Below are 52,268 nucleotides of genomic sequence, written 5' to 3'. Positions count from 1 at the left end.
TGTTCGGCCGGTGCGGCGAGTGGGGGTCCCCCCTGCTCGAAGAGCTTGGGGGAGCGTGCCGGGCGTCGCCAGGCAGGCGAGACTTTGCGGACACGTCCTAGGGGGAGCGACCCGGCGTCGCCGGTCAGGAACCGGCCCGGCAGGCCGGCGGCGGCCAGTTTGGCGCGGGCCGCGCCGACCATGCGCGGGGCGAGGTCGACCCCCGTCACCCGGTGCCCGGCCCGGGCGGCCAGCTCGGCGAGCGACCCCGTGCCGCAGCCGACGTCGAGCACGTCGGACGGGGTGTCCGGCAGCCAGGAGGCGAGCCGTTCGGCCCAGGCGGCGCGGGTGTCCGGCGGGCGCAGGCCGTGGTCGGGCTCGGTGTCGAAGCGGTCGGCGGCGGCATTCCAGTAGGCGGTGATCGCGGCGGTGGGATGCGTCATCCGGCGATCCTGTCAGCCACCACCGACAACGGGCCGCCCCCCGTGGTGGGCCGGCGGCGCGTGCGGGTCGGGGTGGGCGGCGGCGTGGTCGGTGTGCACGGTGGCGGCCGTCAGCCTCGGGACCGCGTGGATGAGGGCGTGTTCGGCGGTCACCGACAGCTCGTGCGCCTCGACCACCGTCAGGCGCGCGTCGACCACGATGTCGGCCTCCGCGCGCAGGGCGTGGCCGATCCACCGCATGCGCAGCTGCCCGACGTCCAGCACCCCCGGCACGCCGCGCAGCGCCCACTCCGCCGCGTCGACGAGACCGGGATCGACGGAGTCCATCAGCCGCCGGACGACCTCGCGAGCGGCGTCCTTGAGCACCAGCAGCAGCGCCCCGGTGATCAGCAGCCCGACCACCGGGTCGGCGGCCGGCAGTCCCACCGCGGTGCCGGCGGCGCCCAACAGCACCGCGAGCGAGGCGAATCCGTCGGTACGGGCGTGCAGGCCGTCCGCGACCAGCGCGGCGGAGCCGATCCTGCGGCCCGTGCGGACGCGGTACCGGGCCACCCACTCGTTGCCGGCGAAGCCGGTCAGCGCCGCCGCCGAGACGGCCCACAGGTGGGTGATCTCCCGGGGGTCCAGGAGCCGGTCGACCGCCTGCCAGGCGGCCAGGGCCGCGGACGCGGCGATGACGGCCACGATGAGCACGCCGGCCAGGTCCTCCGCCCGGCCGTACCCGTACGTGTAGCGCCGGTTGGCCGCCCTGCGCCCCAGCAGGAAGGCGATCCCGAGCGGTACGGCGGTCAGCGCGTCGGCGGCGTTGTGCACGGTGTCGCCGAGCAGCGCGACCGACCCGGACAGGGCGACGACGGCCGCCTGGACGGCGGTGGTGGCCCCCAGGACGACGAGGGACACCCACAGCGTGCGCATCCCCTCCCGGGACGCCTCCATCGCGGTGTCGACCTTGTCGGCCGCCTCGTGCCGGTGCGGCCGGACGAGATGCCCGAGCCGCTCCCACCGACGCCGGCCGTGCGGGTGGCCGCCGTGCGCGTGCCCATCTTCCACGTGCCCGTGCCCGTGCCCGTGCTCGTGCCCGGGCCCGTGCCGATGCGTGTGCCGATTCCCCTCCATGCCCCCACCGTGGCACAAGGACCCGATTGCGGCTATGGCCGTCGTACGCACCCTGACCAGGTGCGACGCCCTCGCAGCAGCACCCGCGGATCAGGTGCGCCCCGCCCGCCGGTCGAGGAAGCCGCGGACCAGGGCGGCCAGTTCGTCCGGGCGCTCGACCCGCGCGACGTGCCCGCACACCAGCTCGGCGTACTCGCTGCCCGGGAGGGCCGCGTGGACCTGCCGTACGTTCTCGGCCGGGACCAGATGGTCCTCCGTGCAGCCGATCACCAGTGTCGGCGCCTCGATCCGCGCGAGCAGGCCGTGGACGTCGGCCCGCCGTACCGCCTCGAACTGGCGGATCCTGCCGCGCGTCGGCAGGAAGTCGCGGGCCAGCTCGTCGACCGCCCTCTTCCCGAGGCCGCGCAGGTACGTCCGGCCGAACGCGGTCAGCATGGCGAAGCGGGCGAACTCCGCCGGGCGGTCGGCGAGCGCCAGGTACTGCTCCCAGGTGGCGCGGAGATACGCGTCGTCACCGCGGCCGAACCCGGCGATCGGCACGAGCCGGCGCACCAGGCCGGGACGTGTCGCCGCGAGGGACAGGGCGACGATGGCGCCGAGCGAGTGGCCCACGACGTCCACGGGGCCGAGCCCGGTGTGCGCGATCACCGCGGCCAGCTGCTCCGTGAGGACCTCCACGGTCAGCGGGGCGCCGTCGTCCCGCACCGGGTCGCTGCCGGAGAGGTCGGGCAGGACGACGGTGTACCGGTCGGCGAACCGGTCGACCAGGCCCTCCCACGTCACCGACCCGGAGCCGGTGCCGTGCACCAGGACGAGGCCGGGGCCGGAGCCGTACGTGCGGTAGCGGACGGTCGCCTGACCGACCCTCAGGGAAACGGTGTTCTCGGGGAGGATGGCGTGCTGTGTGGTCATGGCAGCCACCCTGTCCCCGCCCGGCGCGCCGCGAAATCGGACCGCGTTGCCTAGGACCGGCAGGGCTAGCAGGGCCAGTAGGGGGCGTCTCCCGGAGCCGGGCGGGTGCGGCGCCGCATGCCTGAGAATGGCCGGCATGACCCTGGACCGCCGCGAACTCGCCGACTTCCTGCGCCGCGCCCGCGAACGGCTCACCCCGCAGGAGGCCGGCCTGCCGGCGGGCCCGCGCCGCCGCACGCCGGGGCTGCGCCGCCAGGAGGTGGCGCAGCTCGCCGCCATGTCGGCCGACTACCTGATGCGCCTCGAACAGGCCCGCAGCCCCCAGCCGTCCCCGCAGTTGCTCACCGCCCTCGCCCGCGCCCTGCGCCTGACCTCTGACGAGCGCGACCACCTCTACCTGCTGGCTGGACACCGCCCGCCGGCCGGCGAACCGGCGGGGCACCACGTGGGCCCCACCCTGCTGCACCTGCTCGACCGGCTCGTCGACGTCCCCGCCCAGGTGCTCACCGACCTCGGCGACCTGCTGGCCCAGAACGCCCTGGCGGAGGCGCTGTTCGGCTGCACCTGCACCATCGCTCGGGGTCCTGACCGCAACGTCGCCTGGCGCTGGTTCACCGACCCCTTCGTGCGCGAGGCGTACCCGGTGCGGGAGCACGCGGCGCACGGCCGCGAGGTGGTGGCCGACCTGCGCGCGGCGGTCGCCCGGCGCGGCGCCGACCCGGCGGCGACCGCCCTGGTGGACCGGCTGCACGCGGCGAGCGAGGAGTTCACCGCGCTCTGGGAGCGCCACGAGGTGGCGGTCCGCCGCCGCAGCCGCAAACGCCTCGTGCACCCGGAGGCCGGCCCGGTCGAGTTCGACTTCGAGGCCCTGCTCACGCCCGCCGAGGACCAGCGGGTCCTCCTCTACACCCCGCCCCCGGGCTCGCGGGCCCCCGAGTTCCTCGACCTCCTGAAGGTGATCGGCCCGGAGACCGCCCACCGCCGCCACCGGGGCTGACGGTCCGCCGAGCGTCAGTCCAAGTGTCGGAGGAAGAAGGCGGCGGCATCCCTGCCGACCCGGTCACGGGCGGTCGGGTCCGCGGGTTCCGGGGCGAAGAAGTCGTCGTGCCGGCCGCTCGTAGCCGTCGACGTGGTTGTTGCCGTGGTGGTCGAGGGCGACGACCCGGAAGCCCGCCTCGTGCAGAGGCCGCACCAGCCACTCCATGGTGCTGCCCTAACCCCCGGTGCCGTGCGAGACGACGACCAGCGGAGCGGGTGGTGCGGTGCGGGGCGGGTCCGGCGCCCACAGGTAGACACGGACCGGACGCGGGCGGGTCGGATTCCGCAGGTCGGGCCGGGACTCGTCGTGCAGGACGCGTATCAGCGGCTGCTCCCGTCCGGAGATCTTCATGGCGGAATGGTACGGAGGCCGCCTGCGCAGCACGTCCTGGCTGGTCACCGCCGACCGCGCCGGATGATCGGACCGCCGCCTAGACTTCGGACACGGCGCCCCCGCCCACCAGGCGGTTTCCGGCGTCCACGGCACGGAGGAGGGCCGCGATCATGCGTGAGCTGGCGGAGACGGCACGGGGGTGGGTGGCGCGGGGCCGGACCGGAGTCCTGGCCCGGCCCATCACCGAGCAGGGCTTCGGACCCCGGCACCCCGCCGACGCGGTGCTCATCGACGACGCCGGCCGCTGCCACGGCACCCTGTACCGCGGGGTCTTCGACGACCACCTCGCCGCGGAGGCCGCCGCGCTGACCGGCGACCGCACGGCCCGCGTGTGCGAGGTCGCCGTCCACGACGACGAGGTGCGGCAGGCCGGCCTGACCTGCGGTGGGCAGGCCGAGATCCTGCTCCAGCCGCTGGCCGCGGTGCCCGCCCGCTGGTGGGACCTGCTGAGCGAGGGCGCCGACGCGGCCCTGATCACCCGGCTGAACGAGGCGCGGACGCGGGCGGTCAGCACCGTGGAGACGACGGAGCCGTACGACGCCGACGCGCCGGAGGGCCCCGACCAGGCCGCCGAACGCGCCCGCGACCTGCTCGCCCGCCGCCGGGCCGGCCGCGACACCCGCTTCGCGGACGGCCTCGTGCTCATCGAGACCTTCCCGGCCGTGCCCCACCTGGTCATCGCCGGCGGCGGCGAACTCGCCGAGCTGCTCGCCGCCCAGGCCCACCTGCTGGGCTGGCGGGCCACGGTGACGCTCACCGCCCCGGACGCCGTCCGGCTGCTCGCCGAACAGCCCGCAGCCGCCTGCCTGGTCGTCCTCAGCCACGAACCCGACCTCGACGTCCCCGTCCTGCGCACCGCCCTGACCACCGGCACCCCCTACGTCGGCGCCCTCGGCTCCCGCCGCACCCAGGCCCGCCGCGCCCAGGCTCTCGCCGCGGCCGGCCTCGACGCCGAGCGCATCGGCCGGATCCACGGCCCGATCGGGCTCGACCTGGGCGCCCGCACCCCGGCCGAGACCGCCCTGGCCGTCTGCGCCGAGATCCTCGCCGCCCTCGACGGCCGCCAGCCCCGGGTCCTGCGCGAGGGCGCGGGTCCGATCAACGCCTGACTGATCAACGCCTGAAACGGACGGAGCGACACGTGCTGCGAGAGGTGACCGCCACCCGCTACCTGGAGCCCCTGCGCTCCGGCGGCTCCGTCCCCGGCATCGTCGAGGCCGACGACCTGGGCACCTACGTCGTCAAGTTCACCGGCTCCGCGCAGGGCCGCAAGGCGCTGGTCGCCGAGGTGATCGTCGGCGAGCTGGCGCGGGCGCTGGGGCTGCGGGTGCCCGAGCTGGTCCTGGTCCACTTCGACCCGGCGCTCGGCGCGGACGAGCCGCACCAGGAGGTGCGGGAGCTGCTGGACGCCAGCGCGGGCCTCAACCTCGGCATGGACTACCTGTCGCACGGCGCCGACTACACCCCCGACCTCGCCCGTGCCTTCGCCGTCGACCCGGTCGAGGCCGGCCACGTCGTCTGGCTGGACGCCCTGACCGCGAACGTCGACCGCACGGTGCACAGCTCCAACCTGATGGTCTGGCCCACCTCCGGCACCGTGCCCCCGAGGCTGTGGCTCATCGACCACGGGGCGGCGCTCGTCTTCCACCATCGCTGGGAGGGCGCCGACCCGGAGCGGGTGTACGACCTGCGCCACCACGCCCTCGGCCACAGCGCCCCCGACGTCCGGGCCGCCGACGCCGACCTCGCGCCGAAGGTCACCGAGGAGCTGCTGCGCGCGGTGGTCGCCGAGGTGCCGGACGCCTGGCTGGCCGGGGAGCCGGGCTTCACCGGGCCCGCCGAGGTCAGGGCGGCGTACGCCGGCTACCTCGCGGCGCGGGTGCGGGCCTCGGCGCGCTGGCTGCCCACCGACTTCCCCAGCCGCGAGCAGCTCGCCGCCGAGGACGACCGGCGGGCCGCCCGCACCCGGCAGGGCCGCCCCGACTGGCTCAAGCGGGTCCCGGACCTGCACGGCAGGCCCGCCGCCGAGCAGGACTGGTCCGTCCACCTGGAATGACGTGCGCCCGCGCCCCCGGTGCCGTGCGGTACCGGGGGCGCGGGCGTGCTCGACAGAGCCGGGGGGCGTCAGCCCTTGAGCTGCTCGTACGCCGGCAGCGTCAGGAAGTCGGCGTAGTCCTGGTCGAGGGAGACCGTGAGCAGCAGGTCGTGGGCGCGCTGCCAGTCGCCGGCCGCGTAGGCCTCCTCGCCGATCTCGGCGCGGATGTTGGCCAGTTCCTCGTCGGCGACCCTGCGGGCCAGCTCGGCGGTGACCGGCTCGCCGGTGTCGAGGACGACCCCGGCGTTGATCCACTGCCAGATCTGCGAGCGGGAGATCTCGGCGGTGGCCGCGTCCTCCATGAGGTTGAAGATGGCCACCGCGCCGAGGCCGCGCAGCCACGCCTCGATGTAGCGGATGCCCACCTGCACCGCGTTGACCAGGCCCGCGTGGGTCGGCTTGGCGTCCAGGGAGTCGATGGCGATCAGGTCCGCCGCCTCGACGTGGACGTCCTCGCGCAGCCGGTCCTTCTGGTTCGGCTTGTCGCCGAGCACCTTGTCGAAGGACTCCATGGCGATCGGCACCAGGTCGGGGTGGGCCACCCAGGAGCCGTCGAACCCGTCGCCGGCCTCGCGGTCCTTGTCGGCGCGGACCTTCTCGAAGGCCACCTTGTTGACCTCGGCGTCGCGGCGCGAGGGGATGAAGGCCGCCATGCCGCCGATGGCGTGCGCGCCGCGCTTGTGGCAGGTGCGGACGAGGAGTTCGGTGTACGCCCGCATGAACGGGGCGGTCATCGTCACCGCGTTGCGGTCCGGCAGGACGAACTTCTCGCCGCCGTCCCGGAAGTTCTTCACGATGGAGAACAGGTAGTCCCAGCGGCCCGCGTTCAAACCCGAGGCGTGGTCGCGCAGTTCGTAGAGGATCTCCTCCATCTCGTACGCCGCCGTGATCGTCTCGATGAGGACGGTGGCGCGCACGGAGCCCTGCGGGACGCCGACGTAGTCCTGCGCGAAGACGAACACGTCGTTCCAGAGGCGGGCCTCCAGGTGCGACTCCGTCTTCGGCAGGTAGAAGTACGGGCCCTTGCCGGCGTCGAGGAGGCGCTGGGCGTTGTGGAAGAAGTACAGGCCGAAGTCGACCAGCGCGCCGGGCACCGGGCGGCCGTCGACGGTGAGGTGGCGCTCCTGGAGGTGCCAGCCGCGCGGGCGCATGACGACCGTGGCCAGCTCCGCGTCCGGGCGCAGGGCGTAGGACTTGCCGGTGCGCTCGTCGGTGAAGTCGATGGCGCGGGTGTAGGCGCCGATGAGGTTCAACTGGCCGCCGATGACGTTCGCCCAGGTCGGCGCGGAGGCGTCCTCGAAGTCGGCGAGCCACACCTTGGCGCCGGAGTTGAGGGCGTTGATGGCCATCTTGCGGTCGGTCGGGCCGGTGATCTCCACCCGGCGGTCCTGCAGCGCGGCCGGGGCCGGGGCCACCCGCCAGGAGTCGTCGGCCCGGATCGCCGCGGTCTCGGGGAGGAAGTCGAGCGTGGAGGTGCGGGCGATCTCGGCGCGGCGCTCCGCTCGGCGGGCGAGGAGCTCGTCACGCCGGGGCGTGAACCGCCGGTGCAGCTCCGCCACGAAGGCGAGCGCAGCGTCGGTGAGGACCTCGTCCTGCCGGGGCAGGGACTCGGCGTCGACGATGGCCGGCGAGGACGGCGCTGGTGCGGACATGAGCTGTCACTTCCTTCAGCGGTGGCACCGGGTGCCAGATGTCGCGAACAGGACGGACAGCACCCGTTGTGCGGTCGGGTGCTTCTGAACAGTGGATAGTAGTTTCCTCATCGTGGAAACTCAAGGTGTGTTGATGTCGAGATTCTCCGGGTCGAGGCACCATGGCGCTCGGTGCCACGCCTCTCACTCGAGATGCACGAGGTCGGCCGCGGTGTCGATGTCGTACGGCCGCGCCACGTCGCCGCACTCCACGAGCGCGATCTCCGCCTCGTGCTCCCTCAGATAGGCGCGTGCCCCGCGGTCGCCGGTCGCAGTCGCCGCCACGCCCGCCCAGTGGGCCGCGCCGAGCAGTACGGGATGGCCGCGCACGCCGGCGTACGCCGCCGAGGCGAGGGAGGTCCGGTCACGGAACGCCGCGCGCACCCGGGTCGTCGCGGTGGCGCCGATGCCCGGCTGGTCCACCAGGGACACCAGGGCCGCCCGCGCGCCGGTGCCGGCCAGCGACTCCAGGCCCGCGCGCAGGGAGGTGCCCATGCCGCGCTCCCACTCGGGGTTGTCCACCAGGACGCAGCCGGCCAGGTCGGCCCGGTCCCGCGCGTCCGGGGCGCGCGCGCCGAGCACCACGTGCACACGGGCGCAGCCGGCCGCGCGCAGCACGCCGACCGCGTGCTCCACCAGCGGGCGCCCGCGGTGTTCGAGGAGGGCCTTCGGGCGTCCGCCGAGCCGCCGTCCGCCGCCCGCGGCGAGGAGCAGGCCGGCCACGGAGGGTTCGTCGCTGTCGTCGGTCATGCCCCCTGCATACCGGAAGCGGGGGGCGGGATCCCGCTTCCCGCCCCCCGCTTGCCGCCCCCCGCTTCTCGACGTCGGCCGTCCGGCCCCCGGCTCAGGCCGCCGGGTTGCCGTTCGTCGAGGTGAGCAGCGCCTCCGACAGCTCCGCCGCCACCTGCTGGAGCAGCGGCACGATGCGGTCGGTCGCGGTCTCCGTCACCCGGCCGGCCGGGCCGGAGATCGAGATCGCCGCCGCGGTGGGGGAGTGCGGCACGGAGACGGCCAGGCAGCGCACACCGATCTCCTGCTCGTTGTCGTCGACCGCGTAACCCTGGCGCCGCACGTCCGCGAGGGCCGCGATGAAGCCGTCCGGGGTGGTGATGGTCTTCTCGGTGGCGGCCGGCATGCCGGTGCGGTGCAGCAGGGCCCGCACCTCCTCCGCCGGGAAGTCGGCGAGCAGCGCCTTGCCGACGCCGGTCGAGTGCGGCAGGACGCGCCGGCCGACCTCGGTGAACATCCGCATGGAGTGCTTGGAGGGCACCTGTGCGACGTACACGATCTCGTCGCCGTCCAGGAGCGCCATGTTCGCCGTCTCGCCGGTCTCCTCCACCAGACGGGCCAGGTGCGGGCGGGCCCAGGTGCCGAGCAGCCGCCCCGCGGACTCGCCCAGGCGGATCAGGCGGGGGCCGAGCGCATAGCGGCGGTTGGGCTGCTGGCGGACGTAGCCGCAGGCGACCAGGGTGCGCATCAGGCGGTGAATGGTGGGCAGCGGCAGGCCGCTGCTCGCGGACAGCTCGCTCAGGCCGACCTCGCCCCCCGCGTCCGCCATCCGTTCGAGCAGGTCGAAGGCGCGCTCCAGGGACTGGACGCCGCCGGTGGCGGACCTGGCGGAGTCGGTGGTGCTGGCGCTGGACGTCGGCACGGCACGTTCCTTTCGGGGCTGGCGCGGGAGAAAGAAGCGTACCCGGGAGCCGGTTGACTCCCGGCTTGTACATAGCTACGTTCTGCTTGCTGGAATAGTAATTCCGCTTTGTGGAAACGTCCAGGGTGGGTCGTCCGAAGCCCCCAGGGCCAGGATGACCCTTGACGACGCGGAAAGCGGAGTGAAGACTTCTTCAACAGAACGTTGAATTCCGCTAGGAAAGGGGTTCGGGTGTCCGAGGCTGAACTGGTGCTGCGCTCCACGCGCGTCATCACTCCCGAGGGGATACGCGCCGCGTCCGTCGCGGTCACCGGCGGGACGATCACCGACGTCCTGCCGTACGACGCCCCGGTCCCGGCCGGCGCCCGCCTGGAGGACGTCGGCGACCACGTCGTCCTGCCCGGCCTGGTCGACACCCACGTGCACGTGAACGACCCCGGACGCACCGAGTGGGAGGGCTTCTGGACCGCCACCCGCGCCGCGGCGGCCGGCGGCATCACCACCCTGATCGACATGCCGCTCAACTCGCTGCCGCCGACCACGACGGTGGAGAACCTGCGGATCAAGCGCGAGGTCGCCGCCGACAAGGCGCACATCGACGTCGGCTTCTGGGGCGGCGCGCTCCCCGACAACGTCAAGGACCTGCACCCGCTGCACGAGGCCGGCGTCTTCGGCTTCAAGGCGTTCCTCTCCCCGTCCGGCGTGGACGAGTTCCCGCACCTGGAGCCGGCCGAGCTGGCCCGCTCCCTGGAGGAGATCAACGGCTTCGGCGGCCTGCTGATCGTGCACGCCGAGGACCCGCAGAACCTCGCCGTCGCCCCGCAGATCGGCGGCCCCGAGTACAGCCACTTCCTCGCCAGCCGCCCGCGCGAGGCCGAGGACACCGCCATCGCCCTGCTCATCGCGCAGGCCAAGCGGCTCGACGCCCGCGTGCACGTCCTGCACCTCTCCTCCAGCGACGCCCTGCCGCTGATCGCCGAGGCCCGCAAGGACGGCGTCAAGGTCACCGTCGAGACGTGCCCGCACTACCTCACCCTCACCGCCGAGGAAGTCCCCGACGGCGCCAGCGAGTTCAAGTGCTGCCCGCCCATCCGCGAGGCCGCCAACCAGGACCTGCTCTGGCAGGCGCTGGCCGACGGCGTGATCGACTGCGTCGTCACCGACCACTCGCCCTCCACCGCCGACCTCAAGACCGACGACTTCGCCACCGCCTGGGGCGGCATCTCCGGCCTCCAGCTGAGCCTGCCCGCCATGTGGACCGCCGCCCGCGAGCGCGGGCACGGCCTGGAGGACGTGGTGCGCTGGATGTCGGCGGGGACCGCCCGCCTGGTCGGCCTGGACGGGCGCAAGGGCGCCATCGCGCCGGGCCACGACGCCGACTTCGCGGTCCTCGCCCCCGACGAGACCTTCACCGTCGACCCGGCCGAGCTCCAGCACCGCAACCGCGTCACCGCCTACGCCGGCAAGACCCTGTACGGCGTCGTGAAGTCCACCTGGCTGCGCGGCCGACGCGTCGTGGCGGACGGCGAGTTCACCGAGCCGCAGGGCGAGCTGCTCACGCGCACCCCCTGAGCCCCGCAGTCCCCTCCATCCGAAAGGAAGTCCTGATCACCGTGACGGCCCAGCAGAACCCCTCGTTGGCCATCTTCACCGGCGACGCGAACCCCTACGGAGGCGGTGACCCGTACGCGGACTACCGCAGCGCGGAGCTCCCCTTCACCCAGTACGCCAACCTCGCCGACCGGCAGCTCGGTGCCGGCGTCGTCGCCGCCAACGACGAGTTCTTCGCCCAGCGCGAGAACCTGCTGGTGCCCGAGCCCGCCGAGTTCGACCCCGAGCACTTCGGGCACAAGGGCAAGGTCATGGACGGCTGGGAGACCCGCCGCCGCCGCGGCGTCTCCGCCGAGCACCCCTGGCCCACCGAGGACGACCACGACTGGGCGCTGATCCGCCTCGGCGCCCCCGGCGTCATCCGCGGCATCGTCGTCGACACCGCGCACTTCCGCGGCAACTACCCGCAGGCCGTCTCGGTCGAGGCGGCCTCGGTGGCGGGCTCGCCCTCGCCCCAGGAGCTGCTCGCCGACGACGTCAAGTGGACGACGCTGGTCCCGCGCACCCCGATCGGCGGTCACGCGGCCAACGGCTTCACGGTCTCCGCCGAGCAGTGCTTCACGCACCTGCGCCTCAAGCAGCACCCCGACGGCGGCGTCGCCCGCCTGCGCGTCTACGGCGAGGTCCTCCCGGACCCGGCGTGGCTCGCCGCGCTCGGCACCTTCGACGTGGTCGCGCTGGAGAACGGCGGCCAGGTCGAGGACGCCTCCAACCGCTTCTACTCGCCGGCCTCCAACACCATCCAGCCGGGCCGCTCCCGCAAGATGGACGACGGCTGGGAGACCCGCCGCCGCCGCGACCAGGGCAACGACTGGATCCGCTACCGCCTGGTGGACCGCTCGCAGATCCGCGCCGTCGAGATCGACACGGCGTATCTGAAGGGCAACTCGGCCGGCTGGGCGTCGGTGTCCGTCAAGGACGGCGAGGACGGCGAGTGGCGCGAGATCCTGCCGCGCACCCGCCTCCAGCCCGACACCAACCACCGCTTCCTGCTGCCCGAGTCGGCCGTCGGCACCCACGCGCGCGTGGACATCTTCCCCGACGGCGGCATCTCCCGGCTGCGTCTGTTCGGCACCCTGACGGAGGACGGCACCAGCCGGCTCGCCGCCCGCCACCAGGAGCTGGGCGCCCGCTGAAGACCCGCGGGGCGCGCCGGCAGGACAGCACCGGCGCGCCCCGCGTCCCCATCGTCGGGTGCTACGCGGCATGCCCCCCGTCCACCGCGAACTCCGCGCCCGTGACGTAGGCGGCCCCCGCCAGATGGGCCACCGTGGCCGCCACCTCCGCCGCGGTGCCGAAGCGCCCCACGGCCGTCATGGCCGCCTGCCCCTCGGCGTAGGGCCCGTCGGCGGGGTTCATGTCCGTGTCGATCGGACCGGGATGCACGATGTTCGCCGTGATCCCCCGCCCGCCCAGCTCCCGGGCGAGGGCCTTGGTCATGCCGATCAGCGCCGACTTGCTCATGGCGTAGAGCGTGCCGCCGGGACCCGGCACGCGCTGGGTCATGCAACTGCCGACGGTGATGATCCGCCCGCCCTCGCCCATCCGGCCCGCCGCGGCCCGCGAGGCCAGGTAGACGCCGCGCACGTTGACGGCCAGGACCCGGTCCACGTCGGGGGCCGAGAGCTGCTCCAGCGGGCCGAGCACGCCCACGCCCACGTTGTTGACCAGGATGTCCAGCCGCCCGCCGAGCGCCTCCGCCGCCCGCCCCACCGCGCCGGCCGCCTCCTCGGCGTCCGCGGAGTCGGCCCGCAGCGCCACGGCCCGCCGCCCCAGCGCCTCGACCGCGCGGACGACCTCCCCGGCGGCGTCCTCCCCGTTCACATAGGTCACGGCCACATCGGCCCCCTCCCGCGCCAGCCGCAGGGCGGTCGCCGCCCCGATCCCGCGGCTCCCGCCGGTGACGAGGGCGGCCTTGCCCAGCAGCGGGGTCGACGTATGCGCTTCGGCAGCCTCGGTGACTTCGGCAGCTTCGGTGATTTCGGTAACTGAGTTCGTCTCCATGCCCCCATCCCACCGCTCCCCGCCCCGGCGCACCGGCGGCCAACGGACGTCGAGCTGGGCCGCACACAGGACGTCCAGGGAAGCTCCACCTCGTTGACGTTGACATGCCATCTACGCGCGTCAGGATGAACGGCATGCGATTCCCCCCACTCGCCGCCGCCCGCTCGGGCGCGGCCGCCGCAGTCCTGTCCGCCCTGCTCGTCGGCGGTGGTGCCGTCGCCTCGCCCGTCGCGGGGGCCGCCACCGCGTCCGTCGGCGACATCTGTTACAGCGCCCTGCCCGCGCAGGCGTACGACACGCTGGAGCTGATCGAGGAGGGCGGCCCCTTCCCGTACGACCAGGACGGCGTCGTCTTCCAGAACCGGGAGGGCGTGCTGCCCAGCCGGAGCACCGGGTACTACCACGAGTACACGGTGATCACACCGGGCTCCGACACCCGCGGGGCGCGCCGGATCGTCACCGGGGAGGGGAACGACGAGGACTACTACACCGCCGACCACTACGCCTCCTTCGACCTGGTCGACCGCGGCTGCTGAGCGCGCGGACCGGTCAGTCGAGGGCGAGGAATCCGACGATCCCCAGCAGTTTCCTCATGGCCCCGACCCTCGCCTCCCGGCCCGCCGCGAGGCCATCGGGCATGGGGTGGGGCCGGGTCCGCCGAAAGTATCCGGCGCCGCGACTTCGGTAGGTGATCCGGTGCGGGCGGCGGCGGGGGCGGGGCGCGCTGCGTAGATTGGCCGGTCGTGAGCACAGACAGGTGGCGCGAGGCGGCCGGACCGGGGCGGCGGTGGATGCTGCCGTCCGCGCTGGCGCAGGAGCTGGAGTCCGGCACGGAGGCGACCAGGCGGCGGCCCCGCCGCACCGCCCGTGACTGGCTGGTCGACTTCGCCTGCTTCCTGCTCGCGGTGCTGCTCGGCGTCCTGAGCGCCGAGGCGCTGGAGAAGGAGACCGGCCTCTCCGCCGCGTTCGAGGCGGCCGACCAGCTGATCGGCGCCCTGGCCTGCGCGGCCGTCTGGCTCCGCCGCCGATGGCCGGTCGGGCTCGCCGTGGCGATGGTGCCGGTCAGCCTCCTCTCGCTCACCGCCAGTGGCGCCGCCCTGGTCGCGCTGTTCACCCTCGCCGTGCACCGGCCCTTCCGCTACGTCGCCTGGATCGGCGGTGTCACCCTCGCGGTCCTGCCCCTGGTGAGCTGGCTGCGCCCCGACCCCGACCTGCCCTATCTCGGCGCCGTCCTCATCAGCGCCCTGCTCACCGCCGTCGTGACCGGCTGGGGCATGCTGGCCCGCGCCAAGCGCCAACTCCTGCTCAGCCTGCGCGACCGGGCCCGGCGGGCAGAGACGGAGGCGCGGCTGCGGGCGGAGCAGGCGCAGCGGCTGGCCCGGGAGGCCATCGCCCGGGAGATGCACGACGTCCTCGCCCACCGGCTGACACTGCTCAGCGTGCACGCCGGCGCGCTGGAGTTCCGCCCGGACGCCTCCGGCGAGGAGGTGGCCCGCGCGGCCGGCGTCATCCGGGAGAGCGCGCACGACGCCCTCCAGGACCTGCGCGAGATCATCGGCGTCCTGCGGGCGGGCGACGCCGACGACGGGGGCCGCCCGCAGCCGACGCTCGCGGCCCTGGACGCGCTGGTCGCCGAGTCGCGGCAGGCCGGCATGAAGGTCACCTTCGTGCAGCGCGTCACCGACCCCGACGCCGTCCCCGCCTCGGTCGGCCGCACCGCCTACCGCATCGCCCAGGAAGCCCTCACCAACGCCCGCAAGCACGCCCCCGGCACCGAGGTCACCGTCCAGGTCACCGGGGCGCCGGGCGAGGGACTCGACGTCCGCGTGCGCAACGCCCCGCCCGAGGGCGAGGTGCCCCTCGTGCCCGGCTCCGGGCAGGGACTGATCGGGCTGACCGAACGGGCCGCCCTGGCCGGCGGCACACTGGCCCACGGCGTTACCGCCGACCGGGGATTCGAGGTGCGGTCGCGGCTGCCCTGGGGCTGACGGCACGTCGACCGACCCCACCGCGACCGCGACCGTGATTACGTGAGGCCCATGACTGCCATCAGACTCCTCCTCGTCGACGACGACCCGCTGGTGCGGGCCGGACTCGCCCTGATGCTGGGCGGCGCCGCCGACGTCGAGATCGTCGGGGAGGCCGCCGACGGCGCGCAGGCCGAGACGCTGGTGGAGCGCACCCGCCCCGACGTGGTCCTCATGGACATCCGGATGCCGGTGCTCGACGGGCTCACCGCCACCGAGCGGCTGCGCGCCGCGGGCCCCGACGCCCCGCAGGTCGTCGTGCTCACCACCTTCCACGCCGACGAGCAGGTGCTGCGGGCCCTGCGCGCGGGCGCCGCCGGGTTCGTGCTCAAGGACACCCCGCCCGCCGAGATCCTCGACGCGGTGCGCCGCGTCGCGGCGGGCGACCCCGTGCTGTCGCCCGCCGTGACCCGGCGCCTGATGGAGCAGGCGGCCGGCTCCGCCGCCGACGCCCGGCGGTCCGGCGCCCGCACCCGCGTCGACGCGCTGGCCGAGCGCGAGCCCGAGGTGGCCGTCGCGGTCGGCCGGGGCCTGGCCAACGCGGCGATCGCGGCGGAGCTGTACATGAGCGTCGCCACCGTAAAGACCCACGTCTCGCGGATCCTGGCCAAGCTCGGCCTGGACAACCGGGTGCAGATCGCGCTCCTCGTGTACGACGCCGGGCTGCTGGAGGAGCACCTCGGCGACGAGCGCGACAGGGGCGGCGAGCGCGACAGGGGCGGCCAGCGCGGCAAGGGCGGCAAGCGCGACGAGTGACCCCGCGGCCCGCCCGCGGCCCGCCCCTCACCCCGCCTCGGCGGCCATCGCACCCCCGGGCACCTCGGCCAGCGGGACCGGCCGGTGCTCGCGCCGGGACAGCTCGCACGCCTCCGCGATCCGCAGCGCCCGCAGGGCCTCCCGGCCGTCGCACGGGTTGGGCCGCTCCCCGCGGACCACCTCGACGAACGCCGTCAGCTCGGCCGCGTACGCCGGGGCGAAGCGCTCCGCGAAGCCGGTCCACGGCTTGTCCGCCGGCGGCGGCCCGGTCGGCTCGGTGGAGGCGATGGGCGTGCGGTCGTCCAGGCCGACGACGATCTGGTCCCGCTCCCCGGCCAGCTCCATCCGCACGTCGTAGCCCGCGCCGTGCAGCAGCGTCGCGGTGACCGTGGCCAGCGCGCCGCCGGCCAGGGTGAGCAGGGCCGCTCCCGTGTCGGCATCGCCCGCCGGGCCGGTGTCGGCCGCGTACACCTCGGTGACCTCCCGCCCGGTCACCCAACGCAGCGCGTCGAAGTCGTGGATCAGGGTGTCCCGGTACAGACCGGCCCACGGCTCGAGACCCCGCCCGTCCGCCGCGGGCGCCTCGCTGGTCACCGCCCGTACCGTGTGCAGCCGGCCGAGCCGTCCGGCGCGCACCGCCTCGCGGGCCCCCGCGTACCCGGCGTCGAAGCGGCGCTGGAAGCCGATCTGGAGGACCGTCCCGGCGGCCTCCACCTCCGCCAGCGCCTGGAGCGTGCCGGGCAGGTCGGGGGCGACCGGCTTCTCGCAGAACACCGGCAGCCCCGAGCGGGCCGCCCGGCCGATCAGCTCGGCGTGCGCCCGCGTCGACGTGGTGATCACCACCGCGTCCACGCCCCAGCGGAACACCTCGTCCACCCCGGGCGCCGCCGTCTCGCCGAGCCGGTGGGCCAGCTCCTGGGCGCGCGACAGGTCGGCGTCGGTGAGGATCAGCGAGCCGACGTCGCGGTGGCGGCTCAGCGTGTCGGCGTGGATCGTGCCGAGGCGGCCCGTACCGATGACCCCGATGCGCATGCCACCAACGTGGGCGCATCCGGCACCCGCTGTCAATGCCCATGTCCGGACAACCTGACGGCACGACTTCCCGTCCCCCAGGTGCGCGGTTACGCTCGGGCCGTGCCGAAACCAGGATCCGACCCGACCGTGTCGCTCGACCTCGGCGTGGACCGCGGCAGTCCGGTGCCGCTGTACTTCCAGCTCTCCCAGCAGCTGGAGTCCGCGATCGAGCGCGGGGTGCTGACCCCCGGCAGCCTGCTCGGCAACGAGATCGAGCTGGCCGCCCGGCTCGGCCTGTCCCGGCCCACCGTCCGCCAGGCCATCCAGTCCCTGGTCGACAAGGGCCTCCTGGTGCGCCGGCGCGGGGTCGGCACCCAGGTGGTGCACAGCAGGGTCAAGCGCCCCCTGGAACTGAGCAGCCTCTACGACGACCTGACGGCGGCCGGTCAGCGCCCGGCCACGAAGGTGCTGGTCAACACGGTCGTCCCGGCGGGGCCCGAGATCGCCGCCGCGCTAGGGGTGGCCGAGGGGGCGGAGGTCCACCGGGTGGGGCGGCTACGCCTCGCGCACGGCGAGCCGATGGCGCACCTCACCAACCACCTGCCGCCGGGCCTGGTCGACCTGGACACCGGCCTCCTGGAGACCACCGGCCTCTACCGCCTGCTGCGCGGCGCCGGGATCACCCTGCACAGCGCCCGCCAGTCCATCGGCGCCCGCGCGGCCGGCGACGCCGAGGCCGGCCTCCTCGACGAGGAGCCGGGCGCGCCGCTGCTCACCATGGAGCGCACCACCTTCGACGACACCGGGCGCGCGGTCGAGTTCGGCAGCCACACCTACCGGCCGTCCCGGTACTCCTTCGAGTTCCAGCTGCTCGTACGGTCCTGACCCGCGCCCCCGGTGCGGTGCCGCGCCCGCCCATGCCGCAGAATGGAGTGTTTGACTCCGCTTTTCTCACGCGGGGTCACACCCACGCAGCACACAGCACGGCGAGAAGGGCACGGCCTCGTGGCACGGTTTCGGACCTGGACAGGCATCGCGCTGGCAGGGGCACTGTCGGTGTCCCTGGCCGGTTGCAGCAGCACCGGCGGCAAGCGCGCCGAAGACGCCCGCAAGGCCGCGTCGGCGGGGGGCAGGGCGGCGGTGGACACCCCCCGCTGGACCTTCGCGATGATCACCCACTCGGGCGACGGCGACACCTTCTGGGACATCGTCCAGAGCGGCGCGGAGCAGGCCGCGCGCAAGGACAACATCAACTTCCTGTACTCCAACGACGACGAGGGCCAGCAGCAGGCGCAGCTCGTGGACGCCGCCGTGGACAAGAAGGTCGGCGGGATCATCGTCAGCCTCGCCAAGCCGGCCGCGATGAAGGCGGCCGTCGCCCGGGCCGAGAAGGCCGGCATCCCGGTGATCACCGTCAACTCCGGCTCGGCCGAGTCCAAGGACTTCGGCGCGCTCACCCACGTCGGCCAGGACGAGACCATCGCCGGCGAGGCCGTCGGCGACGAACTGAACGCACGCCATCGCAAGGACGCCGTCTGCGTCCTGCACGAGCAGGGCAACGTCGGCCACGAGCAGCGCTGCGACGGCGTGGCCAAGACCTTCGACGGCAGGCTCCAGCGGCTCTACGTCACCGGCACGAGCATGCCGGACGTGCAGTCCGCCATCGAGGCCAAGCTCCAGACCGACCGGTCCGTGGACGCCGTCGTGACCCTCGGCGCGCCCTTCGCCGACACCGCCGTCAAGGCGAAGCAGGGCGCGGGCAGCAAGGCCGAGGTCGACACCTTCGACCTCAACGCCAAGGTGGCCGACGGACTGAAGGACAACTCCCTCGGCTTCGCCGTCGACCAGCAGCCCTACCTGCAGGGCTACCAGGCGGTCGACCTGCTCTGGCTCTACCGCTACAACGCCGACGTCCTCGGCGGCGGCCGCCCGGTGCTCACCGGCCCGCAGATCATCACCAAGGACGACGCCGACGCGCTGGCCGAGTACACGAAGCGGGGCACCCGGTGAGCGCCCGCACCGACACGCCCGGCACCGGCGAGGTGACCGCCGACGAGCGGCTGCTGCGGACCTCCCCGCTGCGCAGGCTCCTCGGCCGCCCCGAGCTGGGCTCCGTGGTCGGCGCGGTGGCCGTCTTCCTCTTCTTCGCCTTCGCCGCCGACAGCTTCCTGCGCCCCGCCAGCCTCAGCACGGTCCTGTACGCCGCCTCCACGATCGGCATCATGGCGGTGCCGGTGGCGCTGCTGATGATCGGCGGCGAGTTCGACCTGTCGGCCGGGGTGATGGTCACCTCCTCGGCGCTCATCTCCTCCATGTTCAGCTACCAGGCGACCGCGAACGTCTGGGTCGGTGTCCTGGTGTCGCTGCTGGTCACCCTGGCCGTCGGCGCGTTCAACGGCTTCATGCTGACCCGCACCAAGCTGCCCAGCTTCATCATCACGCTGGGCACCTTCCTGATGCTGACCGGCCTGAACCTCGGCTTCACCAAGCTGATCGACGGCACCGTCTCCACCAAGTCGATCTCCGACATGGAGGGCTTCGACTCGGCCCGCGCGGTCTTCGCCTCGACCCTGACCGTCGGGGGCGTCGGCTTCAAGGTCACCATCCTGTGGTGGTTCGCCCTGGTCGCCGTGGCCAGCTGGATCCTGCTGCGCACCCGGGCCGGCAACTGGATCTTCGCGGTCGGCGGCAACAAGGACGCGGCCCGCGCGGTCGGCGTGCCGGTCACCCCGACCCGGATCGGCCTCTACATGGGCGTGGCCCTCGGCGCCTGGATCTCGGGCCAGCACCTGCTCTTCTCGTTCGACGTCGTACAGTCCGGCGAGGGCGTCGGCAACGAGCTGATCTACATCATCGCGGCCGTCATCGGCGGCTGCCTGATCACCGGCGGCTACGGCAGCGCGGTCGGCTCGGCGATCGGCGCGCTCATCTTCGGCATGACCAGCAAGGGCATCGTCTTCGCCGAATGGAACCCCGACTGGTTCAAGTTCTTCCTCGGAGCGATGCTGCTCCTCGCGACCCTGCTCAACGCCTGGGTCCGCAAGCGGGCGGAGGCCACCAAGTGACCGCGCAGACCACCACCCCGCTCGTCGAGCTGTCCGGCGTCGGCAAGCGCTACGGCAACGTCCGCGCCCTCGACGGCGTCTCGCTCCAGGTGCGCGCCGGGGAGATCACCTGTGTGCTCGGCGACAACGGCGCGGGCAAGTCGACCCTCATCAAGATCATCGCCGGACTGCACCGGCACGACGCCGGCACCCTCGCCCTCGACGGCGAGGAGACCCGGCTGGCGTCCCCCAGAGAGGCGCTCGACCGGGGCATCGCCACCGTCTACCAGGACCTCGCCGTCGTCCCGCTGATGCCGGTCTGGCGGAACTTCTTCCTCGGCTCCGAGCCGCGCAAGGGCGTCGCCCCCTTCCGGCGCCTGGACGTCGACCACATGCGCCGCACCACGCGCGCGGAGCTGCTGCGCATGGGCATCGACCTGCGCGACGTCGACCAGCCCATCGGCACCCTCTCCGGCGGCGAGCGCCAGTGCGTGGCCATCGCGCGCGCCGTGTACTTCGGCGCCAAGGTGCTCGTCCTGGACGAGCCGACGGCGGCGCTGGGCGTCAAGCAGTCCGGCGTGGTGCTGAAGTATGTGGCGGCGGCACGGGACCAGGGCCTGGGCGTCGTGTTGATCACCCACAACCCGCACCACGCCTACCTGGTCGGCGACCGCTTCGTCCTCCTCAAGCGCGGCACGATGACCGGCAGCCACGCGCGCGACGAGATCACCCTGGACGAACTGACCCGCGAGATGGCAGGCGGCGACGAACTGGACGACCTGCGCCACGAACTGCGGCGCGGAGCGGCGGGTTAGCCGTCGGAGGAGGGGCGGGCGGTCGGTGAGACGCGTCACCGGGCCGCCGGTCCTGTACGCCGTCCGGGGCGCCGGTGCGGCACAATCGAGCCCGATGAGCACCTACCGCGACCTCACCGCCCCCATCGGCAGCCGGCGCGCCACCGTCCTGCGCACGGTGGGCACCCGCGAGCGCCGCTCGCACCTCTCGGCGCCGCGCGTGCCCACCGTCGGCATCGACATCGGCGGCACCAAGGTGATGGCGGGCGTCGTCGACGCCGACGGGAACATCCTGGAGAGGCTCCGCACCGAGACGCCGGACAAGTCCAAGAGCCCCCAGGTGGTCGAGGACACCATCGTGGAGCTGGTCCTCGACCTGTCCGACCGGCACGACGTGCACGCGGTCGGCATCGGCGCGGCCGGCTGGGTGGACGCCGACCGCAACCGGGTGCTCTTCGCCCCCCACCTGTCCTGGCGCAACGAGCCGCTGCGCGACCGCCTCGCCGGCCGCCTGGCGGTGCCCGTCCTGGTCGACAACGACGCCAACGCCGCCGCCTGGGCCGAGTGGCGCTTCGGCGCCGGGCACGGCGAGGACCACCTCGTCATGATCACCCTCGGTACCGGCATCGGCGGCGCGATACTGGAGGACGGCCAGGTCAAGCGGGGCAAGTTCGGCGTCGCCGGCGAGTTCGGGCACATGCAGGTCGTCCCCGGCGGCCACCGCTGCCCGTGCGGCAACCGCGGCTGCTGGGAGCAGTACAGCTCCGGCAACGCCCTGGTGCGCGAGGCCCGCGAGCTGGCCGCCGCCGACTCCCCGGTGGCGTACGGGATCATCGAGCACGTCAAGGGCAGCATCGGCGACATCACCGGCCCGATGATCACCGAGCTGGCCCGCGAGGGCGACGCGATGTGCGTCGAGCTGCTCCAGGACATCGGCCAGTGGCTCGGCGTCGGCATCGCCAACCTCGCCGCCGCCCTCGACCCGTCCTGCTTCGTCATCGGCGGCGGCGTCAGCGCCGCCGACGACCTGCTCATCGGCCCGGCCCGCGACGCCTTCAAGCGCCAGCTGACCGGCCGCGGCTACCGTCCCGAGGCGCGCATCGTGCGCGCCCAGCTGGGTCCCGAGGCCGGCATGGTGGGCGCCGCCGACCTGGCCCGCCTGGTCGCCCGCCGCTTCCGCCGCGCCAACCGCCGCCGGGTCGAGCGGCACGAGCGCTACGAGCGGTACGCGCAGGCGCGCCGCACGGCCGGGGAGGCCACGTGACCGAGCCCCTGACGCCCGCCGCCCCCGCGGCCCGCACCGGGGCCGGGCCCGGGGTCGTGCCCGCCCAGGCCGGCCCCCCGGAGGGCCCCCGGCGCCCGGCCGAGGACCGCGGGCACCGCATCAAGCGCCGGGCGCTCACCCTGCTCACCATCGTGCTCCTCATCGGCGTCCCGGCCGGCTACCTGGTCGTCTCGGCCGCCCAGAGCCGCGCCAGCGGCCGGGACAAGGAGGAGAAGTACGCCGCCACCGGCATGACCGAGGGCTGGCCCGCCAAGCTCCAGCGCCGGATCTACCAGGTACCGGTGCCGGTCCCGGCCGAGAAGGTCGCCTTCTACGAGACGAACAACTGGCGCACCAGCCGCCTCTACGTCCAGTTCGAGACCACCCCCGCCGGCCTGGACGCCTTCCTCGCCGGGCTCGGCACCGACCGGGACGGGCTCGTGCGGGGCAAGAACGCGATCAGCGACCGCGCCCAGCAGATCACCGGCTGGACGTTCGACGGCACCGGCGTCTGGTGGGGCCTGGTCAACGCGCACCGCAACCCGGCGCCCACCCAGGACGTGATGATCGACCTCGCCGACCCCGACCTGCCGATGGTCTACGTCGTCTCGCACACCGTTCCCTGACGGCTCCGACCGGCGCCGGGCCGGAGCCGATTGTCAGACCCCGCCCGTAGAGTCGGAGACAGCTGATCCGGGAGAGCGGGCGGGAGGTGACAGGACGTATGAGCGACATGGTGGTGGCCGAACCGGTGGCCCCGGCGGACCCGCCGGCCCTCTCCCCGCGCTTCGCCGCCGTCTTCCTGCCCGCGCCGCTGCCGCGCGACGGGCGGATCGCCTTCTGGGACCCCGCGGGCGGACCGGCCCCCGGCGCTCCCGGGGCGGCGGCCACGGACGGGGCACCGGCCATGGACGGGGCGGCGGCCACGGACCTCACCGTCGTACGCCGCCACGGCACCCGCCCCCGGCGCGGCAGCGCCCCCGCGCTGACCCTCCCGCTCGCCGACGCGCTGCCCCTGCTGGTGCGCGCCCGGCACGACCCGGCCGCCCACCCGGCCACCGCCTGCTGGGGCGCCGCCGCGCTGCACGCCCTGCGGCTCACCGCGCGCGGGCGGCTGCTGCCGGGCCTGACACCGAGCGGCCACGACGCCTGGCGGGCCGGGCCGCTGGAACCCGACGACATCGCCCACCTGCGCGCCGTCGCCGCCGCCCTGCCGTACGAGGGCCACGCGGTCCCGCTGGACGGCCCGGGCCCGCTGCGACTGCCCGAGCCCGAGGCCCTGGTGCGCTCCTTCCTGGACGCGGTCGCCGACACCCTGCCCCGCACCCCGGCCGCCCCGCACGCCGTGGGCCGGCCCTTCGCCGCCCCCGAGGGCCGGCGGCTCCCTGACGCCCACGGCTGGGCGGCCGAGGTCGCCGCCGGCATGGACGCGGGGGTGCGGATCTCGCTGCGCCTGGACCTGTCGGCGTACGACCTCTTCGAGGGCGACGGTGACGGCTCCGCGCGCAACGCCGGGGCCGCCGTCGTGCAGGTGCACAGCCTGGCCGACCCGACCCTCGTCGCCGACGCGGCGGACCTCTGGTCGGGCGCGGCCGAGACCGCCCTCGGCCCCCGCGCGCGCGTGGACGCCGCCCTGGCGGTGCGCCGCGCCGCGCGCGTGTGGCCGCCGCTGGACCGGCTCACCGAGCAGGACGTGCCCGACGTGCTCGGCCTGTCCGAGGACGAGGTCAGCGACCTGCTCGGCCCGGCGGCCGGCCGGCTCGCCGCCGCCGGCGTCGCCGTGCACTGGCCCCGGGACCTGGCCCACGACCTCACCGCCACCGCCGTCGTCCGGGGCGCGCCCGGCTCGGCGACCGACGGCACCGGCTTCTTCGAGAGCGAGGACCTGCTCGCCTTCCGCTGGCAGCTCGCGGTGGGCGGCGACCCGCTCACCGAGGCCGAGATGGACGCGCTCGCCGAGGCCCACCGCCCGGTCGTCCGGCTGCGGGACCGGTGGGTGCTGGTCGATCCGGCGCTGGTCCGCCGGGCCCGCAAGCGCGACCTCGGCCTGCTCGACCCGGTCGACGCCCTGGCCGTCGCCCTCACCGGCACGGCGGAGGCCGACGGCGAGACCGTCGAGGTGGTGCCGACGGGTGCGCTGGCCGCCCTGCGCGACCGGCTCACCGCGGGCGTCGCCCCCGCCGAGCCGCCCGCCGGGCTGGCCGCCACCCTCCGCGACTACCAACTGCGCGGCCTGGCCTGGCTCGACCTGATGACCTCGCTCGGCCTCGGCGGCTGCCTCGCCGACGACATGGGCCTGGGCAAGACCGTCACCCTCATCGCCCTGCACCTGAAGCGGGCCCGCACCGAACCGACCCTGGTGGTCTGCCCGGCCTCGCTGCTCGGCAACTGGCAGCGGGAGATCACCCGCTTCGCGCCCGGCGTCCCCGTCCGCCGCTTCCACGGCGCCGACCGCACCCTGGCCGGGCTCACCGGCGGCTTCGTGCTCACCACGTACGGCACGATGCGCTCCGCCGCCGCGGAACTGGCCGAGCAGCCCTGGGGCCTGGTCGTCGCCGACGAGGCGCAGCACGTGAAGAACCCGTACTCGGCGACGGCCAAGGCGCTGCGCACCCTGCCGTCCCCCGCGCGCGTGGCGCTCACCGGCACGCCGGTGGAGAACAACCTCTCCGAGCTGTGGGCGCTGCTCGACTGGACGACGCCCGGGCTGCTCGGGCCGCTGAAGTCCTTCCGGGCGCGGCACGCGCGCGCGGTGGAGAACGGCGAGGACGAGGAGGCGGTGCGACGCCTCGCCCGCCTGGTCCGGCCCTTCCTGCTGCGCCGGCGCAAGTCCGACCCGGGCATCGTCCCCGAGTTGCCGCCGAAGACGGAGTCCGACCACCCGGTGCCGCTGACCCGGGAGCAGGCCGCGCTGTACGAGGCGGTGGTGCGGGAGTCGATGCTCGCCATCGAGGCGGCGGAGGGGATGGGCCGCCGTGGCCTGGTCCTGAAGCTCCTGACCTCCCTCAAGCAGATCTGCGACCACCCGGCGCTGTTCCTGAAGGAGGACCCGTCCGGCGCCGCCCCCGACCGGCTCGCCGGCCGTTCCGGCAAGCTGGCCCTCCTCGACGAGCTGCTCGACACGGTGCTCGCGGAAGACGGCTCGGCGCTGGTCTTCACCCAGTACGTGGGCATGGCCCGCCTCCTCGCCGCCCACCTGTCCGCCCGGGCCGTCCCGGTCGAGCTGCTGCACGGGGGCACGCCGGTGCCCGAGCGCGAGCGCATGGTGGACCGCTTCCAGAGCGGCGCGACGCCGGTCCTCCTGCTGTCCCTGAAGGCCGCCGGCACCGGCCTCAACCTCACCCGCGCGGGCCACGTCGTGCACTTCGACCGGTGGTGGAACCCGGCCGTGGAGGAGCAGGCGACCGACCGCGCCTACCGCATCGGGCAGACCCAGCCGGTCCAGGTGCACCGCCTCATCACCGAGGGCACGGTGGAGGACCGCATCGCCGAGATGCTGCACGCCAAGCGCGCCCTGGCCGACGCGGTGCTCGGCGCCGGCGAGTCGGCCCTGACCGAACTGACCGACCGCGAGCTGTCCGACCTGGTCTCCCTGCGGAGGCCGTCATGACGACGGGCCCGGCCGACGAGGCCCGCCGTGCCCTGCGGGCGGCTCGGGGGCGTGAGGAGGACGCGTTCGCGGAGGAGGACGGGGTGGCCACCGCGCCCGCGCCGGGCGACGACGAGGAGCCCTCCGGCGGTGCGCCGGTGCCGCAGGAGCAGGGCGGTCGGCGTCCGGGTGACGGGGCGCGTGCGGCTCTGCGGGGTGGTCGTGGGGAGACAGGGGAGGCTCCGGGCGGGGTGGCGGCGTCGGGTGCTGCCGGGCAGGGGAGCGAGCCGGCGGGGGTTGCCGGGGGGACGTCGGCACCGGAGGGGCAGTACGGCCGGCGCCCGGGTGACAGTGCGCGTGCGGCCCTGCGGGACGCCCGCGGGGGCGGGCGTGGGGCGGACACTCCGGACGGGGCGGACGCCGTGGCCCCGGCGGGGGACGGCGACCGGGGGAGCCGGCCCGGGGACGTGGCCCGCGAGGCCCTGCGGGCGGCCCGCCGGCAGGCCCGCGGTGAAGCCCCGGCCGAGCGCGCGGCCCCCGCCCGGCGCCGGGCTCCCCGCCCGCCGGGCCCCCCGCGCGACGAACACGAGGCCCGCGCCCGCGACCTGCGCCGCCTCCTGACGGACGGCTTCCGTCTGCCGGCGGACACGGAGGCCGAGCCGGCGGAGGACCATGCCTCGGGGACGGGCCGCGCGCCTGGAACCGAGCCTGCCTCTGGGGCGGGCCGCACCCCTGGATCGGGGGCTGCTCAGGGGACAGACCCCGCCTCTGAATCTGGGGCTGCCCCTGGGACTGGCCCCGCCTCTGGATCTGGGGCTGCCCGTGGGACAGGCCGCGCCTCTGAAACGGTCCGCGCATCTGGAACCGACCCCGCCCGGGGGCCGGGTTCCGCCCGTGAAGTCGGCCCCGCCTCGGAGACGGGCCCCGCCCAGGGGACGGGCTCCGCCCAGGGAGTCGACCCTGCCTCCGGGACAGGCGACGCCTCCGCGACGAACCCCGCCCCCGGGGCCGACGCCGCCTCAGTCGACAAGTCGCCTCGCACGGCTGCCCCGGGCGACGAAGCGCGCCCGGAGGCGCCCGGCGGGGCGTCGGAACCGTCGGCGTCGCGGGAAGCGAGGTCCCCGGAGGGCCGCTCCGCAGCGCCCCGGACCCCCCGTTCCATGGCCGCCCCCGACCGGGACGCCGAGCTGCGGCGCACCTTCCCCCCGTTCGCGCCCAGGGCGGCCGACGACGGGCGGTTCGCGGAGACCTGGTGGGGGAGTGCCTGGGTGACGGCGCTGGAGGAGGGGGCGCTGGACGCCGCGCGGCTGGTGCGGGGGCGGCGGTACGCCGAGGAGGGGCATGTCGACGCGATCACCGTGACACCCGGCCACGTCCTCGCCTACGTACGCGGCAGCCGCGCCCGCCCGTACCGCGTGCAGGTCCGCCTGCGCACCCTCGGCGAGGAGGGCTGGGAGCGGTTCCTGGACGCCGCCGCCGACCGCCCCGGACACATCGCCGCCCTTCTGGACGGGGAGCTGCCGCACGAACTGGCCGACTGCGGCGCCCCCCTGCTGCCCGGCCCCGGCGACCTCGCCCCGCAGTGCAGCTGCCCCGACTCCGGCCACCCCTGCAAACACGCCGCCGCCCTCTGCTACCAGACGGCCCGGCTCCTCGACGCCGACCCCTTCGTGCTGCTCCTGCTGCGCGGCCGGGGCGAACGCGGTCTCCTGGACGCGCTGTCCCGGCGCAGCGCCGCCCGCGCGGCCCGCGCCGCCCAGGACCGCGACCCGGCGCCCCTGCCCGGCGTACGGGCCGGCGAGGCGCTGGCCGCGCGCACCCTGCCACCGCTCCCGCCGCCCCGCCCTGCGCCCCCGCACCCGGAGCAGCCGCCGGCCTATCCGGCCGCGCCCGGCGGCCCCGACCCCTTCGCCCTCGACCAGCTCGCCACCGACGCCGCCGCCCGCGCCCACGCCCTGCTCACCACCGGACGGGACCCGGTCGGCGGGCTCACGCTGTGGCAGGACGCGGTCCGGCTGGCCGCCGCCCGCCCCGGCTCCGGACTCACCGCCGGCACCCGCGCCCTGTACGCCTCCCTCGCCACGGCCGCGCACCGCGAGCCGGCCGACCTGTCCCGCGCGGTGGCCGCCTGGCGGCAGGGCGGCGCGGAGGGCCTCGCGGTGCTGGAGGCGGCCTGGGACCCGCCCGCCGGACGCTTCGACCGCGCCCGCCCCCTGCTGCTCGCCGCCGACCTGCCCGCCTTCCGGCCCTGGCGCAACCGGCTCACCCACCCCCGCGGCCACAGCCAGCTCCGCCTCGGCCGCACCGGCCTCTGGTACGCCTACGAGTCCGAGCCCGGCCACGAGGACTGGTGGCCCCGCGGCACCCCCGACCTCGACCCGGTCGGCGCCCTGACCGGCCTCGGCGGCCCGGAAACCGCCTAGGGAAGACATCCCTCAGCGCCGCAAGCCGAACCACCCGCGGGCCCGTGCCCGGGCGCGATCGGTCAGCACCGTCCACGGCACCGGCTCGCGCCCCGCGTCCCGCACCGCCCGGTCGAGGAGATCGCGCAGCTGCCACACGTCGGCCGGGTCGGCCCCGCCGGCCACGTCGAGGGTGCGTCGCCGGCGGACCGGGTCGAAGCCGAGCGCCGCGGCGGCCTCCCGCTCGGTCAGCCCGGACAGCGCCAGATTGGCCCGCAGCTCCTCGCTCGTGCGCCGCCGCTCGGAGGGGTCGAGGCTCATTCGCCCAGCTCGATGTCACCGGTCCGCGTCGGCACGGCGTCCAGCGCGGCCAGCGTCGCGTCGTCGAGGGCGATCGTGCCCGCGGCGACGTTGGCCGCCAGGTGACCGGCGTCGGCGGTACCCGGGATGAGCAGGATGTTCGGGGCGTGGTGCAGCAGCCAGGCGAGGCCGACCTGGGCCGGGGTCACGTCCAGCGCGCGGGCCGCGTCCTGGACCGCCGGCTCCTCGGTCACCTTCGCCAGGCCGGGGAAGGCGCCGCCGAGCGGGAAGTACGGCACCCAGGCGATGGACTTGGCGAGGCAGAGCCGCAGCATCTCCTCGTCGTCGCGGGCCACCAGGCTGTAGGCGTTCTGCACGCAGGCGATGCCGGCCGGGAGCGCCCGGCGGAGCACGTCGAGGGAGACGCTGCTCAGCCCGATCGCCCCGATCTTGCCCTCGTCGCGGAGCGCGGTCATCACCGCCAGCTGGTCGTCGAGGTCCACCACCTGGTCGCCCTCGGCGCGCAGGCCGGGGCCGATGTCGGCGCGGCGCAGGTTCACCAGCGGGATCCGGTCGAGGCCCAGCGTGGCGAGGTTGGCCTCGACACCCTCGCGCAGCTCCTCGGGCCGCTGGGCGAGGCGCAGCGGGATGCGGCCCCCGGGGTTCGGGGCGGCGCCCACCTTGCTGACGATCAGGACGCCGTCCTCGGGGTGGATCGCCTCGCGGATCAGCTCGTTGACGAAGCCGTTCCCGTAGAACTGGGCGGTGTCGATGTGGTCGACGCCGAGGTCGACGGCCCGGCGCAGCAGAGCGACGCCGGCCGCGCGGTCCTCGCGCAGCCGCTCCAGTTGCATGGCGCCGTAGCCGACGCGGGAGACGGTGCGGCCGGCGAGCGTGCCGGTCGGGTCGGACGGGGTGATGGACGACATGGCTGTTCCGTCCTCGTGAGATGATGAGACAAACGGAGGAGCCTCCGTTAAATCGACTGTAGCACTACCGGAGGAGCCTCCGTTTTGACCGCGCCCACACCACCCGACCCCCCCGGGCGCCCGGCCCGAGCCGACGCCCGGCGCAACCGCGACAAGCTCCTCGCCGCGGCCCGGGACGCCTTCGCGGCCGCCGAGGGACCGGTCCCGCTCGAAGCCGTCGCCCGCGGCGCCGGCGTGGGCATCGGCACCCTCTACCGGCACTTCCCGACCCGGGAGGCCCTGGTGGAGGCCGTCTACGCCGCCGAACTCGACGAGGTCACCGCCAGCGCGCCCGCGCTGCTCGAACGGCTGCCGCCGGACGCCGCGCTGCGCGCCTGGACGGACCGCTACGCGGCGTTCGTGGCGACCAAGCGCGGCATGGCCGACGCCCTGCGAGCCGGCTGGGCCTCCGGCAGCATCGCCACCCCGGCCACCCGCGAACGCGTCACCGCCGCCCTCGCGACGCTGCTGGCGGCGGGCGCCGAGGCGGGCACGCTGCGCGCGGACACCGACCCGGAGGACGTCACCGTGCTGCTCCTCGGCGTCTTCCTCGCCACCGCCGCCGACGCCGACCGGGGCAGGACCGCCCGGCTGCTCGACCTCCTCGTGGACGCCCTGCGACCGACCGTTTCGCCGTAACTGCAACCTTCTCGGCCATTGCGGCGGAAATGTCCTCCGGAGGCGCACCCGGCGTACCGGAGAGGACGTGTCATGAGGCTGAGCGACGAACTGCCCGTGGACCACCGGCTGGCGACGGTCTACCGGTGGGGCGCCGGAGTGTGCGGCGCGATCCTGCTGGTCTTCGGCTGCCTGGGCTTCGCCGACCGGCTCAGCCCCTTCGACACCGCGGGCACCCAGCTCGCCGGCATGTCCACCAACGGGCTGCTGAGCCTGATCTCGGTCGTCTTCGGGCTGCTGCTGGTCGCCGGTGCGGTGATCGGCGGCAACGTCGCCTCGACGGTCAACCTGGTCGTCGGCACGCTCTTCCTGCTCAGCGGCTTCTACCACGTCTTCGTCCTGGACCGGCCGGCCAACTTCCTCGACTTCGGCATGCCGAACGTCGTCTTCACCTTCGTCATGGGACTGCTGATCTCGACCTTCGGGATGTACGGCCGGGTCTCGGGCAAGCTCCCGCACGACAACCCCTATTGGCGCCGGCGCCACCCCCGCGAGGCGGCGCGGGAGTCATGGGACGCGCGGCGCCGCGCCCGCACGCCGGTCGTGCTCGCCTCGCCGGAGGGCGCCCGCGCCCTCCCGGCCGACCGGTCCCGCCGCTGAGCCGCCATGGACCTCGACGGCGCGCGCGTCCTGCTGCCGGGAGCCACCGGCGCGATCGGCGGCGCCCTGGCCGAGCGGCTGCACGGCCGGGGCGCCCGCCTCGCGCTGGCCGGCCGGGACCCGGCCGCCCTGGCCCGCGCCACCGCGGCCTGCGGCTCCGCGCCCGGCCGCCGCTTCGACGCCTACGACCTGGACGGGTGCGCCCGCACCGTCGACTGGGCCGCGGAGCGGCTGGGCGGCCTGGACGCGGTGGTGGTGTGCGTCGGGGTCGCCGGGTTCGGCCCGGCGGGAGAGGTCGGTGACGCGGTCGCCGAGCACCTGTTCACGGTGAACGCCCTGGCCCCCATCGCGTTCCTGCGCGCCGGGCTCGCCGTCGTGCCGCCCGGCGGCGTCCTCGCCGCGGTGACCGGCGTCGTCGTGGACGCCGCCCCGGCCGGCATGGCCGACTACGCCGCCGCCAAGGCCGCGCTGGCCGCCTGGCTGGCCGCGGTGGGCAAGGAGCGGCGGCGGGCCGGGGTGGCCGTCCTCGACGTACGGCTGCCGCACACGGAGTCCGGCTTCGCGGACCGCGCCGTCGCCGGCACCGCGCCCGCCCTGCCTCCGGGGCGGTCCGTCGCCGAGGCGGCCGACACGCTGGTCGAGGCGCTCACGACGGCCCCCGGCCCCGGACATGCGTGAGCGTCCCAGGCCCCGGCGGGCGGAGCCGCTGACGCCGCTCGCGCCCCGCCCCCCGCGGCACGTCCTGTTCCGGCAGGAGTGGCGGGACGTGGTGTTCCTGCACTGGCCGGCCGACCCCTTCGAGGTCGCCCGGCTGCTGCCGCCCGGCACGGTCCCCGACCTGTTCCACGGCCGCACGTACGTGGGCCTGGTCTTCTTCCGCCTGGAGCGGCTCGCCCTGGGACCCGGCCCGGCGCTGCCGTACGTGGGCGCGTTCAACGAGGTCAACGTGCGGCTGTACAGCAGGGACGCGCTCGGGCGGCGCGGGGTGGTGTTCCGCTCCCTGGACTGCGACCGGCTGCTGCCCGTGCTGGCCGCGCGGCTCGGCCTCGGCTTGCCCTACCGCTGGTCGCGCACCACCCGCGCCTGGTACGGGCGGCGGCTGCTCTACCGGACCCGTGGCCGCGCCGAGGCGCGTCCCGGCGGGCGGGTCTGGCTCGACGTGGCGGACGAGGCCGTGGTGCCGAGCCCGCTGGAGGAGTCCTGACGTACCGGTGGGGGTTGCACGAGACCGCGCTCGGACGCCCGTACCTGCCCAACGCCCATCCGGCCTGGACCTTCCGCCGCTGCGACCTGCTGGGCTGGGAGGCGCCGCTGGTGGCGGCCGCCGGGCTCGCCCCGCCGGTCGAGGAGCCAGTCAGCGTGCTGTACGCGCCGGGCGTGTCCGTGCGCTTCGGTCCGCCCGCCCCGCTGCCGCCGGGACCCGGTCCGCGGTGACCGGCGGCAGCGGGGCGGGACGTCAGACGAGGTCGGCGACGCGGGCCACGAAGAACGCGGCGAAGATGAGGCAGCCGAGGACGATCAGGCCCAGCCACAGCCGCGGGTGCTCCCACACGCCGCCGTCCGGCCGTTCCTCGTGCGCCTCCGCGATCGACCCCTCCACGGGCGGGGTCTCGCCGGGCGGCTGGAGTGACTCGGCCATGGTCACACCTCGGTCAGCCGGTCGGCGCCCGGCGCGGACGCGGACCAGCGCTCGCGGTCCTCGTAGTTGGCCAGGGCGAGACCGAGGGCGAAGAAGGTCGGGGCCCACTCGCCGACGAAGATGCCCCAGCGGTCGGCCCGCTCCAGGTCCTCGGCCCTGGTGGAGGTCAGCCAGGACACCAGCGACAGCCCGATGGAGGCGGTCGCGGCCAGGTAGGCGTGCTCGCTCTTGACGCCGGAGTCGTGCAGCTTCTTGACGATCATGGTGTCTCCCGTCGAGGTGAACCGTGCGCTGTCCGTCCTTGCGTACCCAGTCATTCGGGACATAAGGGATATATGGATGCGCGCCCCCGAGGGGCGGTGGGGCTCTAGGCGACGGAGGCGAGCAGTTCGCCGTCCCGCAGGCGGCGGCCGAGGCGGTGCAGGCCGCGGCGGGCGTGGCTCTTGACCGTACCCAGCGGCCAGCCGGTCACCTGGGAGATCTGCGCCTGCGTGAGGTCCTCGTAGAAGGCGAGGCTGAGCACCGTGCGCTGCGGCTCGGTCAGCTCCGCCAGCGACTGGCCGACCACCACGCGGTCCAGGACGGCCTGCGGGTCCGAGGTCCGCCGCCGCTCGTCCAGGGCGAGCAGCGAGCCGGCCGTGGCCACCAGCTCGGTGCGCCGGGTGCGGGCCTCCAGAGCGTCGGCGATCTTGCGCCGGGTGATGCCGACCAGCCACGCCGACAGGGTGCCGCGCTCCGGGCGGAAGCCGGCCCGGCCGCGCCACGCCGCCAGGAAGACGGTCTGCGCGACGTCCTCCGCCTCCCCGCTGTCGCCCAGGACGCGGCGGGCGAGCGTGTAGACCAGGGAGCCCCAGGCCCGGTAGACCTCGGCGAGGGCGTACTCGTCGCCGGAGACGAAGCGGTCGTTGAGGTCGGCGTCGGGCTGCGTTGCTGTCATGGTCGGCCACTCCCGTACGGACGGAGACGCGGCCCGCGACGCGCGCGGATCGCCGACGGCCAGCTCTGACTGCACCGTCCGTATCAGGCTCGCGGGAAAACGAGGCAGGGACAACTCGCATCGTTCGTGCGTCGTTTCCTTCCGGGCGTCGTCCCCCGCATCCCGCCCCACCTGCCGAGCTCACCAGCCGAGCGTCCCCGGACCGCCCTTGAAGGGCCCGCGCACCTCCCCGGTGATCCACCCGCCGTAGAAGTCGCCCTCCTGCGACCGCACCTCCTCGCCGGCCACGGTGCAGCGGTCCATCCGGCCGGGGTAGAAGGCGAAGTGCCCGGTCAGCAGGGTGTAGCCGGGCTCGGGATCGGGGTAGCCCCAGGCGGCGCCGGGGCGTACGTCGTCGCCCACCACCACGTCCCAGTACCGGGCCCGGCCCTTCCACTCGCACCAGCTCCGCCCGCCGGCGACGGCGCGCAGCAGGTCGGTGCGGACGTCCTCGGGAGGGAGGTAGAAGACCGGCGGGTGGCTGGTCTCCAGCACCCGCAGCGCCCTTCGGGTCTCGGCCACGACCTGGCCGGCGCATTCGACGCGCACGAGCCGGTCGTCCGCCCGTACGGCGGGCGGCCGAGGGTAGTCCCAGACGGACTCGGGCTCCCGGGGTCCTGCGGACGACGGCATGACGCCTCCTCGCATCGATTCACGGACCGCGCGCCTCACCGCGGATCCAGGTACACCTCGTCCACGTAGCACCAGGCCCACGCCTCGCCCGGCGCCAGGGCAGTGGCCAGCGGGTGGCCGGTGGACTCGTGGTGGGCGGTGGCGTGGCCACCGGGGGAGCTGTCGCCGCAGCCCACGTGGCCGCAGGTCAGGCAGAGCAGCAGCCCGCTGCCGGTCCGGCCGCGCGCCGCACACGCCGGACAGTCCTCGCTCAGCGGCTCCGGCGCCGGCTCCGGACCGGCCGTCCGCGCGTGCGGACAGGCCCGCCCCTCCGGCCGACCGCCGTCGGGCCGGGGCACCCAGCCGGTCACCGCGGGCCTCACCAGGACCGCCCGGGCCGATGGGTCCCCACGCTCCACTCGTGGCCCTCCGGGTCGAGGACCCGGGCCCGGCGGCTGCCCCAGGAGGTGTCCTCCGGCGCGATGACCTCGCGCGCCCCGGCCCGCACGGCCCGTGCGTGCCAGTCGTCGACGTCGGCCGCCTCCGGCAGCCACAGGTACAGGCCGCCGCCGCTGCTGACGCCCCGCAGCGGCGGCACCACGTAGTCGGCGTCCGCGCTCGCGACCATCAGGGCGACCTCACCGGCCCGCACCTCGGCGTGCAGCACACCGCCGTCCGGCCCGTCCTGGCGCACGGTCGTCTCGAACCCGACCGCCCCGAGCCACTCCAGGGCCGCGGCCGCGTCGCGGTAACTCAGGTACGCGTGCAGCCGCACTCCCGCTCCGTCCGACATGGCGTCCTCCTCCGCCGGCCCCGTTCCCTCGCCCTCCCTTCCTCCGGAGCCGGCCGGCGGGATGCGGATCGCTAGCCCCGCAACGCCGCCGCCGTCTCCGCCACCCGGAACAGCTTCGCCGCCTGGGCCGCCGGGGTGACGTGGTTGGCGCCCGCCGCCACCGAGGCGAAGCCGCACTGCGGGGAGACGCCGATGCGCTCCCGGTCCACGTGGCGGGCCGCCTCGTCCACCCGGGCGAGCAGGGCGTCCAGCGGCTCCAGGTCCTCGCGCTTGGTGGAGACCAGGCCGAGGACCACGCGCTTGTCCTCGGGCAGCGCGGCCAGCGGGGCGAAGCCACCGGAGCGCTCGTCGTCGAACTCCAGCAGGTACGTGTCGACGTGCGGCGTGCGCGCGAAGATGCGCTCGGCCAGCCAGTCGTAGCCGCCCGAAGCCGCCCACATGGAGCGGAAGTTGCCCTTGCACAGGTGCAGGGAGACCGTCACCCCGGGCACCGCCGCCAGCGAGTCGATCAGCGCGCAGCCCTCCGCGAGGGTGCGCTCCACCGAGATGCCCAGCGCCTCGCGCTGCCGGCGCTGCTCCTCGTCCACCAGGATCGCCATGTCCGGCGCGTCGATCTGCACCCGGGTACAGCCCAGGGCGGCCAGCTCCTCGATCTGGCGGCGCAGCAGGTCGGTCCACGCGCCGAACAGGTCGAAGGGGTCCGGGTAGACCGGCGCGGTGCGCTCGGCCGACCAGAAGGCGTACAGCATCAGCGGGCTCGGCACGGTGACCTTCACGGGGCGGTCGGTGCGCCCGCGCAGGTACACGTACTCCTCGGCGCCGATGTTCCGGCCGGCCGTGACGGGTTCCACCACGGCGATCGGGTTGTCCACGGCGTACGTGCCGCCCGCCTCCGCCGGCGCCTCCGCCTCGATCGGCGCCTCGTGCCCGAGCGCCCCCGGCACGGTGGCCAGCAGGTGGTCCATGAAGGAGGTCCGCCGCATCTCGCCGTCGTTCACGACGTCCAGGCCGGCCGCCTCCTGCAGGCGCAGCGCCTCGTCCACCGCGCGGTCCTCGGCGGCCTTCAGTGCGGTCACCGGTATCCGGCCGGCCCGGAAGTCGCGCTGGGCCGAGACCAGCGGGGCCGGGCGGAGGAGGGAGCCGATCGCCTGGCCTCTGACGGTGTCGGCAGTCGGGGTGTTCGTGCTCAAGAGCCTTGTACCTCCGTGTCGTTGGCGCTGCGGCCATCGGGCGTCACGGATCGAGCTTAGTGGACCCTTGCTTGTTAATGACAGGGTGTTGCAAACTAAAGAGGTGCCGCCCCGGGACAGTCCCCCGCTCCCCGGGGCGACACCCCATTCATCCCGCACGAGGTGACTTCACATGACCGAAGGTTCGTCCCCGCCCCGCTCCACAGGGCCGCTGCTGACCGCGCTGTGCGTGGCGGGCATGCTCGCCGCGACGATGCAGACGGCGGTGATCCCGATCCTGGGCCGGATCGGCGAGCAGACCGGCGCCGGCGACACCGCCGTCAGCTGGATCGTCACGGCCAACCTGCTCTCCTCCGCGGTGTCCACGCCGCTCTTCGGGCGCCTCGGCGACCTCCGCGGGAAGCGCAACGCCATCCAGGTCTGCCTGGCGCTGATGCTGGCCGGCAGCGTGCTCGCCGCGATCACCACCTCGCTGCCCCTGCTGATCGTCGCCCGGGTCCTCCAGGGCGCGGTCACCGGCGTGTTCCCGCTGGCGCTGAGCGTGGCCCGGGACGCGGTGGCGAAGGAGAAGCTCACCGGGGCCATGGCGCTGATCAGCGCGACGCTCTCCGTCGGCGGCAGCCTCGGCCTCGTCGCCGCCGGCGTCCTCGCCTCCGGGAACTCCGACTACCGCAACGTCTTCTGGCTGGCCTCCGCCGTCGGGGTGCTCGCGATCGCCGCCGTGGCCGCCTGGGTGCCGGGCGGCGGGGCCGAGCACGGGCGGGGGAGCGTGGACTGGCCCGGCGCCGGCCTGCTCGGCGGGGCGCTGGTGCTCGTGCTGCTCCCGCTCTCCCAGGGCGACAGCTGGGGCTGGGGCTCGCCCGCGACCATCACCCTCTTCGTACTCTCGCCCTTCGCCTTCCTCGTCTGGGTGCTGGTCGAACGCCGCGCGGCGGCCCCGCTGGTGGACGTCGGCATGCTGACGCACCGCACCTTCGCGCTGACCAACGTGGGTGCCGTGCTGATGGGCTTCGCGATGTTCGGGCTCTACCTCGGCACGTCGATGTTCGTGCAGATGCCCACCGGCCGCGCCGGCTACGGCTTCTCCGCGTCCGTGCTGTCCGCCGCGACCGTCTACCTGCTGCCGCCCGCCCTGATCAGCCTGGTCGCCGCGCCGATGGGCGGCATCCTGGTCAAGCGGTTCTCCGGGCGCACCGGCCTCGCGGTGGCGGGCTCGGCGGCCCTGGTCGGCTTCGGCTCGCTGACGCTGTGGCACGGCTCGACGGCCGCCGTCATCACCGGCGTCGTGATCGCCGGCGGCGCGCTGAGCCTCGCCTACGCGGCGATGCCGGCGCTCGTGGTGCAGTCGGTCCCGCTGAGCCGTACCGGCATCGCCAACAGCATCAACTCCATCGGCCGCTCGGTCGGCGCCTCCGCGGCGGGCGCGGTGGTCGCCGCCGTGCTCGCCGCGACCACGAAGGACTCCACGGGGCTGCCGGGGGAGAGCGGGTTCGTCTGGGTCTTCGGCCTCTCCGCCGGGGCCGGGGCGCTGACCGCCCTGGGCGCCCTGCTGATCTCCCGCACGCCCCCGCGGCCCGGCCCGGCCGCCCCGAGCGGCACGACGCCCCGGGTCGAGGAGCGCCGGCCGGTGTGACGGCGGCGGGGCCCCGTTCCCGAGTCCGGGCGGGGCCCCGCCGGCCGCGTCACTCCGGGATCTCCGTGGTCTCCGGGGTCTCCGTGGTCTCTGGGGTCTCCGTGGTCTCCGGCATCTCCCGGATCTGCGCCGCGATGCCGAGCACGCCCAGGACCTCGCCCACCGCGCCGATCGCCGACGCGGTGTGCTCCGGGGTGTCGTCCGGATGCCCCAGGGCGAGCACGCACACCCGCCTGCTCGCCGCGCTCACCTGGTGCTCCGCCGAGTCCGTGTCCCGCTTGCCGAGCCAGGCCATCGGCGCGAACTCCCCGCCGGGTGACCGCAGTCCGTAGGTGAGGTCGCCGGCGGGGACGGGGCGCGAGCGGGACGAGAAGGCGGGCACGATGCGCTCGCCGCCGGGCGAGCGGCGTACGAGGAGCGACGACCCGTCGGGCACGCCGGTCAGGTCGTGCAGGCCGATGCCGCCGCCGAGGGCGACCGAGGCGAGGGTGACGGCGTCGATCACCCCGCCGTGCCCCGACCACTCCCGCCCGGCCACCAGCTCGCGCAGCCGCTCCCCGGCCGGCGTCGTGCCGGGATGACCGAGGGCCGCCATCAGCTTGCGGTACCCGGTCACCGAGTCCTCCCGGGGCAGCCGCGCCAGCAGGCCGGCCGCCTCCTCGGCGCCCAGGACGGGCTCGGTCGGCGGACCGGCGGCGGACAGCATCCAGCCGCGCACGTGCCGCAGTCCCAGGGCGCGGGCGTCCGGCGCGACGGCGAGTCGCGGGGTGTCGGTCGGGGGGTGGGTGGTCACCGGCGGACCCCTCCTATCGAGACATGGTGTCATTTACGAGTTAGCGCTACCTTAGTCGCCTGCGAGGGGGCCCACTTGGAGACCGTCGACACCGGCCGCGCGTCCGCGGAGACGGAGGCCCGCCGACGCGGCGCGGAGGTCCTGGAGGACCCCTCCGCCGCACCGCGCCGCCCGGGCCCCGACCCCGCGCGCCGCCGCCGGCTGCGCGTCCTCGCCCTGGCGCTCGGCATCGCGCTGGTCCTGCTCGTCGCCCTCGCCTCCCTGCTGGTGGGCGCCAAGTCGGTCGGCCCGCACGCCGCCTGGGACGCGCTCGCCGGCCGGCCCGGCACGGCCGACGCGCGGTTCGTCCGCGCCATGCGGCTGCCGCGCACCGGCCTGGGCCTCGCCGCGGGCGGGGCGCTGGGCCTGGCGGGCGCCCTGATGCAGGCGCTCACCCGCAACCCGCTGGCCGACCCCGGCATTCTCGGCGTCAACGCGGGCGCCGCCGCCGCGGTCGTCGTCGCCATCGGCTTCGCCGGCCTGACCACCTTCACCGGCTACGTCTGGTTCGCGCTGGCCGGCGCCGCCGCCGTGACCGGCCTCGTGCACCTCATCGGCGCCGCGGGCGCGGGCGGGGCCACCCCGGCCCGCCTCGTGCTGGCCGGCACCGCCGTCGCCGCCGCGCTCACCGCGCTGACCTCGACCGTCCTGCTGATGCGCCCGGACGTCTTCGACGCCTTCCGCTTCTGGACCGTCGGCTCGCTCGCCGGCCGCGACGCCGGGACGCTGTGGCAGGTGCTGCCGTTCCTCGCCGCCGGGGTGCTGCTGGCCGGCGTCTCGGCCGGGCCGCTGGACGTCATGGCGATCGGCGACGAGGGCGCCGCGGCGCTCGGCGCCCGGGTGCGCGTCACCCGGCTGCTGGTCGTCGTGGCCGTCACCCTGCTGTGCGGCGCCGTCACCGCGGCCGTCGGCCCCGTCGCCTTCGTCGGCCTGGCCGTCCCGCACCTCGCGCGGGCCGTCGCCGGACCCGACCACCGCTGGATCTTCGCCCACGCCACCGTCCTGGGCGCCCTGCTGTTGCTCGGCGCCGACGTGCTGGGCCGCGCCGTCGCCCGCCCCGCGGAGCTGGAGGTCGGCATCGTCACCGCGTTCCTCGGCGCGCCCGCGCTCATCGCCCTGACGCGCCGGCCCCGGCGGAGGCGGTCATGACCGCGCCCACCTCCACGGCGCCGCGCACAGCGCGCTGGGGCCGCACACCGGGCCGGACGGGCCGCGTCCTGCGCCTCGCCGGGGCCTCGCTGCGGCTGCGGCCCCGCCCGCTCGCCGTCTCGCTCGGCCTGCTGGCCCTGGCCGCGGCGGCCTTCGCCGCCGGCTGCGCCACCGGCGACTTCCCGCTGCCCCTCACCGAGGTCCTGCGCGTGCTCGCCGGGGGCGGCGACGCGGGGAACCGGTTCATCGTCCTGACCCTGCGCGTCCCGCGCGGCCTGGACGGGCTCCTGGTCGGGGCGGCGCTCGGCGCGTCCGGCGCGCTCTTCCAGTCCGTCACCCGCAACCCGCTGGGCAGCCCGGACATCGTGGGCTTCGGCAACGGCGCCGCGACCGGCGCGCTGCTGTCCCTGCTGTGGTGGCGGGGCGGCCCGCTGGAGACCTCCCTCGCCGCCTTCGCCGGCGGCCTCGCCGTCGCGTGCCTCGTCTACGCGGTCTGCCGGCGGGACGGGCTGCAGGGGCATCGGCTGATCATCGTGGGCATCGGCGTCTCCGCGATGGCGTACGCCTTCAACGCCTGGCTGCTGAGCCGGGCCAGGCTCCAGGACGCGGAGAGCGCGCAGCTCTGGCTCACCGGCACGCTCAACGGCCGGAGCTGGGAGCATGTGCGCCCGGTCGCGATCGGCCTCCTGGTGCTGCTGCCCGCCGCGCTGGCGCAGAGCCGCCGGATCGGCGTCCTCGGCCTCGGCGACGAGACGGCCCGGGCCCTCGGCGTGTCCCCGGTGCGCGCCCGGGTGCTCGCGCTGGCCACCGGCGTGGCCCTGGTGGGCGTGGCGACCGCCTCCGCCGGGCCCATCGCCTTCGTCGCCCTGGCCGCGCCGCAGATCGCCCGCCGCCTGACCCGCGACCCCGGCCCCGGCATCGCCGCCTCCGCGCTGACCGGGGCGGTGCTGCTCCAGGGCGCCGACGTGACGGCCCAGTGGGTGGTGCCCTCGGTCGAGGTGCCCGCCGGGCTGGCCACCGGCCTGTCCGGTGGCGCCTACCTGGCCTGGCTGCTCGCCCGCCGCCGCACCCGCGCCACGTGATCTCGGTAGAGCTTATTAGGTGAGCCTTGCCTATTAACGACAGCCTGTCTTAAAGTGGCGGCGCACTGAAGGACAGGGAGGGGCAGGAATGATGGACGGAATGCGGCGTTCGGCACTACCGCGCCGAGGGGGTGCGCTGCTGGCGACGGGCATCCTGTGCCTGGGGCTGGCTTCGTGCGGCTCGTCCGATGACGACGACAAGGACGCGGGGTCGGCCGACGCCACCAAGTCCGCCCCGTCCGGGGACGGCGGTGGCGCCTTCCCCGTCGTCATCCAGCACTCGCAGGGCAAGGCCGAGCTGAAGTCCGCCCCTCGGCGCGTGGTCGCACTGAGCGCGATGGACGTCGACGCCGTGCTCTCCCTCGGCGTCGAGCCGGTCGGGGCCGCGAAGGACCCGTTCGGCAAGGACGGCGTGAGCCCCTGGCTGGCCGGCAAGCTGGACGGGGACACCAAGCTGATCAACACGGTGCCGGACGTGTCCTTCGAGGAGATCGCCGCGCTCAAGCCCGACCTGATCCTGGCCACCGGCGACTACGGCATCGCCAAGAACTACGCCCGGCTCAGCCAGATCGCCCCCACCCTCGCGCCCACGAAGACGGCCGCGGAGGACTCCTGGCAGAGCCGCGAGGAGCGGGTCGGCCAGGCGCTCGGGAAGCCGGCGGAGGCCAAGAAGGCCGTGGCCGACACCGAGCAGCAGATCGCGGCGACGGCGGAGCGCTACCCGAAGCTCAAGGGGAAGACCTTCTCCGCCTCCTACGCCTACTCGGCCACCCAGATCGCCACGATCACCTCGCCGGACGACTTCGCGGTCAAGTTCCTGCAGTCGCTCGGCCTCGAGGTGACACCGACCCTCAAGGGCACGGAGAAGTCGGCCACGCAGAAGCAGCCGGGACTGCTCAGTCCGGAGCTGGCCGACCGGCTCGCCTCCGACCTCACGGTGATCGGCTTCGTGTCACCGCAGGTGCGCACCTCCCTGGAGAAGGGTCCCTCGTTCGCGAAGGTCAAGTCCACCGGCGCCTACACCCCGGTGGACAACGCGACCATCACGGAACTGCGCAACCCGTCGATCCTCGGCATCCCGTGGCTCCTCGAGGAACTGACGCCTTCCTTCAAAGCCGTGAAGTGATACGGGCCCCCCGGTGCCGCCGACCGTTCAACGGCCGACGGCACCGGGCGGCGTCTTCGTGTGGCGCCGCCGGGGGCTTCACCTGGCGGAGTCGTCGGCCGACGCGACCGGCCGGCCCCGCGCGGCCGACTCCCGCAACCGCCGCGCGACCGTGGCGGCCACCTCGGCCAGCCGTGGGACCAGGTAGAAGTGGCCGCCGGGCAGCCGGTGATGGGCGAAGTCGCCCGTCGTGGCATCGGCCCAGCGGGCCGCGGCGGCCGGTTCCACCGACGGGTCGTCGTCGCCGGTCAGCACCGTGACGTCCACGTCGAGGGGCGGGGACACCGGCGTCGGCCGGTGGGTCTCCGCCATGCGGTAGTCGCCCCGCAGGACCGGCTCGGACAGCTCCCACAGCTCCGCGTCCTCGAACACGGCGGCGTCGGTGCCGCCGTGCCGTCGCATGACCGCCGCGAACTCCGCGTCGGGCAGCGTGTGGACCAGCCCGGGGCGCGGGTGGTGCGGCGCCTGCCGGGCGGAGACGAAGAGGTGGACGACCTGCCGCGCGGCGGCCGGGTCCCCCCGCTCCAGGCGGCGCAGGACCTCGTAGCCGACCGTGGCCCCCATGCTGTGGCCGAAGACACCCGTGGGCCGGTCGAGCAGCGGGAGGATTCCGGCGGTGGCCCGTTCCGCGACCTCGTCGAGGTGGCGCGGCAGCGGTTCCGTCGCGCGCCGTTCGCGCCCGGGATACTGCACGGCCCACACCTCGACGTCGCCCGGCAGGGCGGCCGGCCAGTCGCGGAAGAATCCCGACGCGCCGCCGGCGTGCGGCAGCAGGACCAGACGCCGGGCGGCGTCCGGGCGGGACTCGAGGCAGCGCAGCCAGGGCGCCGCGCCCGTCACGAGCGTCGGGCGCTCGACCGTACGGGTCCGCCGGAACATCGATGCAGTGCTGCGCGGTCCATGAGCTGGTCCCCCTAGCTAGATCCGTGGAGCCGGTCTGCAGAGCTCATTGTCGCTGACACGTCGAGAGCGGGTCGTGGCAGGTCCGAACCGCAATCGGCAACAACCTAGCACGGGTACCCTAAGTTGTTAGCGACTAGTTGTCACTAAGTGGCCGGAACCTTTCGTCGCGAGTCCTGACGGGTCCCGGGTTGCCGCCCCCGGCGGGCCCTCGGGGACAATGGTCACATGTCCCGTCCCCCCGCCGACCCGCAGCGCCCGCAGGCCGATCCGCAGGCCGACCCGCAGCGTCCGCACGCCGAGCTGAGCGCCCGGCTGCGCGTCCCCAAGCTCGGCCGCCCGCCCCAGATCGGGCGGAAATCGATCGTCGAGGCCGCCGTCGCCGCCGGCTTCGAGGACCTGAGCATGAGCTCGGTCGCGCGGGAGCTGGGCGTGAAGCACTCCACGCTCTACCGCTACTTCCCGCACAAGGAGGCGCTGCTGGCCGCCGCCGCCGACCACGTGGTGGCGACGATGGACTGGCCGGCCGCCTGCCCGGGCTGGCGCCCCTACCTGCGCGCCCTCGCCCGCACCACCTTCCGCATGTTCGACGCCCACCCGGGCCTCGCCCCGCACGTCGCGGCGCTGCGCGGCGGCCTCGTGGAGTACGCCAGGCAGGGCGCGCGGGCCGCCGCGGCGCTGGTCGAGACCGGCATGGACCCGGAGTCCGCCGTGCTCGCCCAGGACCTGGTCAACGAGCAGGTGCTGCTCTACTTCCTGGCCGGCCAGCGCAGCGGGCAGCCGGTCACCGGGGTGGACGAGACGGCCGAACTGCGCCGCCGGATGCTGGACGACATCCGCGACGAACGTCCCGGCCCGGTGGCCGACGCCTTCGAGCGCGTGGTCGCCGGCCGCCCCGAGGACTGGCTGCACCGCAAGATCGAGGCCATCCTCGACGGCATCGCCGCCTCCTTCCCGCTGACCGGAAACCACCCCTCGGCCTAGGCCCTGTCGTCACATGCCCGTCTGCCCCGCGACGCCATGCACGTACTCTCGCCGCACCGGGCCCTGACCCGAGTACATCCAGTACGAGGGTCAGGGCCCGGCACGGCGAGAGCACGCACCTGACGCCGCGAGGCCGCCCTTCGGGCGACGACGGGCATGTGACGACAGGGCCTGGCAAACACGCCCGTCCCGGCGGCGGCGGGAAATCGTCGGGCCGGGCGAGCCTTGCGTTCATGTTTTGGATCTGCATATGCTTCCGGCGGTCGGTTGGTCACCCGCCGCTATCGATGGGTGACGAACCGGATTCCGCGTTTCCTCGCATACGGCAGGTATTGCGAGACGGCGCTCTGCACGGTCGTGCCCACACGGCCGTTTTTCACCGGCGTTTCCCGGTGACGCCGCGCGTGCTCACACGCGTTCACCGAGGATTCACCGCATTCCCGAACACGGCCGCTCCACGCGGTCGTCGCCCGCAGGCTTCCGGACCCACCCGGTGGCGCGCCGGCGCGCGGTCGCCCAGCCGCGCCTCCCGGCGGCCGTCGGTCCGTCTGCCTCTGTCTGTTCAGCGCTGCCACCGTCCACAGCACCTGAAGGTCAGTGAAAGGCCCCGTCATGCCCGAGAAGTCCACCACCCCCACGATCACCGCCCTCCTGGACGAGCTCGCCGCCGACCCGAACGCCGTGCTCAAGGCGTACGCGGCCAACACCGCCTTCCGCGCGGCCACCGCGGAGGAGCTGACCAACCCGGACAACCCCTTCCGCCGCCCCGTCCGCCCCGCCGACCTCGCCTGGCTCGACTACGCGCCGGTCCTCCCCGAGGAGCGGCAGCTCCTGCTCAGCGGACTCCTCGGCCACCGCATGCTGCGCAACGTCTACGACGCCGAGAACGCCCTGCTGCCGCCGCGGGCCAACGACCCCGCCGGCGCCGACGGCGCGCGCTTCCACTCGCCCGAGAACCGCCTGCTCGGCGCCCTGGCCCGACCCGTCCTGGAGAACCACCTGTTCGGGTACCTGGACGAGGGCCGCGAGGAACTCGCCGAGCCCACCGCCGACGCCGTGAAGAGCCTGGTGCGGGAGTACAGCGAGCGCCGCGCCGCCGAGCCGCACGCCGCCTTCGCCACCGCCGCGGGCCGCAAGGACGCCCAGAGCGCCGCCACCTTCCTGCTCATCCAGACCGGCGTCTTCCTCCCCGCGAGCCACAGCGCCGTCGGCCGCGCGGCGCTCGCCGAGACCGCGCTGGCCCACCCCGGCCTCAAGTCGGCCCTCGGCGACATCTGGCGCGCCTGGGCGCTGGCCGCCCCCGAGTACCACGCCATGTTCCAGGGCGCGGGGCTGACCAGCTCGCCCGCCGCCTACTGGCAGTTCTCCCTCGGCACCTCCCTCGCCCGCGGCAACCACCTGCTCCACCTGGCGCTGGCCGGCGACCGGCTGCCCGAGTTCCTCGGCGCCGCCACCCACTTCCTCATCGACCTGGCCGCGTCCGCCGCGCCCCTGCGCGACGCGCTCCGGCAGTCGCTCGACCTGCGCGCCGCCTACTTCGGCACCATCGAGCCGCTCACCCCCGACCAGGCCGCCGCGCTGGTCGACACCTTCCTCGGCCCGCTCCCGGAGCGCTTCGGACCCGGCGTCGTGGCCGCCTTCCACCGGGGCTTCACCGACGCCGCGCGCATCGCCGGCCGCTGGGACCGCGACCTGACCGAGCAACTGGTGTGGGCCGACCGGATCGAGGACTACAAGACGGCCGCCGAGGGAATCCAGCACAAGCTGGTCACCGAGAAGATCACCGTGGACCTGGACACCTTCGTGGAGAGCCACGAGGAGACCTCCACCACGCACGTCCACGACGAGCACCGCCTCGTCATGGTGGAGAGCGGCCAGATGCACTTCTGGAACAACGTCACGCACCGCATCGCGCTCTCCGAGGGCGACAAGCTGCTCATCCCCACCTCCCGGCTGCACGGCTCCGTGGTCCTCTCCGGCACCTGCGTCTACCACCAGCCGATCATTCCCGAGGAGATGTTCCGGGAATTCGTCGCCGACTGACCGCACTCCCGCACTCCCACCCTTTTCCCGACCAATTTTCACGTGAGAGCGGAGTGAGGCATCGCCATGCCGGAAAACGAGCGGAATTCGAGTGCCGGGCGGCGGAAATCGGCCCTCAAGGACATTCAGGGGATCACGATCGGTGAGACACCCGCATGGGGAACCGAGAGCGCGGAGAGGTTCCTGGACACCGTCCTCTCCGGTACCGAACTCTTCCCGTGCACCTTCGCCGTGGCCGCGGCCCGCAAGTCCACGCTGCGCCTCGGCTACGTCGACGGCACCGACCGGCAGGACGACTGGGCCGGCCTGCCCGACCTGCTGCGGCGCTACCTGGACGAGTACCGGTCGCTGAGCAAGGAGACCTCCCTCGTGGTGCTGTTCCGCCCCGAGGACGAACCCCGCACGATGGACGCCTACCGGGACCGGTTCTGGGCGGTGCTGCGCTATCTGGTCGCCAAGGACTCCCAGCCCTGGCCCGCGGAGCTGCCCACCGACCCCGACGACCGGATGTGGGAGTTCGCCTTCGGCGGCACACCGATCTTCGTGGTCTGCAACACGCCGGTCCACGACCGGCGGCGCAGCCGCCACGCCGACCAGTTCATGATCACCTTCCAGCCGCGGTGGGTGTTCGAGGGCCTGGAGGCCGAGACGCCGCGCGGCGCGGCTGCCCGCCGCACCATCCGCGCCCGGCTGAGCGCGTACGACACCGTCGCCCCCTCGCCCGTCCTCGGCTCCTACGGCGACGCCGACAACCGCGAGTGGCGGCAGTACTTCCTGGCCGACGACAACGTTTCCGCGGCCGGCGTCGACCGGTGCCCCTTCCTCGCCGGCCGCGCCGCGCCGCGCCCGGCGGAGCCCGTCGCGGCCGGCCGCCCCTGGACGGTGGTGTCCAACGACGCGGGCCGGTACTCGGTATGGGAGGCCGGGCGCGACCTGCCCGCCGGCTGGCGCACCACCGGCGCGTCCGGCACCCGCGACGCCTGCCTGGACCACATCGCCGCCCTCGGTCCCTCCCCGGCCCGGGAGACGCGATGAGCGCCGCCCCCGACCCGCGGCACGAGCCGTTCCCGCTCACCGACACCCAGCGCGCCTACCTCCTCGGGCGCGGCGACGTCTTCGAACTCGGCAACGTCTCCACCCACGCCTACTTCGAGTTCGAGGGCGACCTGGACCTCGGCCGGTTCGCCACCGCCTGGCGCCTGCTGGTCGAGCGCCACGACATGCTCCGCGCCGTCATCGACCCCGCCGCGCTCACCCAGCGGGTGCTCGCCGACCCGCCGCCCTACGCCCCGGACACCGTCGACCTGCGCGGACTGCTCGCCGCCGAGCAGGCGGGCGCCCTCGCGGCGCTGCGCGACGCCCTCTCGCACGAGGTGCGCCCGGCCGACCGCTGGCCGCTGTTCGGCGTGACCGTGGCCCGGCTGCGGGACGACCTGGTGCGGGTGTTCATCGGCTTCGACGGCCTGGTCTGCGACTTCGCCAGCTGGCACGTGCTGTCCGGCGAACTGTCCCGGCTCTACGAGGACCCGGCCGCCCCGCTCCCCGAACTCACCACCAGCTTCCGGGAGTACGTCCTGGCCGCCGAGGCGGAGGGGACGGGCGAGGGACGCCGGCAGGCGCAGGAGTACTGGCGCAAGCGGGTCGCCGAGCTGCCCCCGGCACCCCGGCTGCCCCTCGTCGCCGACCCGGCCGCGGTCACCCGGCCGCGCTTCGTCCGCCACGAGGCCGTCCTCGACTCCGCCGACTGGGCGGCGCTGAAGGACCGCGGCCGGGCGGCCGGCCTCACGCCCTCCGCGCTGCTCCTCGCGGCCTTCGCCGAGATCCTCTCCGCCTGGAGCGAGGAGCCGCACTTCACCGTCAACGTGCCGCGCATGAACCGCGTCCCCACCCACCCCCAAGTGGACCGGCTGGTCGGTGAGTTCGCCTCCTTCTCGCTCATCGAGGTGGACCAGCGCGCCGGCGCCACCTTCGCCGAGCGCGCCGAGGCGGTCCAGCGGCGCCTGTGGGAGGACCTCAGCCACTCCGAGGCCAGCGGCGCCTGGGTGCTGCGCGAACTCGCCCGCGCCCAGGGCGGCATGGCGCACGCGCAGATGCCCGTCGTCCTCACCAGCACCCTCGCCTGGGCCGCCGAGGACACCGCCCTGGACCGCGCCTGGACACAGGTGTACGGCCTCTCCCAGACCCCGCAGGTCTACCTCGACGTCCAGCTGGACGAACGCCAGGGACGCCTCGTCCACAACTGGGACGTCGTGGAGGAGCTGTTCCCGCCCGGGATGCCCGCCGCGATGTACGAGGCGTTCCGCCGGCTCCTGGACCGGCTGACCCACGAGGACGCGGCCTGGACCGACCCCGCCCTCGACGTGCTGCCGCCCGACCAGCGGGCCCGCCGCACCGCCGTGCGCGGCCGGGCCCGGGCCCTGCCCGACGCCCCCGCCCACGCCGCCTTCGTGCGGCGGGCCACCGACCGGCCCGACCGGCCCGCCGTCGTCACCGCCGACCGGACCCTGACCTACGGCGAACTCCTCAAAGCCGCCGCCCGCGTCGGCGCCGCCCTCACCGCCCGCGGCCACGGGCCCGGTTCGGTCGTCGGCGTCCTCCTGGAGAAGGGCCCGCAGCAGGCCGTCGCGGTCTACGGGGCGCTCCTCGCCGGCGCCGCGTACCTGCCGCTGGACCCCGCCCAGCCGGCCGCGCGCGTCCGGGACCTGCTGGCCCGGGCCGGCGTGACGACCGTCCTCACCCGCGCCGGCGCCGGACTCCCGCCGCTGCTGCCCGAGGGCACCGAGGCGATCGCCGTCGACGGCGACGACCTGCCCGACGCCGAGCCGCCCGCACCCGACCGGCTCCTCCAGCACCCCGAGGACCTGCTGTACGTGCTGTACACCTCCGGCTCCACCGGCACCCCCAAGGGCGTCATGATCGAGCACCGGGGCATGGTCAACGCGCTGCGGGAGACGGCCGAGACCTTCGCGGTCGGACCGGACGACGTGGTGCTCGGGCTCACCGCGCTCCACCACGACATGGCCGCATTCGACCTGCTCGGCGTGCTCGGGGCCGGCGGCACCCTCGTCCTGCCGGACGCCGGCGCGGTCCGCGACCCGGCGCACTGGATCGGGTTGATGCGCGAGCGGGGCGTCACCCTGTGGAACTCGGTGCCGGCCATGCTGGAGATGCTGCTCGACCACCCCGACGCGGCCTCCGCGCTCCCGTCGCTGCGCCTCGCCTTCACCGGCGGCGACTGGATACCGCCCGAGACCGCCCGCACCCTCGCCCGACTCGCCCCGCACACCCGGCTGGTGAGTGTCGGCGGCCCCACCGAGACCACCCTGTGGAACATCTGGCACCCGGTGACCCCCGCCGACCTCGACCGCCCGACCATCCCGTACGGCAGGCCCCTCGCCAACACCGAGTACCACGTCCTGGACGCCCGACTGCGCGAGCGCCCCGACGGCGTCACCGGCGAGATGTACTGCTCCGGCGTCGGCCTCGCCCGCGGCTACCGGCAGGACGCCGAGCGCACCGGCGCGGCCTTCCTCACCCACCCCGGCACCGGACAGCGGCTCTACCGCACCGGCGACCTCGGCCGCTACCTGCCCGACGGCACCCTGGAGTTCGTCGGCCGGGCCGACCTCCAGGTCAAGGTGCGCGGCCAGCGCATCGAACCCGGCGAGGTGGAGGCGGCCCTCGCCGCGCACCCCGGCGTGGACCGGGCGGTCGTCACCGGGGTCCCGGTGCCCGGCCGCCGCACACTGCGCGCCCTGACCGCCCACGTCCGCGCCGCCGCGCCCAGCACACCGCCGGCCCCGGAGGAGCTGCGCGCCTTCCTCGCCGAACGGCTCCCCGAGCACATGGTCCCGGTGGCCTTCGTGCCGGTCGACCGCTTCCCGCTCACCGCCAACGGCAAGGTCGACCGCGCGGCCCTCGCGGCCGTGACGCCGACCGCCGACACGCCACCCGACCGCCCCGACCAGCCCGAACTCCCCGCACTGGAAAGGCTCCTGGCCGGCGAGTGGGCCCGGCTGCTCGGCTCCTCCCACGGGGTCGGCCCCGAGGAGGACTTCTTCGCCCTCGGCGGCGACTCCCTGCTCGGGGCACGGCTGCTGACCCGGCTGCGCGAGATCTTCGCCGGCGAACGCCTCACCGCCCGCTCCCTGTTCGGCACGCTCACCGTCGCCGGCATGGCCGCCGAGATGCGCCGCCAGGAGAGCGCGCCCGGACGCATGGACCTCGTGGCGTCCCTGTACCTGGAGGTCACGGCCCTGAGCGACGACGAGGTCACCGCGGCCCTCACCCCGCCCCCCACCGCCCCTCCGGAGGCCCGGCCATGACCCCCGAACCCCTGCACCCGGCGCCTGGCCCTCCCGCGGAGAGCGACGGCACCGACCGGCTGCGTCTGCTGCGCAGGCTCCTCGCCGAGCGCGAGCACGAGCACGAATCCGCGACGCCGGCGCCCGAGAAGGCTCCCGAGCCGCAGTCTCCTCAGGACACCGGCACCCCCCTGTCCTCCGCCCAGTACCGCATGTGGTTCCACCAGCACGCCCGCCCCGACAGCGCCGCCTACAACCTCGCCGTCGCCGCCGAGCTGACCGGCGACCTCGACGTGGCCGCGCTGCGGGCCGGGTTCGACGGTGTCGTGCGGCGGCACGAGATCCTGCGCACGGTCTACCGCACCGGCGCCGACGGCATCCCCGTACAGCGGGTGCTCCCGCCGGGCGAGGTGCCGTTCACCCTGGTGAACGCCGACGTGGACCCCGACGTGGACCCCGACGCCCCCGCCGGCGCGGCCCGCGCCGACGCCACCCGCCCCTTCGACCTGGCCGCCGAGACCCCGCTGCGCCTGCACCTGTACCGCACCGCCCCCGACCGCCACCTCCTCCTCGTCGTCCTGCACCACATCGCCTGCGACGACCTCAGCTGGCGGCCCCTGTTCGCGGAGGCGTCCGCCGGCTACCGGGCCGCCGTGGCCGGGCGGCGCGAGGAACCGGCGCCGCTGCCCCTCCAGTACCGGCACCACGCGGCGCGCGAGCGGCGGCTCGCCGGGGACGGCCCGGACGACGGGGTGGCGTACTGGCGCGACCGGCTCACCCCGCCGCCCCCGCCCGCCGCGCCGCTGCCCGACCTGCCCAGGCCGCCGCTGGCCGGGGAGGCCGGGGCGCGGGTCGGCCGGCCGCTGACCACCGGCGTCGGCGAGCGGCTCACCGCGCTCGGCCGGGCCGAGTCGGCCAGCCCCTTCATGGCCCTGCTGACCGGCTACGCGGCCCTGCTGCACCGCTACACCGGCCGGACCGACCTCACGCTCGCCACCCCGGTCGTCAACCGCGACACCGCCGCCCTGCGGGAACTCGTCGGCAACTTCGGCAACAGCGTCGTCCTGCGCGTCGACGCCTCGGGCCGCCCCGGCTACCGCGAGCTGCTGCGCCGGGTCCGCGCCGAGTGCCTGGCCGCCTACGCCCACCAGGACACCCCCTTCGACCGGGTCGTGGAGGAGGTCCGCCCGCACCGCAGCGCCGGGCACAGCCCGCTGGCCGACACCATGTTCTCCGCCCGCACCAGCGGGATCGGCGCCCTCGACCTGCCCGGCGTCACCACCCGGGAGGTGTCCGTCCACAACGGCACCGCCCGCTTCGACCTGGCCGTGGAGGCCGTGGACACCGGGTCGGGCACCGAGCTCGGCGCCACCTACCGCACCGAGCTGTACCGTCCCGAGACCGCCGAACGGCTCCTGGCCCACCTCGACCGGCTGCTCACCGCCGCCGTGGAGCAGCCGGACACGCCCGTGGACGAGCTGCCCATGCTCTCCGACGCCGAGTGGCACCGCGTCGTGCGCGAGTGGAACGCCACCGACCGCCCCGACCTCCTCGCCCCCGACACCCTGCACGGCCTCTTCGAGACCCAGGCCCGCCGCAGCCCGCACGCCGAGGCGCTGGTCGACGGCGCCGACCGGTGGACGTACGCCGAACTCGACGCCGCCGCCGACCGCCTCGCCGCCCGACTCACGACGGTGGGCGCCGGCCCGGGCCGGCTGGTCGGCGTGCACCTGGACCGCTCCGCCCACCTGATCGTGGGCCTGCTCGCCGTCCTGAAGAGCGGCGCCGCCTTCGTGCCCGTCGAGCCGTCCTGGCCGGCCCGCCGCATCGAGGACGTCGTCACCGACGCGGCCCCCGCCGCCGTCCTCTCCCGGGCGGACCCCGACGCGCCGCACTGGCACGGCGTCCCCGTCCTGGACGTGGACCCGCGGGACGGCGCGGAGCCGGACCCCGGCTGGGCCCCCGTGCACCGGCCCGGCGACCTCGCCTACGTCATCTACACCTCGGGGTCCACCGGCTCGCCCAAGGGCGCGATGATCCCGCACGCGGCCATCCGCAACCGGCTGCCCTGGCAGTCCGAGCTGCTCGCCCTGGAGCCCGGCGACGCCGTGCTGCACAAGGCCCCGCTCGGCTTCGACATCTCCGTCAACGAGATCTTCCTGCCCTTCAGTTGCGGCGCCACCCTGGTCCTCGCCCCGCCCGGCGCCGACAAGGACCCGGACGCCCTGATCTCGGTGATGGCGGCGGAGGACGTCACCTTCGTCTACGTCACCTCCACCATGCTCGACGCCCTCCTGGAACGCCCCGGCATCGAGGCGGCGGCGCCCGGCCTCCGGCATGTGTGGTGCGGGGGAGAGGTGCTGACCCCGGAGCTGTTCGCCCGCTTCCGCGAGCGGCTGCCCGGCAGCACCATGTACCACGGCTACGGCCCGGCCGAGGCCACCATCGGCGTCAGCTGCGAGGTCTACCGCGGCGAGAGCCGCCGCACCGGCGTCACCATCGGCCGGCCCAACCCCAACACCCGCGTGTACGTGCTCGCCCCGGGGCTGCGCCCGGTGCCGCCCGGCGTGCCCGGGGAGATCCACATCGGCGGTGT

General features: G+C 75.0%; 49 protein-coding genes and 1 pseudogene (1 of these 50 running past the window's edge). 29 read left to right on the top strand and 21 right to left on the bottom strand.

What is annotated here, in order from left to right; all coding sequences use genetic code 11:
- The 3 genes from ACGFZL_RS28915 to ACGFZL_RS28905 form a co-directional block, all read right to left on the bottom strand.
- On the bottom strand, positions 1-422 hold a 422-nt coding region (locus ACGFZL_RS28915), incomplete at its 3' end, for a class I SAM-dependent methyltransferase (protein ID WP_393696110.1).
- Between the two features lie 12 nt (positions 423-434).
- Positions 435-1,538, bottom strand: a complete 1,104-nt coding sequence (locus ACGFZL_RS28910) for a cation diffusion facilitator family transporter (protein ID WP_393696108.1) — start codon at positions 1,536-1,538, stop codon at positions 435-437.
- 90 nt (positions 1,539-1,628) lie between these two features.
- Entirely contained in the window at positions 1,629-2,450 is an 822-nt protein-coding gene (locus ACGFZL_RS28905; RefSeq protein WP_393696106.1) for an alpha/beta fold hydrolase, read from the bottom strand.
- A 136-nt stretch (positions 2,451-2,586) separates the two neighbouring features.
- Here ACGFZL_RS28905 and ACGFZL_RS28900 point away from each other — a divergent pair, with 136 nt between their 5' ends.
- Positions 2,587-3,447: a helix-turn-helix transcriptional regulator gene (locus ACGFZL_RS28900; protein ID WP_393696104.1), complete on the top strand. Its 861-nt coding sequence runs from the start codon at positions 2,587-2,589 to the stop codon at positions 3,445-3,447.
- A gap of 63 nt (positions 3,448-3,510) precedes the next feature.
- Here ACGFZL_RS28900 and ACGFZL_RS28895 read toward each other — a convergent pair whose 3' ends face one another.
- Together ACGFZL_RS28895 and ACGFZL_RS28890 are read right to left on the bottom strand one after the other, a co-directional pair.
- Positions 3,511-3,654, bottom strand: coding sequence for a hypothetical protein (locus tag ACGFZL_RS28895; protein ID WP_393696102.1), 144 nt, complete (start codon positions 3,652-3,654; stop codon positions 3,511-3,513).
- 9 nt (positions 3,655-3,663) lie between these two features.
- A complete protein-coding gene (locus ACGFZL_RS28890) occupies positions 3,664-3,840 on the bottom strand; it encodes a hypothetical protein (protein ID WP_393696100.1) in 177 nt (58 codons plus the stop codon).
- Between the two features lie 152 nt (positions 3,841-3,992).
- On the opposite strand from ACGFZL_RS28890, the gene ACGFZL_RS28885 reads away from it, so the two are divergent.
- Positions 3,993-4,991: an XdhC family protein gene (locus ACGFZL_RS28885; protein ID WP_393696098.1), complete on the top strand. Its 999-nt coding sequence runs from the start codon at positions 3,993-3,995 to the stop codon at positions 4,989-4,991.
- A gap of 32 nt (positions 4,992-5,023) precedes the next feature.
- Complete coding sequence (locus ACGFZL_RS28880; RefSeq protein ID WP_393696096.1) at positions 5,024-5,938, top strand: HipA family kinase; 915 nt, start codon at positions 5,024-5,026, stop codon at positions 5,936-5,938.
- A gap of 68 nt (positions 5,939-6,006) precedes the next feature.
- Here ACGFZL_RS28880 and aceB read toward each other — a convergent pair whose 3' ends face one another.
- From aceB to allR, 3 genes are all read right to left on the bottom strand, one after another.
- Positions 6,007-7,629 (bottom strand): malate synthase A, encoded by a 1,623-nt coding sequence (gene aceB, locus ACGFZL_RS28875; protein WP_393696094.1) that lies wholly within the window; start codon positions 7,627-7,629, stop codon positions 6,007-6,009.
- A 183-nt stretch (positions 7,630-7,812) separates the two neighbouring features.
- A complete protein-coding gene (locus tag ACGFZL_RS28870; RefSeq protein ID WP_393696092.1) occupies positions 7,813-8,418 on the bottom strand; it encodes an NTP transferase domain-containing protein in 606 nt (201 codons plus the stop codon).
- Positions 8,419-8,512: 94 nt separating this feature from the next.
- Positions 8,513-9,319 carry an allantoin degradation transcriptional regulator AllR gene (allR, locus tag ACGFZL_RS28865; protein WP_355175571.1) on the bottom strand — a complete coding sequence of 269 codons (807 nt, stop codon included), beginning with the start codon at positions 9,317-9,319 and terminating at the stop codon, positions 8,513-8,515.
- A 231-nt stretch (positions 9,320-9,550) separates the two neighbouring features.
- Between allR and allB the strand changes: the two genes are divergently transcribed.
- Together allB and alc are read left to right on the top strand one after the other, a co-directional pair.
- Positions 9,551-10,891, top strand: coding sequence for an allantoinase AllB (allB, locus tag ACGFZL_RS28860; RefSeq protein ID WP_393696089.1), 1,341 nt, complete (start codon positions 9,551-9,553; stop codon positions 10,889-10,891).
- Between the two features lie 41 nt (positions 10,892-10,932).
- Positions 10,933-12,066 (top strand): allantoicase, encoded by a 1,134-nt coding sequence (gene alc / locus ACGFZL_RS28855; protein ID WP_355175569.1) that lies wholly within the window; start codon positions 10,933-10,935, stop codon positions 12,064-12,066.
- A gap of 61 nt (positions 12,067-12,127) precedes the next feature.
- Here alc and ACGFZL_RS28850 read toward each other — a convergent pair whose 3' ends face one another.
- Positions 12,128-12,934, bottom strand: coding sequence for an SDR family oxidoreductase (locus ACGFZL_RS28850; RefSeq protein WP_393696087.1), 807 nt, complete (start codon positions 12,932-12,934; stop codon positions 12,128-12,130).
- Between the two features lie 134 nt (positions 12,935-13,068).
- On the opposite strand from ACGFZL_RS28850, the gene ACGFZL_RS28845 reads away from it, so the two are divergent.
- From ACGFZL_RS28845 to ACGFZL_RS28835, 3 genes are all read left to right on the top strand, one after another.
- Positions 13,069-13,470 (top strand): ribonuclease domain-containing protein, encoded by a 402-nt coding sequence (locus ACGFZL_RS28845; protein ID WP_393696085.1) that lies wholly within the window; start codon positions 13,069-13,071, stop codon positions 13,468-13,470.
- Between the two features lie 255 nt (positions 13,471-13,725).
- A complete protein-coding gene (locus ACGFZL_RS28840; RefSeq protein ID WP_393696130.1) occupies positions 13,726-14,922 on the top strand; it encodes a sensor histidine kinase in 1,197 nt (398 codons plus the stop codon).
- A 51-nt stretch (positions 14,923-14,973) separates the two neighbouring features.
- On the top strand, positions 14,974-15,717 hold the full coding sequence (locus ACGFZL_RS28835; RefSeq protein ID WP_393696083.1) for a response regulator: 744 nt from the start codon (positions 14,974-14,976) through the stop codon (positions 15,715-15,717).
- Between the two features lie 27 nt (positions 15,718-15,744).
- On the opposite strand, the gene ACGFZL_RS28830 is transcribed toward ACGFZL_RS28835, so the two are convergent.
- Positions 15,745-16,749, bottom strand: a complete 1,005-nt coding sequence (locus tag ACGFZL_RS28830) for a Gfo/Idh/MocA family oxidoreductase (RefSeq protein WP_393696081.1) — start codon at positions 16,747-16,749, stop codon at positions 15,745-15,747.
- 129 nt (positions 16,750-16,878) lie between these two features.
- Here ACGFZL_RS28830 and ACGFZL_RS28825 point away from each other — a divergent pair, with 129 nt between their 5' ends.
- The 8 genes from ACGFZL_RS28825 (at position 16,879) to ACGFZL_RS28790 (ending at position 27,845) form a co-directional block, all read left to right on the top strand.
- The gene (locus tag ACGFZL_RS28825; RefSeq protein WP_393696128.1) at positions 16,879-17,616 is read left to right on the top strand and encodes a GntR family transcriptional regulator; all 738 of its coding nucleotides are present in this window, start codon (positions 16,879-16,881) and stop codon (positions 17,614-17,616) included.
- Positions 17,617-17,736: 120 nt separating this feature from the next.
- Positions 17,737-18,741, top strand: a complete 1,005-nt coding sequence (locus tag ACGFZL_RS28820) for a substrate-binding domain-containing protein (RefSeq protein ID WP_393696079.1) — start codon at positions 17,737-17,739, stop codon at positions 18,739-18,741.
- Positions 18,738-19,796 carry an ABC transporter permease gene (locus tag ACGFZL_RS28815; RefSeq protein WP_393696077.1) on the top strand — a complete coding sequence of 353 codons (1,059 nt, stop codon included), beginning with the start codon at positions 18,738-18,740 and terminating at the stop codon, positions 19,794-19,796. The genes ACGFZL_RS28820 and ACGFZL_RS28815 overlap by 4 nt, the downstream gene beginning before the upstream one ends.
- The gene (locus ACGFZL_RS28810; protein ID WP_393696126.1) at positions 19,763-20,590 is read left to right on the top strand and encodes an ATP-binding cassette domain-containing protein; all 828 of its coding nucleotides are present in this window, start codon (positions 19,763-19,765) and stop codon (positions 20,588-20,590) included. The genes ACGFZL_RS28815 and ACGFZL_RS28810 overlap by 34 nt, the downstream gene beginning before the upstream one ends.
- Positions 20,591-20,684: 94 nt before the next feature.
- Entirely contained in the window at positions 20,685-21,833 is a 1,149-nt protein-coding gene (locus ACGFZL_RS28805; protein WP_393696075.1) for an ROK family glucokinase, read from the top strand.
- The gene (locus tag ACGFZL_RS28800; RefSeq protein ID WP_393696073.1) at positions 21,830-22,459 is read left to right on the top strand and encodes a sugar kinase; all 630 of its coding nucleotides are present in this window, start codon (positions 21,830-21,832) and stop codon (positions 22,457-22,459) included. Before ACGFZL_RS28805 ends, ACGFZL_RS28800 begins: the two co-directional genes overlap by 4 nt.
- A gap of 107 nt (positions 22,460-22,566) precedes the next feature.
- Positions 22,567-25,443, top strand: coding sequence for a DEAD/DEAH box helicase (locus tag ACGFZL_RS28795; protein WP_393696124.1), 2,877 nt, complete (start codon positions 22,567-22,569; stop codon positions 25,441-25,443).
- 344 nt (positions 25,444-25,787) lie between these two features.
- Positions 25,788-27,845, top strand: a complete 2,058-nt coding sequence (locus ACGFZL_RS28790; RefSeq protein ID WP_407078460.1) for an SWIM zinc finger family protein — start codon at positions 25,788-25,790, stop codon at positions 27,843-27,845.
- A 12-nt stretch (positions 27,846-27,857) separates the two neighbouring features.
- On the opposite strand, the gene ACGFZL_RS28785 is transcribed toward ACGFZL_RS28790, so the two are convergent.
- A complete protein-coding gene (locus ACGFZL_RS28785) occupies positions 27,858-28,145 on the bottom strand; it encodes a DUF2316 family protein (protein WP_355175556.1) in 288 nt (95 codons plus the stop codon).
- A complete protein-coding gene (locus ACGFZL_RS28780) occupies positions 28,142-29,053 on the bottom strand; it encodes an aldo/keto reductase (protein WP_393696069.1) in 912 nt (303 codons plus the stop codon). Before ACGFZL_RS28780 ends, ACGFZL_RS28785 begins: the two co-directional genes overlap by 4 nt.
- Before the next feature lie 84 nt (positions 29,054-29,137).
- Here ACGFZL_RS28780 and ACGFZL_RS28775 point away from each other — a divergent pair, with 84 nt between their 5' ends.
- The 4 genes and pseudogenes from ACGFZL_RS28775 to ACGFZL_RS28760 all read left to right on the top strand — a co-directional run bounded on the left by ACGFZL_RS28775 (position 29,138) and on the right by ACGFZL_RS28760 (position 31,804).
- Entirely contained in the window at positions 29,138-29,731 is a 594-nt protein-coding gene (locus ACGFZL_RS28775) for a TetR/AcrR family transcriptional regulator (protein WP_393696067.1), read from the top strand.
- Positions 29,732-29,803: 72 nt separating this feature from the next.
- Positions 29,804-30,370, top strand: coding sequence for a DUF4383 domain-containing protein (locus tag ACGFZL_RS28770; protein WP_393696065.1), 567 nt, complete (start codon positions 29,804-29,806; stop codon positions 30,368-30,370).
- 6 nt (positions 30,371-30,376) lie between these two features.
- The gene (locus ACGFZL_RS28765; RefSeq protein WP_393696063.1) at positions 30,377-31,048 is read left to right on the top strand and encodes an SDR family NAD(P)-dependent oxidoreductase; all 672 of its coding nucleotides are present in this window, start codon (positions 30,377-30,379) and stop codon (positions 31,046-31,048) included.
- Positions 31,041-31,804 (top strand): annotated as a pseudogene (locus ACGFZL_RS28760) (YqjF family protein). Before ACGFZL_RS28765 ends, ACGFZL_RS28760 begins: the two are co-directional and overlap by 8 nt.
- A 22-nt stretch (positions 31,805-31,826) precedes the next feature.
- On the opposite strand, the gene ACGFZL_RS28755 reads toward ACGFZL_RS28760, so the two are convergent.
- From ACGFZL_RS28755 to ACGFZL_RS28725, 7 genes are all read right to left on the bottom strand, one after another.
- On the bottom strand, positions 31,827-32,009 hold the full coding sequence (locus tag ACGFZL_RS28755) for a DUF6480 family protein (protein WP_355175550.1): 183 nt from the start codon (positions 32,007-32,009) through the stop codon (positions 31,827-31,829).
- 2 nt (positions 32,010-32,011) lie between these two features.
- Complete coding sequence (locus ACGFZL_RS28750; protein WP_393696061.1) at positions 32,012-32,272, bottom strand: hypothetical protein; 261 nt, start codon at positions 32,270-32,272, stop codon at positions 32,012-32,014.
- 104 nt (positions 32,273-32,376) lie between these two features.
- On the bottom strand, positions 32,377-32,946 hold the full coding sequence (locus tag ACGFZL_RS28745) for a sigma-70 family RNA polymerase sigma factor (RefSeq protein ID WP_355175548.1): 570 nt from the start codon (positions 32,944-32,946) through the stop codon (positions 32,377-32,379).
- A 180-nt stretch (positions 32,947-33,126) separates the two neighbouring features.
- A complete protein-coding gene (locus tag ACGFZL_RS28740) occupies positions 33,127-33,618 on the bottom strand; it encodes a DUF427 domain-containing protein (protein ID WP_393696059.1) in 492 nt (163 codons plus the stop codon).
- Positions 33,619-33,653: 35 nt separating this feature from the next.
- Complete coding sequence (locus ACGFZL_RS28735; RefSeq protein ID WP_393696057.1) at positions 33,654-33,968, bottom strand: UBP-type zinc finger domain-containing protein; 315 nt, start codon at positions 33,966-33,968, stop codon at positions 33,654-33,656.
- A gap of 8 nt (positions 33,969-33,976) precedes the next feature.
- Positions 33,977-34,390: a VOC family protein gene (locus ACGFZL_RS28730; protein ID WP_355175546.1), complete on the bottom strand. Its 414-nt coding sequence runs from the start codon at positions 34,388-34,390 to the stop codon at positions 33,977-33,979.
- A 71-nt stretch (positions 34,391-34,461) separates the two neighbouring features.
- Positions 34,462-35,580 carry a cobalamin-independent methionine synthase II family protein gene (locus tag ACGFZL_RS28725; protein ID WP_355175545.1) on the bottom strand — a complete coding sequence of 373 codons (1,119 nt, stop codon included), beginning with the start codon at positions 35,578-35,580 and terminating at the stop codon, positions 34,462-34,464.
- Between the two features lie 172 nt (positions 35,581-35,752).
- Between ACGFZL_RS28725 and ACGFZL_RS28720 the strand changes: the two genes are divergently transcribed.
- Positions 35,753-37,213, top strand: a complete 1,461-nt coding sequence (locus ACGFZL_RS28720) for an MFS transporter (protein WP_393696054.1) — start codon at positions 35,753-35,755, stop codon at positions 37,211-37,213.
- Positions 37,214-37,262: 49 nt separating this feature from the next.
- On the opposite strand, the gene ACGFZL_RS28715 is transcribed toward ACGFZL_RS28720, so the two are convergent.
- On the bottom strand, positions 37,263-38,006 hold the full coding sequence (locus tag ACGFZL_RS28715) for a hypothetical protein (RefSeq protein WP_393696052.1): 744 nt from the start codon (positions 38,004-38,006) through the stop codon (positions 37,263-37,265).
- Positions 38,007-38,147: 141 nt separating this feature from the next.
- Between ACGFZL_RS28715 and ACGFZL_RS28710 the strand changes: the two genes are divergently transcribed.
- The 3 genes from ACGFZL_RS28710 to ACGFZL_RS28700 all read left to right on the top strand — a co-directional run bounded on the left by ACGFZL_RS28710 (position 38,148) and on the right by ACGFZL_RS28700 (position 41,402).
- Complete coding sequence (locus ACGFZL_RS28710) at positions 38,148-39,194, top strand: iron chelate uptake ABC transporter family permease subunit (RefSeq protein WP_393696122.1); 1,047 nt, start codon at positions 38,148-38,150, stop codon at positions 39,192-39,194.
- The gene (locus ACGFZL_RS28705) at positions 39,191-40,276 is read left to right on the top strand and encodes a FecCD family ABC transporter permease (RefSeq protein WP_393696050.1); all 1,086 of its coding nucleotides are present in this window, start codon (positions 39,191-39,193) and stop codon (positions 40,274-40,276) included. Before ACGFZL_RS28710 ends, ACGFZL_RS28705 begins: the two co-directional genes overlap by 4 nt.
- An 88-nt stretch (positions 40,277-40,364) precedes the next feature.
- Entirely contained in the window at positions 40,365-41,402 is a 1,038-nt protein-coding gene (locus tag ACGFZL_RS28700) for an ABC transporter substrate-binding protein (protein WP_393696048.1), read from the top strand.
- 78 nt (positions 41,403-41,480) lie between these two features.
- Here the strand turns inward: ACGFZL_RS28700 and ACGFZL_RS28695 are convergent, their stop codons facing one another.
- Positions 41,481-42,320: a thioesterase II family protein gene (locus ACGFZL_RS28695; RefSeq protein ID WP_393696046.1), complete on the bottom strand. Its 840-nt coding sequence runs from the start codon at positions 42,318-42,320 to the stop codon at positions 41,481-41,483.
- 249 nt (positions 42,321-42,569) lie between these two features.
- Between ACGFZL_RS28695 and ACGFZL_RS28690 the strand changes: the two genes are divergently transcribed.
- The 5 genes from ACGFZL_RS28690 to ACGFZL_RS28670 form a co-directional block, all read left to right on the top strand.
- On the top strand, positions 42,570-43,325 hold the full coding sequence (locus tag ACGFZL_RS28690) for a helix-turn-helix domain-containing protein (RefSeq protein ID WP_355175538.1): 756 nt from the start codon (positions 42,570-42,572) through the stop codon (positions 43,323-43,325).
- A gap of 612 nt (positions 43,326-43,937) precedes the next feature.
- The gene (locus ACGFZL_RS28685) at positions 43,938-45,368 is read left to right on the top strand and encodes a hypothetical protein (protein ID WP_393696043.1); all 1,431 of its coding nucleotides are present in this window, start codon (positions 43,938-43,940) and stop codon (positions 45,366-45,368) included.
- Between the two features lie 66 nt (positions 45,369-45,434).
- Positions 45,435-46,403, top strand: a complete 969-nt coding sequence (locus tag ACGFZL_RS28680; RefSeq protein WP_393696041.1) for a YqcI/YcgG family protein — start codon at positions 45,435-45,437, stop codon at positions 46,401-46,403.
- Positions 46,400-49,693, top strand: a complete 3,294-nt coding sequence (locus tag ACGFZL_RS28675) for an amino acid adenylation domain-containing protein (RefSeq protein ID WP_393696039.1) — start codon at positions 46,400-46,402, stop codon at positions 49,691-49,693. Before ACGFZL_RS28680 ends, ACGFZL_RS28675 begins: the two co-directional genes overlap by 4 nt.
- Positions 49,690-52,268, top strand: partial view of an amino acid adenylation domain-containing protein gene (locus ACGFZL_RS28670; RefSeq protein ID WP_393696037.1) — the 5' portion only. It continues 862 nt past the right edge of the window; the window shows 2,579 of its 3,441 coding nt (coding positions 1-2,579); it begins with the start codon at positions 49,690-49,692; the stop codon falls past the right edge of the window. The genes ACGFZL_RS28675 and ACGFZL_RS28670 overlap by 4 nt, the downstream gene beginning before the upstream one ends.

This window comes from Streptomyces sp. NPDC048182 (assembly GCF_043202555.1).
GTDB lineage: Bacteria > Actinomycetota > Actinomycetes > Streptomycetales > Streptomycetaceae > Streptomyces.
This window is presented reverse-complemented; position numbering and strand designations above follow the sequence as displayed.

Excerpts from the sequence above, each read along its gene's own strand:
- ACGFZL_RS28910 (WP_393696108.1), bottom strand. The coding sequence starts at position 1,538 with ATGGAGGGGAATCGGCACACGCATCGGCACGGGCCCGGGCACGAGCAC.
- ACGFZL_RS28905 (WP_393696106.1), bottom strand. The coding sequence starts at position 2,450 with ATGACCACACAGCACGCCATCCTCCCCGAGAACACCGTTTCCCTGAGG.
- ACGFZL_RS28900 (WP_393696104.1), top strand. The coding sequence starts at position 2,587 with ATGACCCTGGACCGCCGCGAACTCGCCGACTTCCTGCGCCGCGCCCGC.
- ACGFZL_RS28895 (WP_393696102.1), bottom strand. The coding sequence starts at position 3,654 with ATGGAGTGGCTGGTGCGGCCTCTGCACGAGGCGGGCTTCCGGGTCGTC.
- ACGFZL_RS28890 (WP_393696100.1), bottom strand. The coding sequence starts at position 3,840 with ATGAAGATCTCCGGACGGGAGCAGCCGCTGATACGCGTCCTGCACGAC.
- ACGFZL_RS28885 (WP_393696098.1), top strand. The coding sequence starts at position 3,993 with ATGCGTGAGCTGGCGGAGACGGCACGGGGGTGGGTGGCGCGGGGCCGG.
- aceB (WP_393696094.1), bottom strand. The coding sequence starts at position 7,629 with ATGTCCGCACCAGCGCCGTCCTCGCCGGCCATCGTCGACGCCGAGTCC.
- ACGFZL_RS28870 (WP_393696092.1), bottom strand. The coding sequence starts at position 8,418 with ATGACCGACGACAGCGACGAACCCTCCGTGGCCGGCCTGCTCCTCGCC.
- ACGFZL_RS28850 (WP_393696087.1), bottom strand. The coding sequence starts at position 12,934 with ATGGAGACGAACTCAGTTACCGAAATCACCGAAGCTGCCGAAGTCACC.
- ACGFZL_RS28845 (WP_393696085.1), top strand. The coding sequence starts at position 13,069 with ATGCGATTCCCCCCACTCGCCGCCGCCCGCTCGGGCGCGGCCGCCGCA.
- ACGFZL_RS28840 (WP_393696130.1), top strand. The coding sequence starts at position 13,726 with ATGCTGCCGTCCGCGCTGGCGCAGGAGCTGGAGTCCGGCACGGAGGCG.
- ACGFZL_RS28835 (WP_393696083.1), top strand. The coding sequence starts at position 14,974 with ATGACTGCCATCAGACTCCTCCTCGTCGACGACGACCCGCTGGTGCGG.
- ACGFZL_RS28830 (WP_393696081.1), bottom strand. The coding sequence starts at position 16,749 with ATGCGCATCGGGGTCATCGGTACGGGCCGCCTCGGCACGATCCACGCC.
- ACGFZL_RS28805 (WP_393696075.1), top strand. The coding sequence starts at position 20,685 with ATGAGCACCTACCGCGACCTCACCGCCCCCATCGGCAGCCGGCGCGCC.
- ACGFZL_RS28795 (WP_393696124.1), top strand. The coding sequence starts at position 22,567 with ATGGTGGTGGCCGAACCGGTGGCCCCGGCGGACCCGCCGGCCCTCTCC.
- ACGFZL_RS28785 (WP_355175556.1), bottom strand. The coding sequence starts at position 28,145 with ATGAGCCTCGACCCCTCCGAGCGGCGGCGCACGAGCGAGGAGCTGCGG.
- ACGFZL_RS28780 (WP_393696069.1), bottom strand. The coding sequence starts at position 29,053 with ATGTCGTCCATCACCCCGTCCGACCCGACCGGCACGCTCGCCGGCCGC.
- ACGFZL_RS28770 (WP_393696065.1), top strand. The coding sequence starts at position 29,804 with ATGAGGCTGAGCGACGAACTGCCCGTGGACCACCGGCTGGCGACGGTC.
- ACGFZL_RS28765 (WP_393696063.1), top strand. The coding sequence starts at position 30,377 with ATGGACCTCGACGGCGCGCGCGTCCTGCTGCCGGGAGCCACCGGCGCG.
- ACGFZL_RS28755 (WP_355175550.1), bottom strand. The coding sequence starts at position 32,009 with ATGGCCGAGTCACTCCAGCCGCCCGGCGAGACCCCGCCCGTGGAGGGG.
- ACGFZL_RS28750 (WP_393696061.1), bottom strand. The coding sequence starts at position 32,272 with ATGATCGTCAAGAAGCTGCACGACTCCGGCGTCAAGAGCGAGCACGCC.
- ACGFZL_RS28745 (WP_355175548.1), bottom strand. The coding sequence starts at position 32,946 with ATGACAGCAACGCAGCCCGACGCCGACCTCAACGACCGCTTCGTCTCC.
- ACGFZL_RS28740 (WP_393696059.1), bottom strand. The coding sequence starts at position 33,618 with ATGCCGTCGTCCGCAGGACCCCGGGAGCCCGAGTCCGTCTGGGACTAC.
- ACGFZL_RS28730 (WP_355175546.1), bottom strand. The coding sequence starts at position 34,390 with ATGTCGGACGGAGCGGGAGTGCGGCTGCACGCGTACCTGAGTTACCGC.
- ACGFZL_RS28720 (WP_393696054.1), top strand. The coding sequence starts at position 35,753 with ATGACCGAAGGTTCGTCCCCGCCCCGCTCCACAGGGCCGCTGCTGACC.
- ACGFZL_RS28705 (WP_393696050.1), top strand. The coding sequence starts at position 39,191 with ATGACCGCGCCCACCTCCACGGCGCCGCGCACAGCGCGCTGGGGCCGC.
- ACGFZL_RS28700 (WP_393696048.1), top strand. The coding sequence starts at position 40,365 with ATGATGGACGGAATGCGGCGTTCGGCACTACCGCGCCGAGGGGGTGCG.
- ACGFZL_RS28695 (WP_393696046.1), bottom strand. The coding sequence starts at position 42,320 with ATGTTCCGGCGGACCCGTACGGTCGAGCGCCCGACGCTCGTGACGGGC.
- ACGFZL_RS28690 (WP_355175538.1), top strand. The coding sequence starts at position 42,570 with ATGTCCCGTCCCCCCGCCGACCCGCAGCGCCCGCAGGCCGATCCGCAG.
- ACGFZL_RS28685 (WP_393696043.1), top strand. The coding sequence starts at position 43,938 with ATGCCCGAGAAGTCCACCACCCCCACGATCACCGCCCTCCTGGACGAG.
- ACGFZL_RS28680 (WP_393696041.1), top strand. The coding sequence starts at position 45,435 with ATGCCGGAAAACGAGCGGAATTCGAGTGCCGGGCGGCGGAAATCGGCC.
- ACGFZL_RS28675 (WP_393696039.1), top strand. The coding sequence starts at position 46,400 with ATGAGCGCCGCCCCCGACCCGCGGCACGAGCCGTTCCCGCTCACCGAC.